Raw genomic sequence first — 55,385 nt, forward strand, 5'->3', positions numbered from 1 at the left:
TGGAGCAGATGAACCTGTGGGAGCGGGTTTACCGGGACGCCGGACCGCCGCGATTGCGTCGGTGAATTCGCTATCGCAATCGCGGGTAAACCCGCTCCCACAAGTCCCCGCTGAACCAATGAGTCATGCGGTAGCCGACCTTGCACAAGCCGGCCCCGAACCACCTGGCGGCATACCCAGCAAAGGAATTTCTGTAATGACCTATCGCCTCGACCCCGAAATCCAGACCTATGTCGACGCCTGCCAACGCTTCACCCCCGTCGACGACAGCATCGAAGCCCGCCGCGAATCCTTCCTCCAGGCATGCCGCGCCTGCACCAGCGAACCACCGCCGGGCTGGACCATCGCCGATATCACCCTCGACGGCCTGCGCCTGCGTTGCTACAAGCCGGCGGGACAGGCGCCGCAGGGCGGCTGGCCAACCTTGCTCTACCTGCACGGCGGCGGCTGGAACCTGGGCGACCTCGACACCCACGACTGGTTCGCCCATGCCCTGGCGCGCCGCGTACCGGTGGCGATCGTCGCCGTGGCCTACCGGCTCGCGCCGGAACACAGCTACCCGGCGCCGCTGGAGGATTGCCTGGCCGTGTGGCAGGGGCTGCGGCAAGGGCGGATTGATCCGGCATTGAGTCGTGAGCGGTTGATCGTCGGCGGCGACAGCGCCGGCGGGACGCTTGCCGCCGGTCTGTGCATGGCCTTGCGCCGGGACGGACAGGCGCAGCCGTTGGGCCAGTTGCTGATCTACCCGGTGCTGACCACGCGTGAAGACCTGCCGTCGATGCGCGAGCATACCGAAGCGCCGTTGATGACGGTGGTGGGGCTGCGGCGTTCGTTGGCGGGGTACGTGTCGACCGAGGGCGATCGGCTGGACCCATGCGCGATGCCACTGGCAGCGCAGGATTTCAGTGGACTAGCGCCAGCCTTCATCGCCGTGGCTGGCGTGGATCCATTGCGCGATCACGGCGAGGCTTACGGGCAGGCATTGCGGCGCCATGGTGTCGACGCCGAGGTGGAGGTGGTGGAGGGGCTGGTTCACTCGGGACTGCGGGCGTTCGGGGTGGGCAGGGTGGAGCGGCTGTGGGACCGCTTGGGAAACATGGCTTTGAGCTATTGCTCCGCGTCCTGAAACATATGTCCTGATCGAAGCGATGTGTGACGCTGGCTCGTCAGGAAGTGATTTCCTATACTCCCGCCGCTTTCATCAGTCGAGGAAACAGCATGCTTTCGCCCACCGCCATTCGGGAAACCCTTAAAGGTTGGGTCACAACCCACCTTTCCACCGATGCCGGTGATGTGCTGATCGAGGAGCTGGGGTTCGTCAATCGCCAGGACGGGCGCTCGGTGGACATGACCTTCAGGGCTGACCTCGCCGTTGCCAATGGTCGGTTGGTTGCATTCGAGATCAAGTCGGGTGCCGACTCGCTGAAGCGTTGGCCCAGCCAGTGCACTGCCTACTTCAATGTGTTCGATGAGGTCTGGTTGTGCACCCATGGCCGCCATCTGGAGAAGGCTCTTGGTGTGACACCGAAGGGCGTGGGGATCCTGGTCACGGATGATCTGGGAGGGCTGGTGTTGCTGCGCAACGCCCGGCGCAATGGCAAGTGCAATGCTTACGATCTAAGCGGCCTGCTGTGGCGGGAAGAGCTGGAGGTGTTGTGTGAGCGACACGGGATCGAGGTGAAGAAGCGGGAGACCAAGTCGGATATCCGGCACAAGGTCTCCAGCACCGTGCCTATCGAGGCAATCAGGGATTACGTGCTGTCACGGTTGAAGGTACGCAAGGGCGGTTAGATCAGGTCGTCCAGTTCCTGGTACTCAACGACTCTTGCCAATCACCCCCACCATGTAGTCATTCAGATCGCGAAAATCCTGAACCTTCCACTCGAACGGCGGCACTTTCACCTCGTTCTCGCGCAGTGTCTTCGGGATCAGGTTGCCGTTGGGGCGAAGGATCACCGAGGACACGATGACGCCGGGGTAGTCGTGCAGGCGCTTTTTGAACGCGGTGGTCGTCGGAATAACCTGATCGCGATTATCCAGGCTGCTGACAAAATCTACTGCCTTCGCCTACAAATCCTCCTCGAAATCCGACTTTCATGTAGGTAATTTCCCAAGCATACTTTTCCGCCTTTTCAGCTGTTGCGCTCCTGGAAATGGGCACCTAGTCTTCGCCGGTCGCCGTGGTTTGGCGATTGGGTTTGGTAGCCCAGAGTTTCCCAGCGGGCAATAGCGCCATGTAATTCTTCGATGAATCATGGTGGCTGTGCACGGGGTGCATTCGTGCGCGCCGGGCTCCTGGGACCGGTCTACCAACCCGTGTACAGCCGCCACCCATTCGTTTGGTAGCGATAAGTAGTGGCCCCTATCAACCCAGGAGTTCCACCATGAAAAAGCTCGTACCAGACCCACCCGATTCGACCTCCCGCCGTACCGCCAACATCCACTTCGGCTCCTGCGCCGGCGCCCATCCTCATATGTTCGCCGTCTGCCCGGATGCCGATATCGAAGATGCCCTGGCCCACCTCGCAGCCGCACTCACCTCAGCCTTCGAAACCAACGCCCAGCTGTGCGACATGCTTTCCCGCCCGCTGGCGGACAAGGCCTGGGCGACCTGGCAATCGTTGGAAATCTGCCAGGCATTGACCGAGGCGCTGCGCAAAGGAGTGGCCCGCCAGCAGACTGAAAGCTGATCCGTCGATTTGTCGAGAGGCCAGGGCAAGGCCTCTCGACAACACTGCGCCCTAGGTCGCCACCCGCGAAGTCGACCCGATCACCGCCTCCAGCACCCTGAAATCAATCCATTCCCGTACATCGAAATGCCGCGGGATGAACTGCCATCGATACAGAAAATCAGTGAAATCCTGCAACGCGCCGATCGAGCGACTGTCCAGCGTCGTGCGCAGCCGTCGGTGGGCATCCTCGCCGTAGGCCGCCGCTACCCAGTACTCGCTGGTATTCAACTCTCGCGCCAGGTAGCGCCGGGTCTCGTCCGGATTGGCCCAGGCCCATTGCTCGGTGCGCAGCAGCACGTCGACGATGCGCTTGCAGGCGCCGAAGTGGTGGTCGAGCAGGTTGGTATCCACGGTCAGGGTCCGTGGCGTGCCGTTGTTGGCGCGCACCAGCGGGTCGGGGTGCGAGCCGGTGTCGATGACCACGTGCAACCCCAGTTCATAGGCCAGTTGCAGGGCCGTGGCGCCCTTGAGGAAGATCGCGTCGATATCGCCGCGCAACAGGCCGATCAGTTCGTTGTTGCGCCGGCTGATGCGGGTGCCGCCCAGGTACACCCCGGAGCCGTGCACCTGGGTGATCTGTTCGTCGCTGTGGGTACCGCCGTAGGGGTAGTCCACCAGTTCGACATCGGCCACGGCCAGGCCTTCCAGGCGCAGGGCGTTTTCCAGGCCGCGCAGGGCCTGAGCACGGGTGAAGTCGATCTGCACGTTGGCCCATTTCGGCAGGCCGAAGCGGCGGTTCTTCAGGTCGCGGACGGTTTTCACGCCGCTTTCGGCAGTGGTCAGGATCAACTGCACTTCGTCCGCCCAGCTCAGGCCCAGCACCCGGGTCTGCACGCCGGCGGAGTAGGCCCAGATCGCCGGGATATTGCCGCCATGGCGGACCGAGTTGGGCAGGTGGTGGTCGTAGTGGGCCTCGCGGACCTCACGTTCGCTGGACTCGCGCAGCGACTGGATCGAGGTGCCCAGCGGCGCGAAGGCTTCGGCCAGGCGCCCGCTCTGCACGGCGATGCCGAGGCCGGTGGGCACCGGGCTGTGGGTGTACCAGAGGGTGTCGAGGGGTGTGCTCATGGGGTGATCGGGTCCTTGATGGATGGCCAGGGAACGGTCCGTGTCAGGCGCTGGCCTGCAACGCCGGGGCAGGGCGCTCGCGCAGCAGCGGCAAGACTTCCTGGCCGATGCGCAGGGCTTCTTCCAGGTGCGGGTTGCCGGCGAGGATGAAGGTGGAGAAACCGGCGTCGCGGTATTCGGCCAGGCGCTCGGCGATGTTCTGGTGGCTGCCCACCAGGCCCACGGTGGGACCGGGCTTGGCCTTGGCGAAGCCGGCCCAGAGGTTGGGGCCGAGGATCAGTTCGTCGAAGCCCTGGATGTTCTGGTGGTAGGCGGTCTGCCGTGCAGCACCGACCGAGTCGCTGGCGCGGGTGAAGGCGCTGGAGATCGCGCTGGGCTTGCCTTCCAGGCGCTCGAACTGGCGGCGCAGGTCGGCCCAGGCGGCTTCCTCGGTCTCGCGGGCGAAGAGATCGACCCGCAGGCCGAAGCGCACGCTGCGGCCCTGCTTGTCGGCCAGCTCGCGCACCCGTTCGATATGCGGCTTGAGCTTGTCCACCGGCTCGGCCCAGTTCAGGTAGACGTCGGCATGGCGTGCGGCGACGTCCAGCGCGGGGTCGGAGAAACCGGAGAAGTACACCCCCGGCTTGCGCTCGTTGCCCAGCCCTGGAGGCAGGGCGCCGTTCTCAAGGCGGTAGATGTCGCCTTCGTAGCTGAAGCGCTCGTTGTTCCACAGGCCGTCGATGATGTCGAGGAACTCGCCGGTGCGCTGGTAGCGCTGGTCGTGGTCGAGGAAGTCGCCCTGGGCGCGCTGGCTGGCGGGATTGCCGCCGGTGATGATGTTCCAGTCCAGGCGGCCGTGGCTCAGGTGCTGGAGGATCGCCGCCTGCTGCGCCGCGTAGGCGGGCAGGGTCCAGGTGGCCTGGAAGGCGATCAGGAAGCGCAGGCGCCGGGTTTCCCGGGCCAGGGCGGCGGCGACTATCCACGGCTCGGGGCCGGTGGGCAGCAGGGCACCTTCGAAGCCGGCCAGCTCGGCGGCCTTGGCCACCTGGGCGATGTAGTCGATGTAGGTGAAGCCGTCCGGGTTGCCGTCGGCCTGCAGGCCCGGGGCGATATGGCCGTGGCGGGCGGCGAAGCTGCCGCGGTTGTGCTTGTCGGTGGTGAGCTGCGGGCCGTCGGTGCCCAGGGGCAGGCGCCAGAAGAATTCGGTGCTCATGGTGGGTCCTCGTTGAAGTTGGAGGGGGTGGTGCAACCGGCATGCCATGGTGTGCTTGGGGGGCTCATCGCTGCATGGGTATCTACACATCTTTGGTGGGGTACAACGCGGTCGGTGTAGGAGCGGATTCATCCGCGATCGGCGGCGAAGCCGTCGTAAATCCTGAGTCCCGGGTTTGCCTGATGCACCGAAGAGGCAGGTTTTATGGCCGCTTCGCGCCCAATCGCGGATAAATCCGCTCCCACAGAATCGCGCGCTCCGCCGAATCTGCACCTGGAAAAAGTTGTGTGGATACCCATGCTCATCGCTGGCAAGCCGGCCCGGAATACGGGCTCGGCGCGGTCCCTGTGGGAGCTGGCTTGCCAGCGATAGGGCCAGTGAAGTCACCGGCGACTGCTGCCAGGGCAGCACCCCGCAAGCAGCCACTGTGGCGGACGCAACAGATGCCCTTCAGTCATGCACGGCAAGCAAGTCCTCCTGCCGTTCATGGCTGCGGTACAGCGCCGCGTAGGCGCCACCGGCCGCCAGCAGGCGGGCGTGGTCGCCTTGTTCCTGCACCTGTCCGTGACGAATCACCACGATGCGGTCGGCATCGCGGATGGTCGCCAGCCGATGGGCGATGATGATCGCCGTGCGTCCTTCGCACAGGCGCCGCAGCGCCCGCTGGATACGCCGCTCGGTATGCACGTCCACCGCCGAGGTGGCTTCGTCCAGCACCAGCACGGCGGGGTTGGCCAGGTACGCCCGCACCAGGCACACCAGCTGGCGCTGGCCATGGCTGAGATGGCTGCCCAGGGTCCCCACCTGGGTCGCGTACTGATGCGGCAGGCGTTCCAGCACCTCGTCCGCGCCCAGCTCCCGCGCCGCGGCGATCAGGCTGGCATCGTCCGCCCCCGGCGCGGCGAGGCGCAGGTTGTCGAGGATGCTGCCGGCGAACAGCACGTTGTCCTGCAGCACCACGCCGACATGCCGGCGCAACTGCTGCTGGCTGAGCTGGCGGATGTCCACGCCATCCAGCTTCACCGCGCCGTCGTCCACCTCGTAGAAACGGGTCAGCAACTGCACCAGGGTGCTCTTGCCGTGCCCGGACGGCCCGACGATGGCCAGCACCTCGCCGGCGCGGATGCGCAGGTCGAGGCCATCGATCACCGGGCGTGCGGCATCGCGCTGATAGGCGAAGCGCACCCGCTCGAAGTGCACCTCGCCCTGCACCCGTGGCAGTGGCAGCGGGCGGGGCGGGTCGAGGATCTCCGGCGCGGTATCCAGCAGCAGGAAAATCCGCTGCGCCGAGGCCGAGCCGGTGGCGTAGCGCTCGAACAGGTCGGTCAGTTCCTGCAACGGCCCGAGGAACAGCATCACGTAGAACAGGCTTTCGCCGATCTGCCCCACGGTCACCGTGCCCTTGGCTAGCGAGTAGCTGCCCACCAGCACCAGCACGGCCATGCCGGCGGCGGCGAGCAGGGCGGTGAACGGGGCGAACCAGCCGGAGCGCAGGCTGCCGGTGATCAGGGCGTCGTTGAACTCGTCCAGCAGTTGCCGGTAGCGCCGCTGGTTGTCGCCCTGGCGGCCGCTCTGCTGCAACAGGCGCACGCCGCTGACGCTTTCCACCAGGTGCGCGGTGAAGCGGCTGCGCTGTTCGGCGACCTTGGCCCAGTTGCGCTGGGCCACGCGCTTGAACGCCCAGGTGGCGACAAACAGCAGCGGCACGCTGCCGATCAGCGCGGCGAAGAACAGCGGCTCGATCAGCCACAGCATCAGCGCCGCCAGGCTGCAACGCAGCAGGGCGCCGAGCAGTTCCGGCGGGCCCTGGATCAGCAGCGGTTCGAGGGCGTCGACGTCACGGTCGGCGCGGGACAGGATGCGCCCGGCGCGGGTGCGGTCGAAGTAGCCGATGCTCAGCGCCTGGACATGGGCGAACACCCGCACCCGCAACTGGTTCAGCACCGCGATGGAGGCGCTGCCGGCAAGGTACTGCGACACCCCGGCCAGCAGGAAGCGCCCGAGCCAGCTGGCGGCCAGCCCGGCGCCCAGCCACAGTACCAGCGGCAGGTCCAGCAGCCAGGCGTTGCCGTCGTGGACCAGGCCGCGGTCGAGCAATTCGCGGACGAACCACGGGCGCAGGAATACGGTGAACACCAGCACCAGCTCCAGGCCGACGACCCAGGCGACCTGGCGGCGCACGGGCCTGAGCAGCGGCAGCAGGCGGCGCAGCATGCTGCGGTCGAGGGCCTTTTTCGCCAGGCGTTCCTCGATCTCGATATCGCTCATGGCGGTATTGCCGGCGTTCTTACTCATGCTCGATCCCCAGCAGGTCACGGTAGGCCGGGTTGCGCCGGCACAGTTGTTCATGTGGCCCGCTGTCGACGATGCGTCCCTGGTCCAGCAGCAGCACGCGGTCGGCGCGCTGCACGGTGGAGGCCTTGCTGGCGATCAGCAGCAGGGTCGGGCCACCGGGGCGGCGCAGGTTGTCCAGCACATGGCGCTCGCTGATGGCATCGAGGGCGCTGGTAGCGTCGTCCAGGCACAACAGGTCCGGGGCGGCGAGCAGGGCGCGGGCCAGGCACAGGCGCTGGCGCTGGCCGCCGGAGAGGGTGATGCCGCGATCGCCCAGCGGACTGTCGAGGCCGTGGGGCAGGCGTTCGAGGATGTCGTCGGCGCTGGCCCGGTGCAGGGCGTCGAGCAGTTCGGCGTCGCTGGCCTGGGGCGCGGCAAGGCGCAGGTTGGCGGCGAGGGTGTCGGCGAACAGGAAGCTTTCCTGGGGCAGCACGTGCACGCGGCGGCGCAGCTCGGCGAGGTTGACGCCGCGCACGTCCTGCCAGCCGCCCTCGGCATTGCCCACCAGCACCTGGCCGCTGTCGGCGTCGGTCAGGCGCGGCAGCAGGCTGGCCAGCAGGCTCTTGCCGGTGCCGGTGGCACCGACCAGGGCCACCACTTCACCGGGGGCCAGGCTCAGCGAGCATTGGCGCAGGATGTCGCGTTCGCTGCCCGGCGCGGTGACGCTGACGCTGTCCAGCCTCAAGCCCAGCGGGCCCCGGGGCAGTTGCCGCGGGCCACTCTCGATCTGCGACGGCGCATCCAGCAGTTGCCAGATCCGTCCGGCCGAGGCGCGGGCATCGGCGAAGGTCTGCATGACCCGGCCAATGCCTTCGATACGGAACACCAGGGTGGTGGCGATCAGCAGCGAGGTCACCAGTTCGCCGATGCCGATGCGCCCGGCGGCGACCAGTTGCGCGCCGATCACCAGGATCCACACATGCCCCAGGGCCACCACCGCCTGCGGCAGCGGGATCCGCGAGCTGGCCCATTTCAGGGCCTGGCGCGCGAGCCCGGCGAACTCGCCGACCTGGGCGGCGAAACCCTCGATGCGCGGTTGCTGCAAGCCGAACGACTTGATCACCCGCACCGCGCCGATGCCCTCGGCCAGGTCCTGGTTGACCTGGTCGTAGGCGGCGCCCACCGCCCTGTCCAGTTCCACCAGGCGCTCGGTCTGCAGTACGAAGATGTACAGGCCCAGCAGGGTCAGCAGCAGCGGGCCGAGGGCCAGCAGCGGGTGATACCAGCCGAGCAGGCCGACGGTGGCCAGCACCACCAGCGGGGTTTCCACCAGTTGGCGCCAGAAACTCACCAGGGCATCGCGGACCTTGTCGGCATCGCGGGTGGTGCGGGTGACGATCTCGCCCATGCCGTGCTGCCAGTGGTAGGCCAGGTGCAGGCGCAGCACCTGTTCGAGGATGCGCTCGCGCAGGCGCGTGAGCAGTTCCTGGCCGAGGATCAGCGAACCCAGCCCGGCGGCGTATTGCAGCACGGCGCGCCCGAGGGCGACGGCGAGAATGGCCCAGAACCAGTGCCAGGCCAGCTGGTCGTCGAGGCCGCCGTCGTCGAGGCGGCGCACCGCGACCCCGGCGGTGACGTCGTTGAGGGCATGGCCGATCAGCCATTGCTGCCAGACCAGGCCCAGGTTGATAAGCACGAACAGCCCGGCGACCAAGGCGAAACGCCAGGGCATCTCGCGGTAGATCGCCAGGCTGCGCAGCAGCGGATGTCGATGGTTCATGAAGGACTCGAAACGGGAGTGGAAAACGCGCGGGTGGTCCCGCGCGATGGCGTCAGCGGCTGGCACCGGCCTTCTGCTTGGCGGTGAGGATCGCGGTGTACTCGCCCGGATCGACGCCGTTGAGGTAGTAGTTGCCGACATGGTGCAGGCGCCAGCGGATCGGGTCGTGGGTGGTGTGCACCCGGGCGTTGCGCCAGAAGCGGTCGAGGTTCCATTTGCTCAGCGAAGAACTGGCGCCGAGCAGGGAGAAGATCTCGCTGGAAATCTTCAGCGAGGCGCCGTCGGAGTGGGCGCGGGCGGTGGCCACCGAAAGGATCAGTTCGTCCTGCAGGGCCTTGTTCTCCGGGTCGCGCTCATGGACGTCGAAGGTCCGCGCGGCATCGCGCAGCAGCGATTCGGCGGCGCGCAGGGCCACGGCGTATTCGCCGATCTGGCGGATGATGTGCGGTTCGTCGCTGGCCCGTTCCACCTCGCTCTCGACCCACGGCCGCGCGTGCTGGTTGAGGTAGTCGATGCCGGCCTGCAGGGCCCCGGCGGCGATGCCGGTGTCGATGGCAGCGTGGAGGATCTGCGGGAAGGTCAGCCCGGTGCGTTTCATCGGGCCCTGGCGACGCAGGACGTAGCGCTCGTCCAGTTCGATATTGTCGAAACGCACGGTGCCGCTCACCGAGTTGTGCTGGCCGAAGGCGTCCCAGTCGTCCACCAGGGTCAGGCCCGGGGTGTCACGCTGCAGCAGCACGCCGGCACCACCGTCGTCGCTGGCGGCGGTGAGGGAGATCCACTCGGCCAGGTACGAGCCGGTGGAGTAGAACTTGCTGCCGTTGAGCACCAGCACGCCGTCCTCGCGGCGCTCGACCCGAGTCTTGAGGGCGAATTTGTTCTTCCCGCCCACTTCGGCCAGGGCATTGCCCAGGCGCTTGCCGGTCAGCACGTCGCCGACCAGGCGCTGGCGCACCTCGTCCGGGTAGCCATTGAGCACCCCGCGCAGCATCACGTTGTGGATCTGCAGCAACTGGCCGACGCCGCCATCGGCACGGGAGATGATCCGCACCGTCTCGACGATGGTTTCCACCGAGGCGCCGAGGCCGCCGTCGGCGCGGGGCACGCCGATGGCGGTGAGGCCGCTGCTGGACAGCAGCTCGGCCTGGCGACGGGGCAGGGTGTGGTTGTTCCGGGGATCGGCGGCGAGGGCGGCGATCTCGCCGGCCACTTCATGGGTGACGGTAATGGCCTGGGCTTCGCTTTCCAGGTGGCGGGGCAGGGTAGTCACGATAACGCTTCCTTGAATGAACAGGTGCGCGGCTCGGAGCAGGTTCTGTGCCAGTGGCCTGGAGGCCTTTGAATACGCGGCTTTCAGCGATTTGGCAGGGGGCGGCTGCTGCTCCAGCAGCAGTCCGCGGCCGGTTGTTGCTCAGGCAGCAGCAATGGCGCTGGGTGGGTGTTGGCAGATCAGCAGCCGGCAACGGGCAGATCAAGGAAATATCAATGAAATCAGTGGGTTGACGAGTTGGCACGGGCGCTGCAATAGCCCTGGCAAAGGCCCTGTGGCCCATTCGATCCCCTGATGGAGCTCATTCAATGTCCCTAGCCGCTACCTCGCCGTTGCCTGTCGCAGCGCCCCTGGAGCAACTCTGGTTCACCCGCTGCCCGGTCCCTACCGCGTCCGGCATCGCCTACACCCTGGGCTGGCTCGGCGAGGAATTCGCCGCCGACGGCCTGCCGGTGCAGACCCTGCAGGAAGCCCGGCAGCTCGGCCACCACCACTACGACCACCAGTTGCCCGGGCTGTTTCGCGAGGGCGGCAACGTGCCGGCCCTGGCCGCCCGCGCCGCCGGTTCGCCAAGCCGCCTGATCGGCCTGACCTGGATCGAGGAATGGCAGACCATTCTGGTCCGTCCCGGCTCCGGCATCCGCAGCGCCGCAGACCTCAAGGGCAAGCGCCTGGCCTTGCCGGCCTGGGGCGCCAACCGTCCCGGCAGCATCGCCCGGGCCATGAGCCTGCACGGCTACAAGGGCGCGCTGGCCTCGGCCGGCCTGGGCTTCGATGACGTCACCCTGGTGGAGGTGGCGCTGCATGACCAGGAGCAGGCGCCGAACCCCAACGAAGGCCTGCAGCGCCTGTGGTCGGGCCTGGACTACCTGGTTCGCGGTGAAGTCGACGCGGTCTACGTCAAGGGCGCTTCCGCCGCCGACGCCGCCCGCCGCCTGGGCCTGGAAGTGGGGATCGACCTCGACCGACTGGAGCCGCGCTACCGCATCAACAACGGCACGCCACGGCCGATCACCGTGCACCAGGACCTGCTCGACGAGCACTTCGACCTGGTGGTGCGCTTCCTCGCCCAGACCCTGCGCGCCGCCGAATGGGCGCGGAACAACCGCGAAGGCGTGCTGCGCATCCTCCAGGACGAGACCCGCGCCGGTGCCCAGGGGGTCGACGAAGCCTACCGCGGCGACTTCCACACCACCCTGGCGCCGGACCTGTCCGAACAGCGCCTGGCCTTCCTCGATATCCAGAAGACCTTCCTCAACCTGCATGGCTTCCTCGAAGCCGATTTCGACCTCGCCGAGTGGGTCGACCACCGCCCGCTGCAAGCCGCCCGCGAACTGCTGGCCCAACGCGCCCATGACAAGGACCTGTGAAATGACCGTACTGACCACCGAAGCGCTGATCGACGCTGAACTCAAGGATTTCGTCGAGGCTGTCACCCATGAAGCCGGCGAAGCTTTCCGCGTCTACCGCGAGACCAACACCATCACCGCCAACGGCACCGTCGGCTTCATCGAGCGGGTGCCGGGCCGCGACCTGCTGGTGTCGGTGAACTACCCGGGCCCGTGGAACCACCACAAGCCGCTGAAGGCCAGCGTCACCGACTTCGCCGGCAACCTGCTGCTGGGCCAGGGCAAGGGCGGCCTGAACCGCTACACCCGGCTGTTCCAGCAGCAGCCGCAGATCACCACCGTGTCCCATGTGCACAGCCCGTACCTCGGCGCCTGGGCCCAGACCCAGCGCACCCTGCCATTCCACTACGTGCCGGTGCAGCGCTTCCAGCTCGCCCGCGAGCTGCCGGTGTACATCGACCGCCGCCAGGACGAGGTGGACTTCATCCTCGACAGCCTGGCCGAGAATCCCTTCACCCCGGCGATCCTCGAAGCCAACGGCGGCGCCACCGTGTGGGGCACCCAGGGCCTGCGCCAGACCGCAGAGTTCATCCTCCTGCTGGAGGAGGGCGCGCAACTGCAGCTGCTGGCCGAATCCCTCGGTGGCTCGCGCCCCTACGGCCCGGGTGTGCTGACCCAGCAATGGACCATGAGCAAGCTGCTCGACCAGGCCCGCGAACTCGGCCTGGTGCCGGCCAACGACAGCCCCCGCGCATAAGGACATCCGACCATGGCAGTGAAGATCCTCTGGTACCTCACCAGTCCCGACGGCCCGTATCCCTGGGAAGAGCAGGGCCGCTGGCTGACCGACTTCAACCACCTCAAGCAACTGGCGGTCAGTGCCGATCGCCTGGGCTACTACGGCTCCCTGCTGGGCACCAGCCCCAACGAAAGCCTGACCGTGGCCGCCTCCTTGATCGATGCCACCGAGCGCCTGCGCTTCCTGGTGGCGCAGCACCCGGGCGAGGTCTCGCCGGCGGTGCTGGCCAAGTGGGCGCTGACCTTCGATGAATTCTCCAACGGCCGCCTGCTATTCAACGTGGTCAATGGCAGCGATGCCGGGCTGGCCACCCTGGGCGTGCACTATCCGCACGACGAGCGCTATCAGTTCAGCCTCGAATACTGGCGCGCGTTCCAGGCCATCTACGCCGGCAGCACCGATGGCTACGACGGCCAGTTCGTCAAGCTGGCCCCCCGTCCGGCCGGCGCCGCGCGCCATCCGCTGGGTGGCTGGCATCCGCCCAGGCGCCTGTCGGTACCCTTGTGGGGCGCCGGCACCTCCGATCCGGGCGTGGCCCATTCGGTGCAGTTGCTCGATGTCTACCTGAGCTTCGCCGATACCCCGCCCAGGCTCGGCGCCAAGTTCCGCAAGGTGGCCGCCGAGGCGGCGAAGATCGGTCGCGAGCTGACCTATGGCACGCGCCTGCAGATCATCGTCCGCGAAACCGAGGAAGAAGCCTGGGCCCACGCCCAGAAGCTGTTGGACAACACCTCGCTGGCCACCGCCCGCGCTGCCATCGAACGCCAGTTGCCAGCAGGGCAGACCCTGGACAGCTTCCACAGCGACGACCCGCGCATCCAGGCCAACGTCGAGGCGATCCGCGCCGGTCGCCTGCCCAAGGCCCGCGACCTGGAAATCTACCCGAACGTGTGGACCGGCCCGAGCCTGTTCGGCTTCAACCTGCTGGGGCCGGCCGCCGGCACCTACCTGGTGGGCAGCGCCGAACAGGTGGCCGAGCGCATTCGCGAGTACGAGGCCGAGGGCACCAGCGCCTTCATCCTCTCCGGCTTCCCGCTGATCGATGAAGCGCACCGGGTCGCCGACCTGCTGTTCCCCTTGCTCGACCTGGACCACGGCTTCGAGGTTCCGCGCCTCAAGGCCCGCACGACGGCCCAACCGGCCTAAGGAAAGACCCATGCCCAACGAATTTTCCCGCCGGGTGTTCCTCGGCAACAGCCTCGCCGTCGGTGGCGGCCTGATCCTCGGTTCCAGCCTGCTCAGCGGCTGCGGTGGCGGTGATCCCGCCGCCGTGGTGTCCTCCGTCGCCCCCGGTACCCCGGTGCGCGGCGGGCGCCTGCGGGTCGGCATCATCGATGGCGACCAGGCCGGCAACCTCGACGCGCACAAGCCGTCCGGCGGCGGGATCATTCGCGGCTGGGCGCTGTACAGCAAGTTCTGGGAATGGAACGACGACGTCAGCACGCGCCTGGGCCTGGCCGAGTTCGCCGAGCCGAACGCCGACGCCAGCGCCTGGACCATCCGCATCCGTCCGGGCCTGGAGTTCCACCACGGCAAGACCATCAGCGCGGACGACATGCTGTTCTCGATCCTGCGCCTGACCGATCCGAAGCTGGCTTCGCCCTATGCCGGGCTGGTCGGCGCCATCGACCGCCAGGCCCTGCGCAAGCTGGACGACCGGACCATCGAGATCCGCTTCAAGGAAGGCCGCAGTTTCTTCCCGCTGGACGAGACCCTGATCGCCTTCGGCGGCATCGTGCCCACCGACTACGATCCGAACAATCCGGTGGGTGCCGGGCCGTACCGGCTCAAGCGATTCGTGCCGGGACAGCGGGCGCTGTTCACCCGTTTCGAGAACTACTTCAAGCCCAACCAGCCCTATGCCGACGAGCTGGAAATCATCGAATTCAAGGACCAGGTATCGCGGGTCGCCGCCCTGCGTGCCGGGCAGATCGACATCGCCAGCGCGGTGCAGGCCGAGCACAGCGCGCTGATCAAGGCCGATCCGCGCCTGCAACTAGTGGCCTCGCCGACCACCTCGTTCAGCGGCTTCAACCTCAATACCGCCAAGGCACCGTTCCAGGATGAGCGGGTGCGCCAGGCCTTCCGCCTGCTGGCCGACCGCCAGGAACTGGTGGGGCGTGGCCTCAACGGTTTCGGTCGCATTGCCAACGACCTCTACTCACCGCAGGACCCGACCTACAACCATGCCATCGCGCAGCGCCCCTACGACCTCGACCAGGCCCGCTCGCTGCTGCGCCAGGCCGGCGCCAGCGACCTGCGCCTGGAGCTGACCACCACCGCCAACGAGGTCAACGCCGCGCTGGTGTTCGCCCAGCAGGCGAAGAAGGCCGGGGTGGAGATCAAGGTCACGCCGGTGGACAGTTCGGTGTTCAACGGCCCGCAGAAGGAACAGTGGCTGATGTCGCCATGCTCGACCCCGGCCCGCGGCTTCCTCGCCACCGGCCTGCACAACGACGCGCCGCTGGCCATCTACAACCGCAGCAACTTCCGTGACGAGCGCTTCTCGCAGCTGTTCACCCAGGCCCTCGGCCAGCCCGACCTGGCCCAGCGTCGGGCGCTGGTACACGAGGCGCAGACCATCCAGCACCAGCGCGGCGGCCTGCTGATCTGGGGCTTCACCGACGTGCTCGACGCCGCCTCGAACAAGGTCGGCGGCCTGCACGGCGAACAGACCACCTTCGCCTCCTGGCGCTTCGACAGCCTGTGGTTGAACCATGCCTGAACCTATCGCAACGCCCCGTCTGCCTGCCTGGCTGCCGTGGTTCCTCGGCCGCCTCGGCTATGGCCTGCTCACGGCCTGGGTCATCAGCCTGGTGGTATTCGTCGCCACCCAGGCGCTGCCCTCGGATCCGGCGCGGGTGATCCTCGGTCCCGAGGCGCCGCTGGAGAGCATCCTCACCCTGCGCCAGCAGCTTGGCCTGGACCGGCCGATCCTGATCCAGTACCTGGCCTGGCTGGCGCAGATCCTGCGTGGCGACCTGGGCATCTCGCTGGACTCTGCGCAGCCGGTGGCCGAGCTGCTGTTCATCCGCTTCGGCAATACCCTGGCGTTGCTGCTCGGGGTCCTGTTGCTGGTGGTGCCGCTGGCCCTGGTGATCGGCGTCGGCCTGGCCCTGCGCCGTGACTCGCGCCTGGACCGCTGGGGCCTGGCGACCCTGATCGTGCTCAAGGCCACCCCGGGCTACCTGGTCGCCATCGGCCTGGTCCTGCTGTTTTCCATGCCGCATTTCGACCTGCTGCCGGCGGTGTCGCTGATCGATCCGGACCGTCCGCTGTGGCGCCAGCTCGACTACCTGGCGCTGCCGGTCCTGGCCCTGAGCCTGTCGGCCCTGCCGTACCTGGCGCGGCTGGTGCGGGCGTCGATGATCGAGACCCTGGATTCGGACTATGTCGGTGCCGCGCGCCTGCGCGGGCTGTCGGAGCGGCGCCTGGTGTGGTGCCACACCTTGCCCAACGCGCTGGTCCCGGCGATCCAGGGCGTGGCCCTGACCCTGCGGGTGCTGATCGGTGGCGCGCTGCTGGCGGAGGTGGTGTTCAGTTATCCCGGCATCGGCACCTTGCTCAACAGCGCGATCCAGATGCGCGACCTGCCGCTGATCCAGGGCACGGTGCTGGTCATCACCCTGGGCGTGGTGGCGATCAACCTGCTGGCCGACCTGCTGACCGTGCTGCTTACCCCGAAACTGCGTACCGCACGCCGCGCCGGACTGATCCAGCGCAGCCGTCGCGGCATCCAGAGCTGGTGGCGGCGTCCCGCGGCCAAGGCCCCCTGAGAAGGAGTGATTCATGTTCACTGCACGATTCTGGAATGAACCCTCGATTCGCCGGGGGGCCCTGGTGACCCTGGCGGTGGTCCTGCTGGCCCTGCTCGGGCCGTGGCTGGCGCCCCATGCGCCGACCGACATGCTCGGCGGGGTGTATGGCGCTGCGACGTCCACAGCGCCGCTGGGGCATGACTTCCTTGGCCACGACGTGTTTTCGCGGCTGCTGGCGGGCGGGCTGTCGATCCTGTGGATGTCGGTGGCCGCTGCCGGCCTGGCGCTGCTGGTGGGCAGCGTGCTGGGCATGCTCGCCGGGCTGTCGCGGCAGCGCCTGGACCAGGCGATCACCTGGCTGGCGGATGTCTGGCTGGCGTTTCCCGACCTGATCCTGGTGCTGCTGATCGTGTCCATGCTTGGCCGCCAGCCATGGCTGATCGTGCTCACCGTGGCCATCGCCTTCACCCCGGGGGTGATCCGCCTGGCCCGGGGCAGCGCGGTGTCGGTGGCCAGCCAGGAGTTCGTCGAGGCAGCGCAGATGATGGGCTTTTCCCGCACGCGCATCCTGCTGCGGGAAATCCTGCCCAATGTGCTGACGCCGCTGCTGGTGCATTTCGGCAACATGCTCACCTGGGGCATCGGCATGCTCTCCGGCCTGAGCTTCCTCGGCTACGGCGTGGCGCCACCGGCAGCGGACTGGGGCCTGATGATCAATGAAAACCAGGCCGGCCTGCTGATCCAGCCCTGGGCCGTGCTGGCTCCGGCGCTGCTGATCGCGGTGTTCGCCTATGGCACCAACCTGCTGGCCGAGGGCATCGCCCGGTACAGCGCGGGAGCACGCACATGAATGCATTCGTCGTTTCCACGCCGGCAGTGGCCGGGGTGGCCTTGCAGGTCGAGCGACTGCGGGTCGAGCTGGACAGTGGTGCCGATGTCATCGAGCACATCGACTTCAGCCTGGCGCCGGGGGAAATCCTCGGCCTGGTGGGTGAGTCCGGTTCGGGCAAGACCACCCTGGCCACCGCCTTGCTCGCCCATGCGCGTCGCGGTGCGCGGATCAGCGGCGGGCAGGTGCGGGTGGCGGGCAGCGACCTGCTGGCCCTGGACGGCGAGGCCCTGCGGCGTGCCCGCGGCGGTCTGATCGGCTATGTCGCCCAGGATCCGGCGCTGGCGCTGAACCCAGCGATCCGCATTGGCAAGTTGTTGCTGGAAACCTTGCAGGCCCATGAGCCGGGGCTGGATCGCCAGGCGCGGGAGTTGCGCCTGCAGCAGACCCTGGTGGATGTCGGACTGCCCGGGGACCACGAGTTCCTGCGGCGTTTCGCCCACCAGCTGTCCGGCGGACAGCAGCAGCGGGTGATGCTGGCCCTGGCCTTTGTCCTGCGGCCGAAGCTGATCGTCCTCGACGAGCCGACCACCGCCTTGGATGTCGGCACCCGCGCGCACATCCTGCAAACCGTGCGCCGGCTGTGCAAGGAGCAGGGCGTGGCGGCGGTGTACGTGTCCCATGACCTGGGGGTGATCAAGGACCTGGTGGACCGGGTGATGGTCATGTATGCCGGGCGCATCGTCGAAGTGGCCAGCCGCGAGCGGCTGTTCCAGCGGCCGGGGCATCCCTACACCCTGGGCCTGCTGGCGGCGATTCCGGAGGTGGGCCGCCAGCGTGTGTTGCGCGCCATTGCCGGGCATGCGCCGGCACCGGGACAGCGGCCCGCCGGCTGCGCCTTCGCCCCGCGTTGCTCGCGCCGCAGTGCGGCGTGCGCCGTGGACGAACCGCAGTTGCAGGTACTGGACGGCACGCAGGAGGTGGCCTGCCGGCATCCGCAACTGAGCGCGTTGCCCGCGGAAGAAGCGCTGCCAGTGCGCGTACTGCCGGCGTCGCGGGAGCCGCTGCTGGAACTGCGCGAGCTGAACCTGAGCTACGACCGGCAGGTGCTCTTCGACCTGTCGCTTGAGGTGCATCGCGGCGAGTGCCTGGCGGTGGTGGGCGAGTCCGGCTCGGGCAAGACCAGCCTGGCGCGCACCCTGGCCGGGCTGGGCGATGGCGGGATCGGCCAGTTGCGTTTCGACGGCCAGCCGCTGAGCCTGCTGGCGCGCAAGCGTGACGCCGCGACCCGGCACCGGATCCAGTACATCTTCCAGAACCCTTACCGCGCGTTGAATCCTCGACAGTCGGTGTTCCAGTGCCTGCAGGCGCCGCTGGAGCACTTCTTCGGGCTCAAGGGGGCCGAATGCCGAGCGAGGATCGACGCGGCGCTGACGCGGGTGGCGTTACCGGTGGAGACGGCGGGCAAGTATCCGCACCAGCTGTCCGGCGGCGAGCGCCAGCGGGTGGCGATCGCCCGGGCGCTGGTGTGCGAGCCCGAGGTGCTGATCTGCGACGAAGTGACCTCGGCGCTGGATGTATCGGTGCAGGCGGCGATCCTGGGCCTGCTGCGGGAATTGCAGGAGGAGGGCATGACGCTGGTGTTCGTGACCCATGACCTGGGGGTGGTGCGGGCGATTGCCGATAGGGTGCTGGTGGTCAAGGAAGGCAGGATCGTCGAGGAGGGCGGTAGTGCCGAGGTGCTGGACCGGCCGCGTAGCGACTATGTGAAAGGGCTGGTGGCGCAGGCGAAGTTCCAGCGTTGAGCCTGGGTGGCCTGCACATCGTGATGCGTACCCTGTGGGATTCTGCTCAGCCTTTCTGGCTGCGTTGTCGAGCAGAGAACAGGTCCACGAGCGACGCGGACCTTGTGGGAGCGGGTTTACCCGCGATGGCGTCAGTGAATTCACTATCGCAATCGCGGGTGAACCCGCTCCCACGGAGTCCGTGTTGTTAGCTCCGGACGACACATATCAGTGCAAGCAAAGCCAGAATCGCCCTACAAGCCCCACTCTGGCCCGTAATGTGCTTTTACACATTCCAACGATTACTGATCGATCGATCAGGTCCGCGACAGGCCCGCTGCACCAAGGCCCCGCGGACATTTCCCTACCGCCGCGCCAGACCGGGATTACCCCGATAAACGCGGCGTTTGACCGGAAGCGCTGGAATGTCCCTACCCGAACAGCTCCCACCCGTGCACGACGCACCGGGCTGGAGCGCCGAGCTGATGCTGCGCTTCGTGCAGCGCGATGGAAGGACCTGTATTGGTGCGCGGCGTCATTTCGGACCTCTTTTGGTGCAGCGGCCCTTCTACCCGGAAGGCGCGCCTTGCCATGTCTATGTGCTGCACCCCCCGGGCGGCGTGGTCGGCGGTGACCGGCTGACCCTCGACGTGCACCTGGAACCTGGCAGCCACGCGCTGCTGACCATGCCCGGCGCCACCAAGTTCTACCGCAGTGCCGGCCCCGTTTCGGTGCTCAAGCAGCATTTCCACCTGGCCGAAGGCGCCACCCTGGAATGGCTGCCCCACGGCAACATCTGTTTCCCTGGTGCCCGTGCCCGCCTGGAAAACCGCTTCAGTCTGGCCCCCGGCGCGCGCCTGCTGGCCTGGGAGATCCTCTGCCTGGGCCGGCCGGTCATGAACGAGCGCTTCAGCCACGGTGCGCTGGACAGCCGCCTGCTGATCGACCTGCCGGACGATCCGGGCCTGCACGAACGCCTGCGCATCGACGGCGACAGCCTGCACAAGCTCGCCGGCTATCCCTTGCAAGCCACCTTCTGTGCCGCACCCGCCAGCCCCGAGCTGCTGGAACAGGCGCGCACCCTTATCGAGCATCTTGCCGTCCCCGCCGGCGCGACCCTGCTCGGCCAACTGCTGGTGGTGCGCCTGCTGGACCACGACAACCAACGCCTTCAATCCACCTTGCTGCGCCTGTGGCAGGCGCTGCGTCCGGCCATCGTCGGCCTGGCGCCATGCCCGCCACGGATCTGGGCCACCTGAGAGAGCGACCATGGAGCTGACCCCGAGAGAGAAAGACAAACTGCTGCTGTTCACCGCCGCGCTGCTTGCCGAGCGCCGCCTGGGCCGTGGCCTCAAGCTCAACTACCCGGAAGCGGTGGCGTTGATCAGCGCGACGGTGATGGAGGGTGCCCGCGATGGCCGCACCGTCGCCGAGCTGATGAACCTGGGCCGCGAGGTGCTGAGCCGCGAGCAGGTGATGGAAGGCGTGGCGGAGATGATCCACGACGTCCAGGTCGAAGCGACCTTTCCCGACGGGACCAAGCTGGTCACCGTCCACGATCCGATCGTCTGATTCGGGATAAGGAGAAGAGCAGGATGATTCCCGGAGAAATCCAGGTCGCCGCCAGCGGCGATATCGAACTCAATGCCGGTCGCGCGACCATCAGCGTCAGCGTGGCCAACCATGGCGACCGGCCCGTGCAGGTCGGCTCGCACTATCACTTCTTCGAAGTCAACGACACCCTGGTGTTCGAGCGCGAGGCCACCCGTGGCTATCGCCTGGACATCCCGGCTGGCACCGCAGTGCGCTTCGAACCGGGCCAGGCACGCAGCGTGACCCTGGTGCCCTACGTGGGCAAGCGCGAGGTCTACGGCTTCCAGGGCAAGGTCATGGGCAAGCTGGAGGCCGACGCATGAGCCGCATTTCCCGCAGGGCCTACGCCGACATGTTCGGCCCCACCGTCGGCGACCGCGTGCGCCTGGCCGACACCGAGCTGTGGGTCGAGGTGGAGAAGGACTTCACGATCTATGGCGAAGAGGTCAAGTTCGGTGGCGGCAAGGTGATCCGCGACGGCATGGGCCAGGGCCAGATGCTCGCCGCCGAGGCCATGGACCTGGTGCTGACCAACGCCCTGATCATCGACCACTGGGGCATCGTCAAGGCCGATATCGGCGTGAAGGACGGGCGTATCTTCGGCATCGGCAAGGCCGGCAACCCCGATGTGCAGCCCGGCGTGACCCTGGCGGTAGGCCCGGGCACCGAGGTGATCGCTGCCGAAGGCAAGATCGTCACCGCCGGTGGCATCGACTCGCATATCCATTTCATCTGCCCGCAACAGGTGGAAGAAGCGCTGACCTCGGGCATCACCACTTTCATTGGTGGCGGCACCGGGCCGGCTACCGGCACCAACGCCACCACCTGCACGTCCGGGCCCTGGTACCTGGCGCGCATGCTCCAGGCGGCGGACGAACTGCCGATCAACATCGGCCTGCTGGGCAAGGGCAACGCTTCCCGGCCCGAGGCCCTGCGCGAGCAGATCGCCGCCGGTGCAGTGGGGCTCAAGCTGCACGAGGACTGGGGCTCGACCCCGGCGGCCATCGACTGCTGCCTGGGAGTGGCCGAGGAAATGGACGTGCAGGTGGCGATCCACACCGACACCCTCAACGAATCCGGCTGCATCGAGGACACCCTGGCGGCCATCGGCGACCGCACCATCCACACCTTCCATACCGAAGGCGCGGGGGGCGGGCATGCGCCGGACATCATCCGCGCGGCCAGCTTCACCAACGTGCTGCCGTCGTCGACCAACCCGACCCTGCCGTACACGGTGAATACCGTGGACGAGCACCTCGACATGCTGATGGTCTGCCATCACCTGGATACCAGCATCGCCGAGGACGTGGCCTTCGCCGAGTCGCGCATCCGCCGCGAGACCATCGCCGCCGAGGACATCCTCCACGACCTCGGCGCCTTCTCCATGACCTCGTCAGACTCCCAGGCCATGGGCCGGGTCGGCGAGGTGGTGTTGCGTACCTGGCAGGTGGCGCACCAGATGAAGCTGCGTCGCGGGCCGCTGGCCGGGGATTCGTCGTACAGCGACAACACCCGGGTCAAGCGCTTCATCGCCAAGTACACCATCAACCCGGCGCTGACCCATGGCATCGCTCATGAAGTGGGTTCGCTGGAGGCCGGCAAGCTGGCCGACCTGGTGCTCTGGTCGCCGGCCTTCTTCGGGGTCAAGCCGGCCCTGGTGGTAAAGGGCGGGATGATCGCCACCGCGCCCATGGGCGATATCAACGGCTCGATCCCGACGCCGCAGCCGGTGCATTACCGACCGATGTTCGGCGCCCTGGGCGCTGCGCGGCATGCCACGCGGATGACCTTCCTGTCCCGCGAGGCCATGGACCGCGGCGTGCACCAGCAGCTTGGCCTGCGCAGCCTGATCGGCCTGGCCCATGGCTGCCGCACGGTGCGCAAGGGCGACATGGTGCATAACGGCCTGATGCCCAATATCGAGGTGGATTCGCAGACCTACCAGGTGCGCGCCGACGGCGAGCTGCTGGTGTGCGAACCGGCCACGGTGCTGCCGATGGCCCAGCGTTATTTTCTGTTTTGAGCAAGGAGAACCTGATGATTCTGTTGACCCGCAGGGTGAAAGAGGGCGTCGCCACCGCCAGCGCTACCCTGAGCCTGGACACCCGGATCAAGAGCCGGGTGCGCATCACCCTCGACGACGGTCGCGATGCCGGCCTGATGCTGGAGCGCGGCCAGTTGATCCGTGGCGGCGAGCTGCTGGCGGACGAGGCGGGCGGCGAGGTGATCCGGGTGATCGCCGCTGCCGAAGAGGTCTCCACCGTGCGTTCCGACGATCCGCTGGCCCTGGCTCGCTGTGCCTACCACCTGGGCAACCGCCATGTGCCGTTGCAGGTGGAGGCGGGGTTCCTGCGCTACCAGCATGACCATGTGCTGGATGACATGGTTCGTGGCTTCGGGCTTGAGGTCAGTGTCGAGCAGGCGCCGTTCGAGCCGGAGGCCGGCGCCTACCAGAGCGCGCCCCACAGCCACAAGCATTCCGACCACCTGTTCGTACGCCTGCCGGCCCAGGCAGCGTTGTGAATTCCATCAAGGAGAACCCCATGAAGAAACTGCTCGCCCTGACCCTGCTGCTGGTCGCCGTTCCGGCCCTGGCTCACCCGGGCCATGACACCAACCCGCTGCAGGACGGCCTGTTGCACCCGCTGACCGGCCTCGACCACCTGCTGATGCTGCTGGGCACCGGCATTCTCGCGGCGCTGACCCGCAGCCGCCTGGTGCTGCCGGCGCTGACCCTGTTCGCCATGTTCAGCGGCGCGGTGCTGGGCCACCTGTTCGGCGACGTGATCGGCATGGAACAGATGATCCTCGGCTCGCTGCTGGTGGCCGGTGTCGCCATGCTCCTGCCGCGCCGCCAATTGCTGCTGTCGCTGGTGATGCCGGTGTTCGCCCTGTTCCATGGCTGGGCCCATGGCGTGGAATCCAGCCCGGGTGCCTTCTGGGTGTTCAGCGCCGGCTTCGTCACCGTCAGCGGCCTGCTGCTGGTGGCCGGCTTCGGCGTCGGTTGCCTGCTGCGTCGCCACACTCGCCTGCAACAGGCCTTCGGCGGCGGCCTGCTGGCGGGTGCGGCGATGCTGATGGCCGGCTGATGAACAGCGACCTGAAGCTGCTGCGCCTGCTGCAACTGTCCAGCCCCGGTTTGCCGGTGGGTGGCTTCACCTACTCGCAGGGCCTGGAGTGGGCGGTGGAGGCGGGCTGGGTGCAGGGCGCCGAGGGCTTTCGGGCCTGGCAACTGCAGCAGGTCGACGACACCCTCGGCCATCTCGACTGGCCGCTGCTGGCGCGCCTGTACCACGCCTGCGAGCGCGACGATGCCGAGGCCTTCGCCCGCTGGAGCCGTTTCCTCCTGGCCAATCGCGAGACCGCCGAGCTGCGCACCGAGGAACGCCAGCGCGGCGCGGCCCTGGCCCGCCTGCTGGATGGCTGGCAACTGGGCCAGGCGCCGCAGTGGCGCTCCAGCCTGGAGCTGAGCCAGCTCGGCGGCATGGCCTGGCTGGCGGTGCACTGGGGCATCCCCTTGCGCGACCTGGCCCTGGGGCATGGCTTCAGCTGGCTGGAAGGCGCGGTGATGGCCGGGGTCAAGCTGGTGCCCTTCGGCCAGCAGGCGGCGCAAAGCCTGCTGCGCGACCTCAGCGAAGCCTTGCCGGCGGTGCTGGAGCGGGCCTTGTCCCTGCCCGATGACGAACTGGGCGGCGGCCTGCCGTTGCTGGCCATCGCCTCTTCGCGCCACGAAACCCAATACACCCGATTGTTCCGATCCTGAGGAATTCTCTATGCAAAGCTACAAGCAACCCCTGCGTGTCGGCGTCGGCGGCCCGGTCGGATCCGGCAAGACCGCGCTGCTCGAAGCGCTGTGCAAGGCGATGCGCGACCACTATGAAATCGCCGTGGTGACCAACGACATCTACACCAAGGAAGACCAGCGCATCCTCACCGAGGCAGGGGCCCTGGCGCCGGAGCGCATCGTCGGCGTGGAGACCGGCGGTTGCCCGCACACCGCGATCCGCGAGGACGCCTCGATGAACCTGGCGGCGGTGGAAGAGCTGGCGCGCAAGTTCGGCAACCTGGAAGTGATCTTCGTCGAGAGTGGTGGCGACAACCTCAGTGCCACCTTCAGCCCGGAGCTGGCAGATCTCACGGTGTACGTGATCGATGTCGCCGAGGGCGAGAAGATCCCGCGCAAGGGCGGGCCGGGGATCACCAAGTCGGACTTCCTGGTGATCAACAAGATCGACCTGGCGCCGTATGTCGGGGCTTCGCTGGAAGTGATGGAAAGCGATACCCGGCGCATGCGTCCGGAGCGGCCCTGGGCGTTCACCAACCTGAAGACCGGGCATGGTCTGCAGACGTTGATCGACTTCATCGTGGACCGGGGGATGTTGCGGGCGCTGGAGTGATACATCCCTGTGGGAGTCTCCCCAGCCTCTCTGGCTGCGCTTTCGCGCAGAGAACAGGTCGACGAGCGACGCGGACCTTGTGGGAGCGGGTTCACCCGCGATGGCGTAGGTGAATTCACTACTGCAATCGCGGGTAAACCCGCTCCCACAAGTCCCCAATGAATCAATAAGTTATGTGGTGTTCTATGAGAGCGGGTGAACCCGCTCCCACAGAATCCTCATTCCATCTGATAGAACACGGCCAGCCACACGGTTGGCTGGCCAGCCTCGGTCCACTCCACCCGATGTCGACACCCGGCCGGGATATCCAGGAAATCCCCCGGTCCCAGTACCCGCACCTGGGCCTCATGCTCCAGGCGCAACCCTGCCGAGCCACTGACCACCAACACGAATTCCCCCTCCGCCTGGTCATACCAGAACCCCTCCGGACTGCATTGCCCGGTAGAGACTATGCGCTCGATACGCAGCCCCGGGCGCTTGAACAGGTCATCGAAACGCTCTTCCAGCGCCGTCTCGGCGATGCCCTCGTACAGGTTGTGCAACATGGCTGATCCGTCCCTCGTAACCTTTGGCAATGTGTTCTAAGGTTGCCAGTTCCCGCGTGAGAAGGAACTCCCCATGAAGCATCCGCACCTGCTTTTTACCGCGCTGCTGCTCGGCGCAGGCCAGTCGGCCCTGGCCGCGCTGCCCTCGGCGCCGGCCTACATCGATGACAGCGGTTACCCCGAGGCGGCCAGGCAACGCATCCTGCCGCCGATGTTCGAACAGAAGATCAGCAGCACGCGCTACATCGCCAAGCCCGACAACCCGCTGGTGACGGCGGCCGAAGCCAGCGATTTCAAGCAGACCAGCACCTACGACGAAACCCGTGCCTGGCTGCGCAAGCTGGCCGCGGCGTCGGGCGGTAGGGTGGCCCTCAGCGAGTTGCCGGAAAAGAGCGCCGAAGGCCACCCGATGGTGCTCGCCGTGGTGTCCCTGTCCGGCGACAAATCCCCCGCCGGCCTGAAGAAGACCGGCAAGCCGACGATCTTCGTCGAGGCCGAGATCCACCCCGGCGAATCCAACGGCAAGGACGCCATGTTCATGCTCCTGCGCGATATGACCAGCGGCGACAAGCCCCTGGCCGCGCTGCTGGAGCGGGTCAATATCCTGTTCATTCCCACGGTCAACATCGATGGCGACGTGCGCCGCAGCGCCTACGGGCGGATCAACCAGAACGGCCCCGACATCACCGGCTGGCGGGTCAACGGCCTCAACTACAACCTCAACCGCGACTTCACCAAGCTCGACAGCGCGGAAATCCGCAATGTCGCCTGGGTCTTCAACACCTACGAGCTGAGCTTCTTCGCCGATACCCATTCCACCGACGGCGCCATGTACCCCTACGACAGCTCCTATTGCCACAACGGCAACGGCTGGTCGCCGGCCAGCAGCGCATGGATGGACGGGACCATGCGCGCCCCGGTGTACAAGGCCCTGCAGGACGAGGGCCATGTGGTCCACGAGTGCATCAGCTTCAACGACAACCAGGACCCGACTCAGGGCTATTACCCGTACCGCACCGACCTGGCGCGTTTCTCCAACCAGTACGGTGATATCCGCAACGTGCCCTCGATCCTTATCGAGCAGCATGCGCTGCACCCGTACCGGACCCAGGTGCTGGGCAACTACGTGATGCTCAAGGCGATATTCGAGGTGATCGGCCAGCAGGCCGGTTCGCTGCGTGCGGCCATCGAGCAGGATCGCAAGCGCCTGGCCGCGCAGAAGGAGGTGATCCTGACCTGGAAGCCCGGCCAGGCCGAGACCGTGCCCTTCACCGTGGGCGACTACCGCTACGAGACTTCGCCGATCACCGGCGCGAAGACCATCGTCTGGAGCAACCAGCCGAAGACCCTCGAAGTGCCGGTCACCGGCAACAGCGAGCCGGACCTGGTGGTCAAGCGGCCGAAGCAGTACATCGTCCCGGCGCAGTGGCGCGAGGTCATCGCCCGGCTCAAGGCCCATGGCATCGCCATGCGCACCCTGGACAAGCCCACCGCCGTGGCGGTGACCCTGTATCGCATGGACGAGGTGAAGGTGGCCGGCGGCTTCGAACCGGACCGCGCCGCCGTCAACCAGATCCCCGGCTATGAAGGGCACCTGCTGGTCAGCGGCACGGGCAAGCCGTTCCAGCGCCTGCAGACCTTCCCGGCAGGTTCCGTGCTGATCGACACCGACCAGCCCCTGGGCGTGCTGGCGGTGAACCTGCTGCACCCGGAAAGCCCGGATTCGTTCTGGTCCTGGGGCTTCTTCAACACCACCCTGATCGCCGCCGAGGAGCCGGAGGAGTACGTGATGGAGCCCATGGCGCGCAAGATGCTGGAGCAGGACGCGGCGCTGAAGGCCGAGTTCGAAAGGAAACTCAAGGACGACAAGGCGTTCGCGGACGATCCGAAGGCGCGGCTGAACTGGTTTTATCAGCGCACGCCGTTTTATGACGTGAATGCGTTTGTCTATCCGGTGGGAGTGGTCTTTTAAGCGCCTCATGCAGGTGCGCAACCAGGCGACGCCGGCGGTGGTGCTGATCAGGCCGTCGCCGACAAGCTGCGCGTCGCCCGGTTGAACACCCGCATCGAGGCCTTGCACGCCGGCGGATAACGCTCGAACAACTGGCGTACCCAGTCGGGCCGGGTCTTGCTCGCATCGTTGAGCCAGTTGGCTACCGAGTCCTGCGGGTACTTGTCCGCTTCGGCGAGCAAGGGCACCAGCAAGGCTTCGGCGATTTCCGGCTCGCTCTTCAGGCGGGCGATGTGTTCGCACCAGACGCCGCGTGGACGCAGGATCTCGATGCAGAAACGCCGCACCAGTGGATCGGCGTTGCCGGTGTGGCGGCAGAGCAGGGCGAGGCTGCCTTCGAGGTCGCTCGCCAGTTGCGGGCGCAGCGCCAGCCAGGCCCATTCGCGGACGCCGAAATGGCTGTCGATGGCGAAACGCAACTGGCTCGCCAGCGCCTGCTCCGTGCCGGCATCGCGTACCGCCCAGGCGTTGGCGAAGGCGGCCCAGCCGCGCACGGTGTCGGAAGGGTGGGCGAACAGCAGGGTCTGGTGCCGGTCGCGCTGCTGCTCGCTGGCCGCTTCCAGCCATTGGCCGAGCGCCAGGCCAATTGTTGCAACTTTTTTCGAGATGCCCAGCGAATGACTGGCTTGCGCCGCATCGCGCAGCGCCTCGGCGAGGGTCGGATCGACCATGGAGGCCAGGCTCGCGGCCAGCACACGCTGGTCCACCGCGAGGCATTCGGCCAGGTTGCGGGTTTCGATACTGCCCTGATCGATAAGGCTTTTTCTGCTTTCGTCCATGTCCTTTCCTTGACGTTTCATCCGTGTTTACGCGAACACCACCGGGGCTGCAGCGCGGTGCGCAGGGTAGCACGCCGACCAGGGATTCCCTGGGGTGCATAGCCGCGAACAGACAATAGTGTCATATTGAGATCAATCGTTTGCGGATGTTACCATTCCCTTACTATAAGTAGGGTAATGCCGGGCACTGGAAGCCCGGGCAAAAGAGGTTTCCCGCCCTTGGGGAACCGCATGGATGCCCAGCGCGTGAACTCCCTCCGGAACACTCCTGTGCACCAGGACCCGTGTCCTTCGCACGGGCCCGACTCCCCAATGGCTTCGGCTTCATGACAGAACTCCCGGATGTTCAGGGGCTTGCCGGTCACCGTCACCTGCGGACCGGCGAGGGTGAATTCACAGGTTGGAGAAAGGTATGTCACAGGCATTCACGCTGAAGAACCTCAGCGTTACCCGCAAACTGGGCCTCGGCTTCGGCCTGTTGTTGGCCTTTGCCTTGCTGTTGTCGCTGTTGGGAGGCTTCGGGCTGCAGAACAGCAGTGCCTCGCTGGCGCGGATCAGTTTCATCAGCGGCCTGTTCGACGAGATCGTCTTTACCCGCGAGGCGAACTACAACCTGGCCTTGAGCAACGACGCCCAGCACCAGGCCCTGCACCAGGAGCACCATGCCAAGCTCAAGGAAGGCTTCGACCGGTTGGTGCTGGATGCCCGGGAAGGACGCTGGCCCGCACAGGACCTGGGCGCGGCGCAGAAGCTCCAGGCGGATCTGCAGGTCTACGGCCAGGCCCGCGACAAGGCCCGTTCGGTGGCGGAGCTGACGGCCGCCAACCAGTTGCTCTCGCAACTGCAGGACGGCGCCAACGCCCTGTACTACGCCGAGGAAGCCCGTGCCTCCGAGCAGGTGAAGAGCACCCACGTGCTGCTGGGCGCGATAACCCTGGTGGCAATCGTCTGCGGCATCATCGTCGCCCTGCTGATCAGCCGGCAGATCGTCTACCCGCTGCGCGAGGCGGTGAAGACCGCGCAGCGCATCGCCAATGGCGACCTCACCGTGGATATCCACTCGGCTCGCGGTGACGAACTCGGCGTGCTGCTGCGCGCGCTCGACACCATGAACGCCAGCCTGCGTGGGGTAATCTCGCAGATCGGCAGTGGCTCGCAGCAACTGGCGGCCTCGGCCTCGCAACTGGCGTCGATCACCAACTTGACCCGCGAAGGTATCGACAGCCAACGCAATGAAACCGACATGGTCGCCACGGCAATGAACGAGATCGCCGCCACCGTGCAGGAAGTGGCGCGCAACTCCGAGCAAGCCGCCAGCGCGGCCAAGGGCGCCGACCATGAGGTGACCAGTGTCCTGGCCCTGTCGCAGCAGGCGATCCGGCAGATCGAGGCGATGGCCAGCGGTGTCGGTATCTCGGCCGAGTCGCTCGGTCGCCTGCAGCAGGAATGCGGGCGTATCGGCGCGATCCTCGACGTGATCAAGGCGGTGGCCGAACAGACCAACCTGCTGGCGCTCAACGCCGCCATCGAGGCCGCGCGGGCCGGTGAGGCGGGGCGCGGCTTCGCCGTGGTCGCCGACGAGGTGCGCAACCTGGCGCAGCGCACCCAGGCCTCCTCCAGCGAGATCGAGCAACTGATCATCAAGCTGCAGCAGATCGCCAATGAAAGCACCGGGATGATGCAGACCAACCTGGCCCAGACCAACGCCTCGGTGAGTGGCGTACGCGACACCGGCATGGCCCTGGAGCACATCACCCGCCAGGTCTCGAATATCCAGCAGATGAGCGAACTGATCGCCACTGCCGCAGAAGAGCAGGCGGCGGTGACCGAGGAAATCAACCAGAGCGTCACCCGGGTGCGCGAGACCGCCGAGGAATCGGCCACTGCCAGCGCGGAGATTTCTGCGGCGAGTACCGAACTGAGTCATCTCAGCCAGCAGTTGCACGGAATGGTCGGGCACTTCAGGTTCTGAATCTGATCCGTATTTTTCCGTGCTTTCTGAATCTGTTATGCAAACAGCCGCTTGAGGACAATGAGCCCCATGCAGACGGCCCCAGGACGGAGCGGGCGCTCCTGGTCCGGGTCGTCTGACCGGCTGATCACCCGAAGGTGATCGCCGCGGTGATCAAGCGGAGGCAGTGATGGGCAAGATGGCGATTTTTCTGTTCGGGTTCCTGGCGTTGGCGATCGTGATCGGGGCATTGGGGACGATTTCGCCGGTGTGAGCGGGGTATTGTTGGTGGCCTCATCTCGCTAAAGTGAAACGCGGGCCCTGTGGGAGCTGGCTTGCCAGCGATAGCGGTGGTGAATTCACCGACGTCATCGCTGGCAAGCCAGCTCCCACAGGGTCCGCGTTTCCTTGTCGGCTCCGGTATTCAGTTCGGGACGGGCCTGCAAGCGCTATCGCGGTACTGCTTGTCAGCGGCGCTTTTCGTAGCGGACATCCCGCGCATCCACCCGACCGACCCGCTGCCAGCCCAGACGCTGGTAGAAGCCATTGGCGCGGATTCCCGGGTTGCCATCGGTGACCAGCCAGATCAGCGCATGGCGCTGGAACAGGTAGTCCTCGGCCCGCGCCATCAGGGCCCGGCCGATCCCCAGGCTTTCGAACCCCGGCCGGATGAACAGGGCGAACACCTCGCCGATCTCGCCATCGACCATGGCGAAGCCGGCGGCCTCACCATTGCGGTGGGCGATCCAGGCACAGGGTTCCTGTTCGAGAATCGAGGCCAGCGCCTCGGGGGTGATGCCCAGCCCGGCCATCTGCTCGCGGGACAGGTGGTTCTGGGTAACGCTGGTGCGGATGTCGAACAGGGTTTCGACATCCGCCGCGGTGGCGATGCGCAATTCAAGGTTCATGCGGACTCCATTCTGCAAACGATTGCGCGACGCAGGATACCCGTCAGGGATCGTCACGTCTTGTTTCAGGTCACAAGGACATGCACGCTGGCGAACGACCGCAGAGGGAAGTGTCCATGAACAGTAACGAGCCCGGCCCGAACGAACCCTTCAAGCGCCTGTTCTTCGCCTTGCCCTGTACGCCGGCACAAGGCAAGGCGCTATCGCGATGGCGCGCCGACCTGCGCCTGCGCAGCGGCCGGCCGGTGCCGGCGGAGAACTTCCACCTGACCCTGATGTTTCTCGGCACGGCGGGAGTGACTCAGTTGCCGTCTATCCTGGAGGCGGCCGCGCGGGTGCGGCCGCTGGAGTGTCTGGCGCCGCTGGTGCTCGATCGTCTGGAAGTCTGGCGGCGCAGCCAGGCCCTGGTGCTCACGGCAGAGCATCCCCCGGCGGCCTTGTTGCGCTGGGTGTACGGGTTGCAGGAGGCGATGGCGCCGCTGGGCTTCATGGTCGATCCCCGGGAGTTTCGCCCGCACCTGACCCTGATGCGCGATTTCCGCAGCGAAGTGCCGGAGGCGATGCAGGCGCCCGAGTTTCGCTGGAATGCACGGGAATTCGTCCTGTACGAGTCGTACAAGGGCCGTTACCAGGCTCTGGCGCAGTGGCCGCTGTTGACCCAGGCCGGCTGAATTTCAGGAAAAGCCAGGTCGCCGCGCGGCGCCGTTCCTATACTCGAAAAAGGTCCCTCGTGCCTGGCGGGGTGTGATCTTGATCGAGCGTCCATCGAGTGTCGCGTTATTGCTGGCGCTGCTGCTCCTGGCGGGCTGCGGCTCGCGCCAGCGCGTGCCGGAAACGCCGCCGGTGGTACTGTCGCCGGCGGCCTGGCAGCAGGTGGATCGGGAGATCGTCATGGCGTCCCGGGGCGCCGCCGGCTCGGCCGGGGATTATGCGCGGCGCTCGATGCAGGTCTGGCGCGAGGAAGTGCAGAGGCACACCGAGGCGGACTTCATTCCCTGGTTTACCGGCTACTGGACTCAGCAATGGCTGACCCTCAAGGTGGCCTGGTACAAGATGAGCCAGGAACGTGACCACCCCGACAATCGCCTGGCCCTCTACCTGCAGGAGGCCTACCGTGAGCGGGTGCTGGAGCCGGTGGCCGAACAGATCAACCCCGACCTGATCCGCGAGCGTGCCACCGAGTTGTACGTGCAGTTGCTCGGGCGTGAGGTGACGGGCATCCAGCAGCGCTATCGCCCGGCCCCCGATCAGTTCGCCCTGCACCTGAATCGAGTTCCCGCCATCGCCCTCGGCCCTCCGGCTGCGCGTGATGCCAGCCTGCAGCAACTGTTGGTGGCCCAGCCGTTCATCCAGTTGCCGGCGTGGCGGGCCCTGGACGAGAACATCCGCAAGGCCGCTGCGGCGAATGCCTCGGCTTCGGACAACGGCCTGTCATCGGTGGCCAGCAAGGCCAGCAACCGTCTGGAAGCGACCCTGGCCCCTCGCGGCGCACTCAGTGCCGTGGCAGCGGCGGTGGGGAAGGCCGCAGGCATGGCGATATCCCTGGCCTCGGCGGGAATCGGCGCAATGATGCATGAGAGCGATCGCCCGGAAATGGTCGAGCAACTGCGGGTGATCCTCAACGTGGCGCTGAACGAGGAATGGCAGAACCTGATGGAAAACCATGCCACGGGGGTGATGGCTGGGGTCTGGTCGCTGTCGGGGCAGATCGAGGGGAACCTGGCTGCACCAGTGGACATGGCGCCAAGGACGGATGCGTTGCCGTAGAAAGTGAAATCACAGTTAAAGTGAATTCTAGATTTAGAAAAATCTATATAAAACAATGAATTGAGATTTTTTTGTGATGTTGTTTATTGGATTTTGAATGAAAAAAAGACTGTATCGCGGAAAGTCACGATACAGCCTTTAATTGTTTTAAATCATAAGCTTACGAAGCTTTTCTCAGGCGATGCTTTGAGTCTTGCTCTGCTGCTTCTTGCTCGCCTGGGCGCGGCACGCTTCGCCGAACGCCTCGAACATGCGCACCGAATCCGGGTTCTTCGCGGCCTGCCATTCCGGGTGCCATTGCACCGCGAACAGGAAGGGCGACAGGCTCGGCGCATGGATGGCCTCGACCAGGCCGTCTTCGGCGTGAGCCAGGGCTTCGACGCCTTCGCCGAGGGTTTTCAGGCCCTGGCCGTGCAGCGAGTTGACGCGGATCTCGTCGCTCTGCAGCAACTCCTGCAGCCAGCTGCCCGGCTTCAGGCGCACGCTGTGCGACGGGGCATATTGCACGTCCACCGGATCGTCCGGGTTTTCCCGGTGGTCGTTGAAACCTGGCTCGGCGTAGACCTTCTGGTAGATGTCGCCACCCAGCGCCACGTTGATTTCCTGCATGCCGCGGCAGATACCGAAGATCGGCAGGCCACGGGCGATCGCCAGTTGCACCAGGGGCAGATCGAACAGGTCGCGGTCGCGGTCCTGGGCCTTGCCCGGGGTCTGGTTTTCCTGGCCGTAGAGGGCCGGGTCGATGTTGCTCCCGGCACCGGTGAGGTACACGCCGTCGGCCATGTCCAGGTATTGCTCGAGGTCTTCGACGCCGCAGCAGGTCGGTACCAGTACCGGTACGCAATCGGCGTGTTCAACCAGGGGGACGATGTACTTGTGGGTCATCACCTGATAGTCGTGACCCTTGCGCTCTTGAGTGCCCATGGTCATCAGGACCACGGGTTTGCGGGATTTCTGATTCTTATTGCCAATGTTGCTGTTGGGCATATGTCACCTTGGGACAGGCGCAGCCTGTCATTGTTGTGCAGGCGTACCGGTCCGGACCTGGTACTGCCTGAGGTTTCGAGCACTGCCGGGGTGCACGCGAACGTCGATTCCCGGTCGAAACCTGTCGCATAGCTTGCCAGAGCCGTTAAATATATCAAGCGCATTCCGCTTTTCGTGTGCATATTTTTTAACGTGCAACCTTCGGTTTATCGTTTAACTGGCTGAGCGGACAGGCAGAAACGTGATGTTTACCTGACAGGCCAGTTCAATATTCTTGACGAGACTTTCGAGGTATTCCTGACGGAACTTGCGGCCCGCCGGTCCGCCTCTTAAGCTGCGGAATCTCCGTCGATAACAGCCTGATCATGCCCATTCCAAGACCTTCCCTGACCCTTACCCTGCTGCAGGCCCGCGAGGCCGCCATGGCGTTCTTCCGTCCTTCCCTCAACGAACACGGGCTCACCGAGCAGCAATGGCGGGTGATCCGCATCCTGCGCCAGCAGGGCGAGCTGGAAAGCCATCAACTGGCCGAGCAGGCTTGCATCCTCAAGCCGAGCATGACCGGCGTGCTCAGCCGCCTGGAGCGCGACGGCCTGGTGCGTCGCAAGAAATCCACCCAGGACCAGCGCCGGGTCTTCGTCGGCCTCACCGAGCAGGGCCAGCAGTGTTTCATCGACATGAGCGAGGATATGGAGCGCAACTACCAGCGCATCCTCGAACAGTTCGGCGACGAGAAATTGCAGTCTCTGCTGGGGTTGCTCAACGAGTTGAAGAACGTCCGGCCCTGAGTGGCACGTCATTCGCGCAAGTGAAAAGTCCTACATATACTGTCGGATATCCGCAACAGCCTGCCGTCGTTGGTCGGACCACGACGTCTCCATGCCCGGTGGTAGTGCCGTATCCGTAGTAGCCCGCACGCGAGTCGTCATTTCAGACGCTACAGAGGGCAACTACGATGGAGTTCATTGGCTTGATTATTCAGATCATCAGCGGCGCGGTCGGCGGCAATGCGGCAGGGGGCTTGAGCAAGCAGAGCCTGGGCCCGCTGCTCAACTCGGTGCTTGGCGGCGTGGGTGGCGTGGTGTTGGGGCAGGTGCTTGCCGCGCTGAGCGGCGATCAGTCCCTGGCCCAGCCGGGCACCGATGGCAGCCTGGATCTTCCCGCCATCCTCAGCAGTGTGATTGGCGGCGGTGCCGGTGGTGCGGTGCTGACCTGGGTGGTGGGGTTCATCAAGAACAAGATGCAGCCCCACTAGCCAGTTGTACCGGGCTCATCGCGGGCAATGCCCGCGATGAGGTTCAATGTGCCGGACAGCCCTGCTCCTTCACCGTCCGCTGGGTAGTCGCCGGATTCTTCGCCAGCTTCTCCCCGACCCGTGCCGGTCTCGGCTGCAGTTCACCCCCGCAGTTCGGGCACTTGCCCTTGAGCGTGTCTTCGGTACAGCTACGGCAGTAGGTGCATTCGAACGAGCAGATCATCGCGTCGCGGCTGTCGCCGGGCAGTGGCGTGGCACAACATTCGCAGCAGGGGCGCAGTTCCAGCATCGGGGCAATCCTTTTCGAGGGTGGTCGTTGCCGTAATGTGCAACCACCGTGATGGCAATGCAATACACCTCAAGGCCGATAGAGGTGGGCGTGCCCCGCACGGTACAGCGCCGACTCGCTGAAGCTGTCGCTGGCCAGCACCCGGCCCACCAGGATCAGCGCCGTGCGCCGGAACCCCTTGGCCTGCGCCAGCCCGACGATATCGTCCAGGGTGCCCAGCACCCAGTCCTGGTCCGGCCAGGTGGCGCGGTGGACCACGGCGATCGGGCAATCGTCGCCATAGTGCGGGCGCAGTTCCTCGACGATCCGCGCCAGGTGGCGTACGCCGAGGTGGATCGCCAGGGTGGTCTTGTGGCTGGCCAGGCTGGCCAGCGCCTCACCCTCGGGCATGGGCGAGGTGTCGGCGAACCGGGTGAGGATCACGCTCTGGGCAATGTCCGGCAGGGTCAGCTCGCAGCCCAGCAGGGCCGCGCTGGCTGCGGTGGCGGTGACGCCGGGGATGATCTGGTAGGCAATGCCCAGCTCGCGCAGATGGCGGATCTGCTCGCCGATGGCGCCATACAGGCTCGGGTCGCCGCTGTGCACCCGGGCGACATCCTGGCCTTTTTCATGGGCGGCGCGGATCGCCTCGATGATCTGTTCCAGGTGCAGTTCGGCACTGTTGATCACGGTTTCGGCCGTGTGCCCTTCGAGCACGGCAGCAGGCACCAGGGAGCCGGCGTAGATGATCACCGGGCACTGGCGGATCAGGCGCTGGCCCTTGACGGTGATCAGCTCCGGATCGCCGGGGCCGGCGCCGATGAAATAGACGGTCATGCTGGAATCTCTGAAGGGAAGGCGGCGGATTATCCGCCAGAAGCGGGGGCCCAGGCCAATGCCAGGGTCATGTCGCCCAGCACGACGCGCTCGACACGCAATTGTGCCGTGGCACCGCCCAGCTGTTCGGCCAGGGCCAGGGCGCAGCTTTCCGCGACACCGTAGCAGCCGGTGTGGCGAAAGGCCGTGGCGGAGCGATGGCTCAGGCGCGGGGTGAACGGGGCGAGCTGGACGGCACTGTAGAAGTGCAGGGGCAGGGCAAGGTCTTCGGCCAGTTGCAGCAGGCCGGGTTCGTCGCGCTTGAGGTCGATGCTGGCGAGTCCGGCCAGGGCGGAGAAGGGCAGGTCGCGGTCTTGCAGAACCTGCCGCAGGAGGCCGGCCAGGTCACTGGCCGGGGTACCGCGACGACACCCCAGCCCGGCGTACAGCAGGCCGACGCCGGGCGAGGTGGGCATCAGGCAGCCTTGCGCCGGTACAGCCAGGCGCTGATCAGGCCCAGGGCCAGCCAGAAACCGGCGTTGGTCAACAGCGAAGCGACGATAAACTGCGATTCCAGCGCTTCCGGGGCCAGGCTTTCATGGACTTCCGGTTGCGGCGCGCCGATCACGTGGGGGATCACCAGCAGTGCCAGGCCAGCGGCCTTCAGCACCCAGTTTCCGGCGAAGGCGATCAGTGCCAGGCCCGCTGCGGTTGCCGCGGCGGTACCGATCCACCAGAACTGGCGCTGGGCCAGGTCGGCAGCGGCGGTGCCCGGCAGTTCCGGCGGCAGGCCGAGGTTCGGCGCCAGGCAGAACACGGCGAAACCGCCCAGGCCCCAGAGTGCGCCGGCGCCGATGCTGCCGGGGGCGCGCAGGGTGTACATGGCCGCCAGCAGCAGGGCGAAGCCCACCGCTACCACCAGGTTGCCACCGGTGGTGGACAGCACGCGCTGCCAGCCGTCTTCCGGCGACCAGGCTTCAGCGCTGTGCTCATGACCTGCGGCAGCGCCGTCGGCGTGCTCGTGTTCATGGGCGGCGGCCGGGGCCGAGTTCTCGTAGGTTTCCGCCTGGAGGATCAGCGGCGAGACCCAGAAGCTCTGCAGCAGGGTCAGCAGCAGGGCGGCCAGCAGGCCGGTGAAGCCCGCGGTGCGTGCGATGCGAGTGAACATGCGGTCAGGCCTCAGTGGCAAGGGAAGGCGGCGCTGTGACGGGTGTCGTGGGCGGCGTTGTGCACCGCTTCGATATGGGAGAAACCGGCGAAGTAGACGAGGCACAGGCCCAGCACGGAGGCGCTGACGGCGGCAACGATGCGCTGGCTGAGGGTGCTGGAGGTGCTGCTGGCGTGGCTGGCGGTGCTGGTAACGGGCATGGCGCTTTCCTCTTGTGTGTCGTCTTGGCGACAGGCAAGCGCGAAGAACCTCCGGGCACGGGACGGCCGGGAGGTGCAACGTCGCCCGCCCACCGCGGGTTTGGTCAATTCTGCGTCGGGCCGGTCTCCGGGCTTGCGAGGGCATTGAGCCGTGGCGTCTCCTTCCCATGCCGGACTGCGGGCACAGTGGATCTGACGCTTTCCTCGCTTACCGTTGCGGGGGCAGCACCGGATTGGCTCGACCTGGAAGGTCATCGCGCACCGGTTTCCCGTTTCACCTTGTAATAAAAAAGGCACCCAAACGATCGCGCTAGGAAATCACGCGCATTGACATCCGTCAATACAGCGGTTGACCGGCCTCCGGGCACTGCGTAGCCTTGCCGGTTCGAGGTTCTCCGGCGTCGTGGCCGGAGCTAAGACGGGAACGCGGTGCGCTGATCACAGCCATTCCGCGGCTGCCCCCGCAACTGTAAGTGCTGAATCATCGACCACAGCCACTGCCGTGAACGGCGGGAAGGCGTCGATGCTGCCCCGGGCACAGCACGAGCCAGGAGACCTGCCTCGAACAGTTTCCACTTCAACCGGGCGGGGTGATCCGGTGGCGAACGCGCCCGGCTGCCAGGCATCCGGCTCCCGTCCCCCATGCCCGCCAATCCTGCTGCCAAGGGCATCCGACATGAAAACACTGGCCAAACTCCCCGTCACGATCGTTACCGGCTTCCTCGGCTCGGGCAAGACCACGCTGCTGCGCCATATGCTGGACAACGCCAATGGCCGCCGCATCGCGGTGATCGTCAACGAATTCGGCGAGCTGGGCATCGATGGCGAGATCCTCAAGCAGTGCAGCATCGGCTGCACCGAGGAAGAGGCCAACGGCCGCGTCTACGAGCTGGCCAACGGCTGCCTGTGCTGCACCGTGCAGGAAGAGTTCTTCCCGGTGATGCGCGAACTGGTGGCGCGCCGTGGCGACCTCGACCAGATCCTCATCGAGACCAGCGGCCTGGCCCTGCCCAAGCCCCTGGTGCAAGCCTTCCAGTGGCCGGAAATCCGCAACGCCTGCACCGTCGACGCGGTGATCACCGTAGTCGACAGCCCGGCCGTGGCCGCTGGCACCTTCGCCGCCTTCCCCGAGCAGGTGGACGCACAGCGCAAGCTGGACCCGAACCTGGACCACGAATCGCCACTGCACGAACTGTTCGCCGACCAGCTGGCCAGTGCCGACCTGGTGGTGCTGAACAAGGCCGACCTGATCGCACCCGAGGCCCTGGCCGCGGTGCGCGCCGAAGTCCAGGAAGAACTGCCGCCGGCGGTCAAGGTGATCGAGGCGAGCAAGGGCGTGCTGCCGCTGGACGTGCTGCTGGGCATCGGTGCCGAGTCCGAGGCGCATATCGATGGCCGTCGCACCCACCACGATTCGCACCATGACGACGACGATGACCACGACGATCACGACCACGACGCCTTCGACTCCATTTCCCTGGACCTGCCCGAGGCCGACGAAAGCCTGCTGCTGGACGCTCTGACCCAACTGGTGACGGACACCGGCATCCTGCGGGTCAAGGGCTTCGCGGCCATTCCCGGCAAGCCGATGCGCCTGCTGATCCAGGGTGTGGGCACCCGTTTCGACAAGCACTTCGACCGCGCCTGGCGCAGCGAAGAGCCGCGCATCACCCGCCTGGTGCTGATCGGCCAGGACCTCGATGCCGCGGCCCTCGAAGCCCGTCTGCGCGCGGCCCTGGGCGCCTGATCCATGCACCTGCTGCGGACCCAGCCCGGCGGTTTCGTGCCGGACGACAGCATCGCCGATCTCGGCCAGACCCCCGCCGAACTGGTGATCCTCTGCAGCGGCGATTCGCACCTGGCGCTGCTGGCGGAAACCGCCCGGGACTTGCCGGAGGACTACCCCAGCCTGCGCCTGGCCAACCCCATGCAGGTGCAGAACCATGCGTCGGTGGACCTGTATGTCGATGAAGTGCTGCGCCATGCCAAGGTGATCCTGGTATCGCTGCACGGCGGCATCGGCTACTGGCGCTATGGTGTCGAGCAACTGGTGGAACTGGCCGCCCGAGGCGTGCAACTGATCCTGGTGCCGGGCGACGATCGTCCGGACCCGGAGCTGAGCAGCCTGGGCAGCATCACCGGCGCAACCGCCGAGCGCCTCTGGCATTTCCTGCGCCAGGGCGGCAAGGCCAATGCCCTGAACCTGTTCAATTGCCTCGCCAGTCTCTGGCTGGGGCGCGATTACCCTTGGGACGAGCCCAGGCAACTGCCTCGTACCAGCCTCTATCATCCACGCCACGCCGAGGCCGGACTGGCCCACTGGCGTGCCGACTGGCAACCCGGCCAGCCCGTGGTGCCCGTGCTGTTCTACCGCTCGCACCTGCAGGCGGCGAACACCGGCTTCATCGATGTGTTCTGCGAGCGTCTCGCAGGCACCGGCCTCAATCCGCTGCCGATCGCCGTGGCCAGCCTCAAGGAGGCGGGCTGCCTGGCCCAGGTCGAGCAATGGCTGGATGAAACCGACGCCGCGCTGATCATCAACACCACCGGCTTCGCCCAGTCCAGCCCCGAGCAGCCCCACCTGCGCCCGTTCCGTCGCGACATTCCGGTATTGCAGGCGATCTGCGCCCAGGACAACGAGCCCGGCTGGCAGGCCAGCGAGCAGGGCCTGGGCGCCCGCGACCTGGCCATGCACATTGCCTTGCCGGAGCTGGACGGGCGCATCATCACCCGGCCAATCAGCTTCAAGGACTTGGCCTGGCGCAGCGAGCGCAGCCAGTCCGACGTGGTCTGTTACCGGCCCCTGCCCGAGCGCATGGACTTCGTCGCCGAGCTGGCGCGGCGCTGGTGCGAGCTGGCGCGCCTGCCCAACGCGCAGAAACGCGTGGCCCTGGTGCTGGCCAACTACCCGACCCGTGATGGCCGCATCGGCAATGGCGTCGGCCTGGACACCCCGGCGGCGGCGCTGAATATTCTCCGCGCCCTGCGCGAGCAGGGCTATCCGCTGGCCGAGCTGCCGGACAGCGGCACGCAGTTGATCCACGATCTGCTCGGCGGCGTCAGCAACGACCTCGACAGCCTCGACCTGCGCCCGTGCGCGCAGAGCATGGCGCTGGAGGCGTATCTGCAGGCCTTCGCCCAGTTGCCCGAAGCCAACCAGCAAGCGGTGCGCGAGCGCTGGGGCGAACCGCAGCACGATCCGATGTTCCGCGGCGGACGCATGATGGTCGCCGGCCTGCGCCTGGGCCTGACCTTCGTCGGCATCCAGCCGGCGCGGGGCTACCAGCTCGACCAGAGCGCGGTGTACCACGATCCCGACCTGGTCCCGCCCCACGGCTACCTGGCGTTCTATTTCTGGCTGCGCCATGGCTTCGCCGCCGACGCGCTGATCCATGTCGGCAAGCATGGCAACCTGGAATGGCTGCCGGGCAAGGGCGTCGGCCTGTCCGCGCAGTGCTGGCCGGACGCGCTGATCGGCCCGCTGCCGAACATCTACCCGTTCATCGTCAACGACCCGGGCGAGGGCGCCCAGGCCAAGCGCCGCACCCAGGCGGTGATCATCGACCACCTGATGCCGCCGTTGACCCGTGCCGAGACCTACGGTCCGCTGCGCAACCTGGAACGCCTGGCCGACGAATACTACGAAGCGCAACTGCTGGACCCGCGGCGCGCCGTGGAGCTGCAGAAGGAAATCCTGCAACTGGTGCGCGACAACCATATCGACCGCGAACTGCAGCTGGACGGCGCGCTGGACGATGCGAATGTCTGGCTGCCGCGGCTGGACACCTACCTGTGCGACCTCAAGGAATCGCAGATCCGCGATGGCCTGCATGTGTTCGGCGAGTCGCCGGCCGGGCGCCTGCGCATCGATACCCTGGCCGCCTTGCTGCGGGTTGCCCGGGGCGATGGCCGGGGTGCCAACGCCAGCCTGCCTCGCGCCCTGGCCCGCGCCCTGGCGCTGGGCTTCGATCCGCTGGACTGCGAGCTGGGCGAAGCCTGGCAGGGCCCGCGGCCGACGTTGCTGGCGGCGCTGGACGAGAGTCCGTGGCGGACTGCCGGCGATACCCGCGAACGCCTGGAAGTCCTCTCGACGCAACTGATCGAGCAGACGCTTGGCGGCACCCTGGACCTGCCGCAGGGCGAGGTTTGGCACGACGTGCGTGCCGTGCTCGACGCACTGCGCGAACAGGTCGCGCCGCAACTGGACAACTGCGGCGCCGCCGAGATGCAGGGCGTGCTGGCCGCACTGGAGGGCCGCTTCGTCCCCGCCGGCCCCAGCGGTGCGCCGAGTCGCGGGCGCCTGGACGTGCTGCCCACCGGGCGCAACTTCTATACCGTCGACGTGCGCAACCTGCCCACCGCCACCGCCTGGCGCCTGGGTTTTGCCTCGGCCAGCCTGATTCTCGAACGCCACCTGCAGGACCACGGCGACCACCTGCGCCAGCTCGGACTGTCGGTGTGGGGTACGGCGACCATGCGCACCGGCGGCGACGATATCGCCCAGGCCATGGCCCTGATGGGCGTGCGGCCGGTATGGGCGGCGGGCAGCCATCGGGTCGACGACTTCGAGATCCTGCCGCTGAGCCTGCTGGACCGGCCGCGGGTCGACGTGACCCTGCGCGTCTCCGGTTTTTTCCGCGACGCCTTCGGCAACCTGATCAAGCTGTTCGACGCCGCCGTGCAGGCGGTGGCGGCGCTGGACGAGCCGGACGACCTCAACCCGCTGGCGGCGCGGGTGCGCAGCGAGCGCGCCGAGTTGCTGGCCAGCGGCCTGGATGACGAGCAGGCACGGCGCCAGGCCGGCTGGCGGGTATTCGGCGCCAAGCCCGGGGCCTACGGCGCCGGGGTGCAGAACGCCATCGACGGGCGCCTGTGGCACAGTCGCGAGGACCTGGCCGAGGTCTACCTGAACCATGGCGGCTATGCCTATGGCGGCACCGACGATGGCACCGAGGCCCGCGGGCATTTCGCCAGGCGCCTGGGCCAGGTCCAGGCGGTCCTGCAGAACCAGGACAACCACGAGCACGACCTGCTCGATTCCAACGACTACTACCAGTTCCAGGGCGGCATGCTCGCGGCGGTGGAAAGCCTCGGCGGGCGTGCGGTGGCCAGCTACCACGGCGACCACAGCCAGCCGGAGCGGCCGCGCATCCGCACCCTGAAGGAAGAGCTGAACCGGGTGATCCGTGCCCGTGCGCTCAATCCCAAGTGGATCGACGGGGTCAAGCGCCACGGCTATAAGGGCGCCTTCGAGCTGGCGGCGACGGTGGACAACCTGTTCGCCTTCGATGCCACCACCCACCTGATCGACGACCATCATTACCAGTCGCTGGCCGACGCCTATGTGCTCGACCCCGCGACCCGCGAATTCATCCGCCAGCACAACCCCGAGGCGCTGCGGGACATTACCGAGCGCCTGATCGAGGCCCAGCAGCGCGGCCTCTGGCAGGAGCCCGGCGACTATCGCCAGGCCCTGGAGGAACAGTTGCTGGACGGCGAGGAAGAGACCTGAAATGACTGAACCCGTGCACTTTCCCCTGGCCGCGGTGGTAGGCGCCGACGAGCTGAAGCTGGCGCTGTGCCTGACCGCCATCGATCCGAAGATCGGCGGCGTGCTGATCGAGGGCCCGCGGGGCATGGCCAAGAGCACCCTGGCCCGTGGCCTGGCCGACCTGCTTGGCGAAGGGCCGTTCGTGACCCTGCCGCTGGGGGCCAGCGAGGAGCGCCTGGTCGGCACCCTCGACCTGGATGCCGCGCTGGGGCAGGGGCGCGTGCAGTTCTCCCCCGGCGTGCTGGCCAAGGCCGATGGCGGCGTGCTCTACGTCGATGAGGTCAACCTGTTGCCGGACCACCTGGTGGACCTGCTGCTGGACGTCGCCGCCAGCGGCACCAACCGTATCGAGCGCGATGGCCTGTCGCACCGGCACAGTGCGCGCTTCGTGCTGATCGGCACGATGAACCCGGAAGAGGGCGAGTTGCGCCCGCAGTTGCTGGATCGCTTCGGCTTCAATGTCGCCCTGCAGGGGCAGCCTTTGCCACAGGCGCGCGGGCAGATCCTGCGCCGGCGCCTGGCCTTCGACAGCGATCCGGCGGCGTTCTGCGCCGAATGGGCGCCCGCCCAGGAGCAATTGCGCCAGCGCTGCCAGGACGCGCGGCAGCGCCTGGCGGCCATCGAGCTGGATGACCGTTCCCTGGAGGTGATCACCGCGCGTTGCTTCGAGGCCGGTGTCGATGGTCTGCGTGCCGACCTGGTCTGGTGGCGCGGCGCCAGGGCCCACGCGGCCTGGCGCGGTGCGGCGGTGATCGAGGACGCGGATATCGAAGCGGTAGCGGAATTCGCCCTGCGTCATCGCCGTCAGGAGCGCGATGCCTCCAGCGCGCAGCCGCCGGCAACCTCTGCGCCAGGCGCTGGCCAGGCCGAGAAGCAACAAGCGCAAGGCGGGGAGTGGGGCGAGATGCCAGCCCAGCCGGAAGCGGTGGGGGCCCGGCGCGAGGTACCGACCTGGCCAAAAAAGCCCTGAGCATCCGTGCCCGCGCCAGCGCGGATGCCAGGCCCAAGGCCGGCCGGCTCGCCCAGGGCCCGCGCGGTCGTGGCCGCGCGGCGGGTCAGGGCCGGCTGGACTGGCCGGCGACCTTGCTTCAAGGGCGTCCGCGCCAGCGTGAAGACCTGCGCTGGCAACAGCGCAGCGCCGAGTCTCCCGAGTTGTGGCTGGTGATCGTCGACGCCTCGGCCTCAACCCGGCGCCATCAGGCGTTGAGCCGGGCCAAGGGCGTGCTGGCGAGCTTCTTCGACCAGGCCTACCGCGCTCGTGCGCGCGTGGCGCTGCTGACCGCCAGCGGCAATGCGCCGCGCTGGCAGCGACATGGCCTGAAGGCCTCGGCGGCCTTGCAGCCCTGGCTGGGCAGTCTGGGGGCGGGGGGAGGCACGCCATTGCTGGCGGCGCTGGAGGAAGCGCGTGAATGGCTGCTGCGCCGCCAGCGGCAGTTTCCTGGCGAGCGCCAGCGTTGCCTGGTGCTGACGGACGGGCGCTTGCGTATGGAAAAGAGGGTGCTGGCGTTGCCCTGCGAGACTTTGCTGATCGATATGGAGCGTTCGCCGATTCGTCTGGGGCGGGCCCGACAGTTAGCCGATGAGTTGCAATCCGACTATCGGCATATCGATGAACTGCCCGCGCGATAGTGTGCGGTAAAGTGTCGCAGCGACAATAAAGTACAACTTTGCGACTAATTGAAAAGTGCACCCGAAGGTGCACTTTTCATTTATGCAAGAGGCGCGAAAGTTACTTCGGCATGCTCCAGGGCTGCAGGTCATAACCCTTCTGGCGCAGTTCGGAACGGACTTCTTCGATCAGGTCTGCCCATTGCGCCGGGTCGGAATAAGTGCTGCTCGATACTTGCTTGCTGCCAATGCGGTTGCTGGTCCGGTCGATCACCGCCAGGCTCAGTTCACCGGAGCCGTTCGGTACATCCCAGGCAACGCACTGGAAGGGTTCGAAGGCGTGGTCGGCAATGAGCAGGGCGTCGTTGACACGCAGCGGAGCGTTCATGGGTTCGGTCTCTCTATGGTCCCAAACAGCGAAAGTAAGTTGCCGGGGCATCATGCGCGGCGGCAGGTTATTTGTACTGATGTCCGAAGTAACGGGGTAAGTCACACCGTTGGGAAAATTTTTTATTCACCGGTCGGACATTCGTTTTTTTCCTGGCGCTTGTGACGTTGAATTGGAAGGAAAATTCCGTGAAGTAAATGTAATCGAATTTTTCAGCGGACAGACGGTCGTGGGCCTGTTGGCGTTCGTTGCTACCGTTACAGGCAGGTCTGCCAACATGCTGTTTCCACTCGATTTTCCAATAATTGACGTCAAGGAAAGATCATGCACGAGTCCGCCCCGCAACGCCGCTTGCTGGTCGTCGATCCTTGCGACGACTGCCACCGTCTACTCCCCGGTTTGCGCAGCGTTGGCTGGGACGTGCACAGCTGTACCCTGGCGGGCGCGCTGGAGCATCCGTGCGATGTCGGCCTGTTGCGCCTGCAGGCGGCGCACCTGCAGCGCCCGGAGGCGGTCAAGGACCTGATCAGCCGCAGCGGCGCCGAGTGGATCGCCGTGCTCAGCCCGCAGGAGCTGCGAGCGCAGAAGGTCGGCGACTTCGTCTGCGAGTGGTTCTTCGATTTCCACACCTTGCCGTTCGACGTGTCGCGGGTGGAGGTGATCCTCGGCCGCGCCTTCGGCATGGCGCGCCTGCGCGGCAAGGGCGCGCCCCAGGAAGAGGAGCCGGAGCACGAGCTGCTGGGCGAGAGCCGGCCGATCCGTGAGTTGCGCAAGTTGCTGAGCAAACTGGCGCCTACCGAGTCGCCGGTGCTGATCCGCGGCGAGAGCGGCACCGGCAAGGAACTGGTGGCGCGGACCCTGCATCGCCAGTCGTCGCGGCACGACAAGCCCTTCGTGGCGATCAACTGCGGGGCGATCCCCGAGCACCTGATCCAGTCCGAGCTGTTCGGTCATGAGAAGGGGGCGTTCACCGGTGCGCACCAGCGCAAGGTCGGGCGGATCGAGGCGGCCAATGGCGGCACGCTGTTTCTCGACGAGATCGGCGATCTTCCCCTGGAATTGCAAGCCAATCTCCTGCGTTTTCTCCAGGAGAAGCATATCGAGCGGGTTGGCGGCAGCCAGCCGATCGCCGTGGATGTGCGGGTACTGGCGGCGACCCACGTCGACCTGGAGAGCGCCATTCTCACCGGGCGCTTTCGTGAGGACCTGTATTACCGGCTGAACGTACTGCAGGTGGTGACGGCTCCGCTGCGGGACCGGCATGGCGACCTTTCGATGCTCGCCAGTCACTTTTCCCGCTTCTACAGCCAGGAAACCGGGCGTCGGCCGCGCACCTTCAGCGAGGGCGCCTTGAGCGCCATGGGCCGGCATGACTGGCCGGGCAATGTGCGCGAGCTGGCCAACCGGGTGCGTCGCGGGCTGGTGCTGGCGGAAGGGCGGCAGATCGAGCCGCATGACCTGGGGTTGCACGAGCAACACAACGCGGTGGCACCCATGGGCACGCTGGAGGATTACAAGCACCAGGCCGAGCGCCAGGCGCTGTGCGATGTTCTGAACCGGCACAGTGACAACCTGAGTATCGCGGCGAAGGTGCTGGGGGTGTCGCGGCCGACGTTCTATCGGTTGTTGCACAAGCATCAGATTCGTTGATCGCTTGCGTTGCCAATGGCCCCATCGCTGCATGGGTAACTACAACTACCCATGCGACGCGGTCCAGGTAGGAGCTGCGTTAGCTGCGAAGGAGCGCGCAGCGCTCCCAAAAACCATCCCGCACGAACCTCTGACCAAACCGCATCATGGATTCACAGTGTCCGATCTGTCGTGTTTCTCCAGGTTCATTGGATAGACAGGATTTGGGACCGCTGCGCGCTCCTTCGCAGCTAACGCAGCTCCTACCTTGACCGCTTGAATGCACAACGAAAAAGGGGACCTTGCGAGGTCCCCTTGGTTTGTCTCAGAAGTAGTACGGGAATTTCAGGCTGAAGGTGAAGTCCGGCGCATCGTCGGTCAGGCCGATGGACAGGCTCGGCACGATGGTCAGGTTGGGGGTGGCGGCCAGGGTCATGCCGACGTTGAAGTAGGCGGCGTTGGCATCGCTGTTGACCACCGAGACCCAGTCGTCGCCGTCCTGCTTGATCTTCGAGCGTCGCTGGATCAGGTCGGATACCGAGAACGACATGCTCATCTTCTCGTTCAGGGCGAAGGCAACTCCCGCGCCGATCTGCCAGCTGTTGCCCAGCCTGACCTTGCCACCCACCTTCTGGTTCTCGGTGGTGCTGATGTCGTCGAACGACTCTTCCAGGTTGTAGGTGTAGGACAGGCTGCCGAACAGCACGGCCGGATCGTAGGTCTTGACCAGCGAGATGCCCGGGGTGATCGACCAGACGCCGTTGCCGGTGGGCAGGGCTTCCGGGTAGCTCAGGCTGCTGTTGTTCGGCGAGGTGCGGAACTTGATGCCATAGGGGTCCTTGCCGGTAGGCGCCTTGACCCGCAGGCTGAACACCGCATCCGGGGCATATTCCGATTCGTCCATGAATTTGTAGGCCACGCCGAAGTTGACGTCGCCGATGGTCGGGTCGCGGGTGACGCTCTCTTCCGACAGTGCGTTGGCCGCCCCCCCGGGTTGACCCGGCGTACCACTGGCGCCGCCGGACTGGAATTTGGTCTCGCGGTAGACCACGGGCACGTTGATGTCGAACTGCCAACGGTTGTCGAAGTTGTAGCGTCCGGTCAGGTCCAGGGTCCAGGTGTCGGATTTGATGCGATCGAGGTTGATATCGCCGAGGAAGATCGAGTCCAGCGCCAGGAATCCGTTGAGCAACAGTTGCTTGGTGTCGTAGCGGGCATAGGTGATGCCGGTCTCGAAGCTGAACTTGCCGCCGCCGAAGAAGCCGCTGGCCTCGTCGTAGAGGTTGGAGACGCTTTGCGCCGGTTGCGAATCGTCCTGCAGCGATTGGCCGTAGGAGCTGCCGCTGCCTGCCGCAGCGACCGCCTGGCCGTTGCCCTGTGGCTGGCTGGGCTTGCTCGCGGGGGAGCGTACAAGGCGCTTGGGTTGCTGTGCCGCCGGCTGGTCCTCGACCTGGCGGACCCGCTGCTCCAGGACCATCAGGGCCTGTTGCTGCTGTTCGTAACGTTGCTTGAGGGCCTGCAACTCCTGTTTCAAGGCCTCTACCTGGGGATCCTGCGCCGCGTAGAGCAGCGACGAAGGTACTAAAGTGCTCAGACAAACAACTGCATTGAATGACAACGAGCGATGCATAGGTCAGCCGTCCTTTCCAACTGCGCAATAAGTTGCAACAGAGCGTAGATCAATATCCAGAAACACGAAGTCCTTTTAACTGATCCAGGCTGCAGTTCAGGGCGCCTGCGGTCGGCATGTTGTTGCGCAGCACGACATTGAGCTGGGTGAGGTTGTTGACGGCGTTGCTGCCGCCCAGGAGCGTGGTGTTTTGCAGCACGCCACCATCGGCCAGGCGTTGCAGGCTGGCGCCCTGGCCATTGGCGGCCTGGATGCCCATCTGGATGCCGGTGGCGGTGGAGGCGATGCTGATGGAGCCGGCGCCATTGCTGGCGTTGATCACGCTGCCGCTGACCAGGGCCTGGCCTTGCGGTGCATCCAGGGCGGGCGCCTGGTTGGCTTCCTTCACGTTGATCTGCACGTTGTTGTAGGAACTGTTGTAGTCGCCCGCAGCGCGGGTCACCTGGGTCACGCCCTGGCCGCTGCCCAGGCCGGCGCCGCCGGTCACTGTGCCGTAACCTTGCGTGGAGGACGTTCCGCTACCGGTCTCGCCGGTGGTGGACACGTAGAACTGCGGCTTGAAGGTGTTCTGCTGCACCTGGAGGGACGCTGTGGCGCCGATGCGGTCGCCATTGGCGTTCTGCCAGGTACTGCTCATGACCACGCCGAAGCTGATGATACGCCCGGGCATCACGTAGCGTCCGCGTAGCTGGGCCAGCTCCTGGTCCTGGACTTCGATCGGCTTGAACTGTGCGTGGGCAGGAAGGCTGGCAGCTACGCAGAGTGCTACCACCCAGCTTGAAGTCTTCATCGCATGCTCCCTGGAGCTTCCTGCTCACGTTTTCTTGAAATTAGAAGAAGTCGCTCTGGATGAAACCGAACTCCATCAACTGGGCATCGTCGATGGGTTTGAAACTGTTGAGCTGGTGCTTGGCGGTCAGCGGTTCCGGCGGCAGGAGCAGGGCGTTGGCCTTGTCGTAGCCGGGGCCGATGACGGCGAAGATGATGCCGTTCCAGCCTTTGACGAAATCGTCGAACTTGTAGCGTTTGTTACCCAGGACGGGATCGCCGATGTAGACCCAGTCCTTTTCCGTGCGTTGCAGCACGACGAAGTGCTTGTAGCCGCGGATGTCCATCAGCACCACGACCGGGATGCTGACGCTGGACAGGGTTTCCGGCGGGATCTTGTAGCCGCGGGCGCGCATGCCCAGGCTTTCGACGTAGCGCTTCATGTCGAGCATGGAGAAGCCCTGGACGCGCACCGTCTTTTCGTCGGCTTGGGCCAGCATGCCTTCGATGATGTGGTTTTCGTCCACGTCCAGCCAGTAGGCCTGCTTGAGGATGGTGCCGAGTGCAGCTGCGCCGCAGCTGAAATCGGTCTTCTGTTGCACCAGGTTGGCGAAGCGGCGTTCGCGGATGCTCTGTACCGGCTTGTAGATCACCGTGCCGCCCGGCAGGGCTGCGACCGCCATCTGGGCGGCGGCGGCTTCGCCGGTCTGTACGCCGAGAACCACAAGCAGCGAGAGCAGGAGCGCGCGCATGTTCTTCCCCATCCGTGAATTCAAAGGAAAGGGGCCCCGAAGGGCCCCGATCGAGGCTGTTACATGCCGCTGCAGGCACGGCAGCCCGAAGCGATGGACAGCGAGTTGTTTTGCTGGTTGCCGTTGCCGGCCGACACGTTGGCGCCGATGTTGCCCGACACGCCGTTCAGCGAGTTGGTCAGCGAGGCGTTGTTGACTACAGGGTTGACCCAGCCGGTTTTCACCAGGACCTGGTACGAGGCGATGCCATACAGCGCGAAGTCGCCTTCCTCGTGGAACTTCAGAGGGTCTTTCTGGGTGTGGCTGCCGCCGCGATCATCGTTACCGTAGCCGCCATGACCGCCGCCATTGTTGCTGGATTTGCTTTCAACATAGCCAACACCATCGCCCTCGTAACTGCCCCAGGCAGCGAAACCGGAGTACAGGGTTTTGGTGTCGTAGGTGGCGTCGGCTTCGTTGGTGACTTTCAGGCCGGTAACACCCTGGTTGGCACCCGCGCTGGCGGCAGCCACACGACCGCCGGATACGGCGATGGCGAGGTTGTTTTTCTGTTGGTTGAAGTCGCCGGCGGTGACGTTGATGCCGATGTTGCCGGAGCTGCCGTTGCCGGAGTTGTTGAGGGTAGCGTTGTTGCGGGTGGAGTAGTTCTTGACGGTGTTGCCCACGTTGCTTTGGGTCGACACGGCCTGAGCCACGGCGCTGCCGAAGATGAAGTTTTCATCCGCGGTGGCGATTGCGCCCATGTTGTCCTGCTGGTTGCCATCACCGGCCGCGGTGTTGGCGCCCAGGTTGCCCTGCGAGCCATTGGCCGAGTTGTCCATGTTGGCGGTGTTGCGGGTGCCTTCGTTTTTCACGAAGTTGCCGCTGTTGGACTGGGCATCCAGCACCGCGGCAGAGGAGCCGGCGGTGAGCAGCAGGTTGAGGAGGATGCTTTGGGTGCTGTCGTGTCCGCCATTGTGGCCGCCGTTATGACCGCCATGGTTGTCGTTGCGTCCACCCGCTTGTGCAGCAACTGCCATGACCGCTGCGAGTGCGAAGACCAGAGGCTTGAGTGCCAGTGTTGGTTTCATGGTGTTTCTCCGCATTATCTTTTTTAGGTTAAGTGTTGTGTTGCCATTTCGGGTCAGTCAGCGACCCGGATGCTCAGGGTGTTGGCCATTCGGTTGCCCACCCCGGCACTCTGATTCAACTGGACGACGCCGCGGCTGCCGGTGAATGCCTGGTCACTCGTGTTGACCTGGCGACTGCCGGGGGCGTTGCTGGTTGGATCGGAGCTGTTGGACAGCGCCACGTTCTGCTGGAGCAGGACGCTGTCATCGATGCTTTGCGGTACGGCGCTGATGCTGATGCGTACCGCGTTGCCTTGCTGTGTACCGGCACCGGCGGACTGGTTGATGCCCAGGACGCCGTTGCCGTTGCTGAATGCGTTGCCAGAGATGCTGGCGCTGGAATCCCGGGCCCGGCTGGACGCGGTGTCGATGCTCTGCTGGATGATGGTGGTGGCCTGGGCTTCGTGGCCGATGGCGATGGAACGGGCGTTGGCCTGTTGTTGCTGGTCGCCTGCGGCCTGGTTGATAGACAGGTTGCCCTTGTAGTTGGCGGCGCTGTTGTCGATGCTGGCGTTGTCCTGCACCGGCGAGGCGGCCAGGGCGGCGTTGGCGCAGAACATGGCGAGGAAGAGCAGGCGGGTTTTCATCTTATTTCGCGCCCCCGGTCAGCATCTGCAGGGGGGCGAGACCGGCACCTACCGCTGCGCCGACCCGGTTGGAGATGCCAGCGCCTGCGCCCGCACCGCCGCCGCCACTGGCTGCGCCGAGGCTGCCCATGCCAGGCAGGGTGCTCGGTACCGAGTTCACCACCCGTGCCCCGGAGGCATTCGGAATCATGATCCGGCCTACGCTGGAGCCGCTGGCGACGCCAGCGAAATCGCCGTCGCTCAGTTCGTTGGTCTGGCTCAGCACGCGGGCCGATGCGTTGGTATTGACCGTGGTCGGGTCAGGATCAGGACGGTCGCTGCGGATGGCCGGGCGGGTCTTGACGTCGCGGTTGAGGACGATGACGCCATTGCCTTCGGCTTGGGCCTGGGCGGCGAAGACGGAAGCAGCAAGGGTGCATCCGACAAACATGAGGTGAAGCAGGCGTTTGTTGTGAGTCAGCACGGTGGCGCTTCCTTCTTCTGGTCGCTGGGCCTGTTCAGCGTTGCGAAAGGAAGAGCAGAAGCTGTGCCGCTTTTTATTTGTCGCGTGGATTCAAGGGCTTGCGCGAATGTGACGAGAATACGTCGCGCCGACTGTTAAACCGCTGATACAGGCTGCCGCGAGGAAGACCGGAAACAGCGGCGCAAAGCCTGTCGAGAGGGATGGCAGGGGGGCTGTTTCAGTGATGAAACAGTTGCGCCCGGCCACCTGTGGCGGGCTCTGCATCGCGGGCTCGGGCAGGGCCGGGTGTTTCAGCCGCTTAACACTCGGTGGCGCAGTCCGCGGGCTTGCCGTCCAGCAACTGCTGCACGGCCGCCAGCACTGTTGCCCGGCGCGCTGCCCAGTCGCCGCTGACGATCTGCACGGGCTGGCCATGGCGCTGCAGCCAGTCGCGACTGGCCTCGAAGAACACCTGGCGCTGCGCCAGGTCCGGCTGGCAGCGCTGGCCGTCGCCGATCCACGGCACGCCTTGCGGGCTGAGCAGCAGGTGCAGGTCGTAGTGGCGCTGCAGCAGGGCCGGCTCCAGCCAGTCCGGGCAGTCGTCGAACAGGGCGCGGCTCCAGAGGATGTTGCTCAGCAGATGGGTGTCGAGGATCAGCAGCGGCGGGTGGCGCAGGCGCGCGGCGTCCTCGCGGGCCAGTTGGCCGCGGGCGATGGTCGGGATATCGGCGTAGCAGGTGTCGCGCTGCTGTTCGTCGATGAAGTCGCGCACGTATTCGCCCACCAGCTCGCCGCCGAAGTGTGCCTGGATCTCCGCGCTCAGCCAGCTCTTGCCGCTGGACTCGGGGCCGGCCAGTACGAGGACCTTCATGCACTCACCAGCGCGGGATCGCGTCGCCATTCGCGCAGGCCCTGGATCGCCAGCAGGGTGAATATCGCGTACAGCCCGGCGGTGAGGAACAGGCCCTGCCAGAGGAACAGGCCGATGCAGACCAGGTCGATGACGATCCAGAGCGGCCAGCACTGTACGCGCTTCTGCGCCATCCACCACTGCGCCACCAGGCTGAAACCGGTGATCGCTGCATCCAGCCAGGGCTGCTCGCCTTCGGTCCAGGTGCTCATGGCCGCGCCCAAGGCAACGCTGACCAGCACGCCGAGCAACAGCCCCATGCTCACTTGCGCCGGTTTCAGCAGGCTGACCTTGCGCGCCTCGCGGGTGTCGTCCGGGCGTGTCCACTGCCACCAGCCGTAGACCTGCAGCACGGCGTACACCCCTTGCAGCGCCATCTGTGAATACAGGTGGGCATCGCGCAGCACCCAGCCGAGCAGGAGCACGCCGACCAGGCCGACGGGCCAGCACCAGGCGTTCTGCTTGACGGTGAGCCAGACGGAGAGGGCGCTGACCAGGACAGCGAACCATTCGAGGCCGGACATCGGCATTCCTTCGTACAGGAGTGAAAGAGGGGCGGGATTGTACCTGTTGGCGGCAGCACTGACAGCGTGCGCGGCAGGCGGGACCTGATATTTCTGCCAGTTTCGCGCGCCGCTGGAGGGTGGCAGATTGTCCGGGCGACGTTGAGTAGTGACTGATCAGCCGTGGTTGCGTCGAGGCACCCCAGGGTGCGCCTCCCAATGATCAGGAGACACGACGATGACACGGCGAGACAGGTTGGTTCCTTTGTTGCTGCTGCCCTTGGTGATGCAGCCGACATTCGCGCAGGCCGAAGATTGCGCCGCGACCCTTGCGGTGTTCCAGCAGTTGTACAACAACACGGCCATGGAGTGCCCAGGCGGCGATCCTGGCTCCGATTGCAGCGGTATATGGATGCGCGGCACGACGCGCCCGGAGCGCAACAATCCTCCCGGGAAAGCGGGCGACTTCTATGTCTGGAACCCGAGTCCGACGGCGCAGGCCAAGGGCACCACGGCCGCTTCGTACATGCGCCAGGACATCAACTACGCCTCGCCCGGGGTCCTGACCAAGGATGGCTACCTGCTCTATCCGGTCGATCTCACGCCGGCTGGCGAAGCCAAATCGCACATTGCCTGCATCAGCGCGCTGGACAATTGGAGCGACTACCGCGCGGACCGTGGCTGCGGTGACAACAGCAACACCCAGGAGGTGGAGAAGTCCTGTCAGGAGGAAGGCATAAACGGCAGTAACTGGAAAGTTACCCAGTTCGACCCATGGCCGACCAACAGCGCGACCCAGGGGCGCCTGCGCAATGAGTCGCAGTGCGTGTTCAACATGAGGGGCAACGACCGTACCCAGGCCTTCAAGGATTTCGTCGCTTCCCGGCGTTCCATCGAAGGCACCGTGACGGCATTCGAGACCCAGACCGAGTTCCGTTTCTATCATCCCAAAGAACCCAATACCCAGCCGGTGATGGCGTTTTTCTGCAATCAGAAGCACAAGCCGCAAAGCTGCGACGATGCCCTGAAGAACCAGGCCGAGTACCGGACAGTGACCGGCAAGCACCGCCCGGTGATCGAAATCGACTTCCCGGATCATCCGGGTGAGAAGGCGACATTTGCCTGTAATGCTGCCTCCGACAATGCGCTCCCGGCAGGCGGATTCGGCCCTGGCGGCTCCAGCCAATGCAGCCAGTACGTCGAATCGGTCAAGTGGATCAACCGCTACGACCCAGGCTTCAAGAAAGACATCTGGTCGGTCCAGACGGTGCCTACCGCGTGTGGCCGCAAGATCGGCGAGGACCAGACCGACGCGATGATGGCGGAGCTGAAACGCAAGGCCCTGGCGCAACCCAATGGAGCGCAGTACTGGGGGGACCGTGATTCCTCGCTGCGCCGGCAACTGACCTGCCACATGACGCTGGTCGATAACGGCGTGGCTGTGCGGGACAAGGCGGAATACAACCTCGAACCGATCCGTTCCTGGGTCACTCACGAGGAATCCCTGAAGCAGAAGTGCAACAACCCCTGGTAACCCAGTGCTTCGATTCGTCCCCTGTGAGGAGATGCTCTCCATGCGCATGCCCATCAGAAAGATCGTGATCCTGTCGCTATCGCCCTTGCTGCTGCCCTGGTCCGTGGCCCGGGCGGAAACCTGCGAGGCCACGCTGGCGTTGGTCCAGCAGTTGTACAACAAGACCGTGGACAGCTGCCCCAGTGGCGAGCTGGCTGCGGATTGCTCCGGCCTCCTGTTCAGGGGCACGAACCGCGCCGATCCGGCGAAAGGGCAGAATTTCGATGTCTGGAAGTCGAGCCCGGAGTCGATCAGGCAGGGCGCTTTCGCCGCGTCCTACTTGCGCAAGGACATCGGCTTCGACAACTCGCCGATGAACACCACCAACGGTTTCTTCATCACCCCCAGGGAGCACCTGTGTCCCAGCCAGAACGGCCTGTTCCTGCAGTGCGCCTTCGTCGGCGACGGCTGGAGCTGGTACCGCAACGACCGGGGCTGTGGCGACAACAACGAAA

At 66.0% G+C, this 55,385-nt stretch carries 53 protein-coding genes, 3 pseudogenes and 2 riboswitches (1 of these 58 running past the window's edge); of the genes and pseudogenes, 32 read left to right on the forward strand and 24 right to left on the reverse strand.

Annotation, left to right across the window (positions count from 1 at the left end):
• The first annotated feature begins 196 nt into the window (after positions 1-196).
• Together V0R59_RS20355 and V0R59_RS20360 are read left to right on the forward strand one after the other, a co-directional pair.
• The gene (locus V0R59_RS20355; protein ID WP_330076795.1) at positions 197-1,126 is read left to right on the forward strand and encodes an alpha/beta hydrolase; all 930 of its coding nucleotides are present in this window, start codon (positions 197-199) and stop codon (positions 1,124-1,126) included.
• 92 nt (positions 1,127-1,218) lie between these two features.
• A complete protein-coding gene (locus tag V0R59_RS20360; protein ID WP_330076794.1) occupies positions 1,219-1,791 on the forward strand; it encodes a sce7726 family protein in 573 nt (190 codons plus the stop codon).
• A gap of 24 nt (positions 1,792-1,815) precedes the next feature.
• Here the strand turns inward: V0R59_RS20360 and V0R59_RS20365 are convergent.
• A pseudogene (locus tag V0R59_RS20365) lies at positions 1,816-2,013 on the reverse strand (cytochrome c); the annotation flags it as partial.
• A gap of 371 nt (positions 2,014-2,384) precedes the next feature.
• Here V0R59_RS20365 and V0R59_RS20370 point away from each other — a divergent pair.
• Positions 2,385-2,690: a hypothetical protein gene (locus tag V0R59_RS20370; RefSeq protein WP_330076793.1), complete on the forward strand. Its 306-nt coding sequence runs from the start codon at positions 2,385-2,387 to the stop codon at positions 2,688-2,690.
• 51 nt (positions 2,691-2,741) lie between these two features.
• Here the strand turns inward: V0R59_RS20370 and V0R59_RS20375 are convergent, their stop codons facing one another.
• The 5 genes from V0R59_RS20375 to V0R59_RS20395 form a co-directional block, all read right to left on the reverse strand.
• Positions 2,742-3,800, reverse strand: coding sequence for an ABC transporter substrate-binding protein (locus V0R59_RS20375; protein WP_330076792.1), 1,059 nt, complete (start codon positions 3,798-3,800; stop codon positions 2,742-2,744).
• A gap of 43 nt (positions 3,801-3,843) precedes the next feature.
• Positions 3,844-4,992 (reverse strand): LLM class flavin-dependent oxidoreductase, encoded by a 1,149-nt coding sequence (locus tag V0R59_RS20380; RefSeq protein ID WP_330076791.1) that lies wholly within the window; start codon positions 4,990-4,992, stop codon positions 3,844-3,846.
• A gap of 450 nt (positions 4,993-5,442) precedes the next feature.
• Positions 5,443-7,287: an ABC transporter ATP-binding protein gene (locus tag V0R59_RS20385; protein ID WP_330076790.1), complete on the reverse strand. Its 1,845-nt coding sequence runs from the start codon at positions 7,285-7,287 to the stop codon at positions 5,443-5,445.
• Positions 7,280-9,046: an ABC transporter ATP-binding protein gene (locus V0R59_RS20390; protein ID WP_330076789.1), complete on the reverse strand. Its 1,767-nt coding sequence runs from the start codon at positions 9,044-9,046 to the stop codon at positions 7,280-7,282. The genes V0R59_RS20385 and V0R59_RS20390 overlap by 8 nt, the downstream gene beginning before the upstream one ends.
• Positions 9,047-9,098: 52 nt before the next feature.
• Entirely contained in the window at positions 9,099-10,316 is a 1,218-nt protein-coding gene (locus tag V0R59_RS20395) for an acyl-CoA dehydrogenase family protein (RefSeq protein WP_330076788.1), read from the reverse strand.
• A 308-nt stretch (positions 10,317-10,624) separates the two neighbouring features.
• On the opposite strand from V0R59_RS20395, the gene V0R59_RS20400 reads away from it, so the two are divergent.
• From V0R59_RS20400 to ureG, 15 genes are all read left to right on the forward strand, one after another.
• Positions 10,625-11,686 carry an ABC transporter substrate-binding protein gene (locus tag V0R59_RS20400; protein ID WP_330076787.1) on the forward strand — a complete coding sequence of 354 codons (1,062 nt, stop codon included), beginning with the start codon at positions 10,625-10,627 and terminating at the stop codon, positions 11,684-11,686.
• A 1-nt stretch (position 11,687) separates the two neighbouring features.
• Complete coding sequence (locus V0R59_RS20405) at positions 11,688-12,422, forward strand: class II aldolase/adducin family protein (RefSeq protein WP_330076786.1); 735 nt, start codon at positions 11,688-11,690, stop codon at positions 12,420-12,422.
• A gap of 12 nt (positions 12,423-12,434) precedes the next feature.
• Entirely contained in the window at positions 12,435-13,610 is a 1,176-nt protein-coding gene (locus V0R59_RS20410; RefSeq protein ID WP_330076785.1) for an LLM class flavin-dependent oxidoreductase, read from the forward strand.
• A 10-nt stretch (positions 13,611-13,620) separates the two neighbouring features.
• Positions 13,621-15,189 carry an ABC transporter substrate-binding protein gene (locus V0R59_RS20415; protein WP_330076784.1) on the forward strand — a complete coding sequence of 523 codons (1,569 nt, stop codon included), beginning with the start codon at positions 13,621-13,623 and terminating at the stop codon, positions 15,187-15,189.
• A complete protein-coding gene (locus tag V0R59_RS20420; RefSeq protein WP_330076783.1) occupies positions 15,182-16,240 on the forward strand; it encodes an ABC transporter permease in 1,059 nt (352 codons plus the stop codon). The genes V0R59_RS20415 and V0R59_RS20420 overlap by 8 nt, the downstream gene beginning before the upstream one ends.
• A 13-nt stretch (positions 16,241-16,253) precedes the next feature.
• Complete coding sequence (locus tag V0R59_RS20425; RefSeq protein ID WP_330076782.1) at positions 16,254-17,072, forward strand: ABC transporter permease; 819 nt, start codon at positions 16,254-16,256, stop codon at positions 17,070-17,072.
• Positions 17,069-18,856, forward strand: coding sequence for an ABC transporter ATP-binding protein (locus V0R59_RS20430; RefSeq protein ID WP_330076781.1), 1,788 nt, complete (start codon positions 17,069-17,071; stop codon positions 18,854-18,856). The genes V0R59_RS20425 and V0R59_RS20430 overlap by 4 nt, the downstream gene beginning before the upstream one ends.
• A 404-nt stretch (positions 18,857-19,260) precedes the next feature.
• Complete coding sequence (locus tag V0R59_RS20435) at positions 19,261-20,094, forward strand: urease accessory protein UreD (protein WP_330076780.1); 834 nt, start codon at positions 19,261-19,263, stop codon at positions 20,092-20,094.
• A gap of 10 nt (positions 20,095-20,104) precedes the next feature.
• On the forward strand, positions 20,105-20,407 hold the full coding sequence (locus tag V0R59_RS20440) for an urease subunit gamma (RefSeq protein ID WP_330076779.1): 303 nt from the start codon (positions 20,105-20,107) through the stop codon (positions 20,405-20,407).
• Positions 20,408-20,430: 23 nt separating this feature from the next.
• Positions 20,431-20,751, forward strand: a complete 321-nt coding sequence (locus tag V0R59_RS20445; RefSeq protein WP_330076778.1) for an urease subunit beta — start codon at positions 20,431-20,433, stop codon at positions 20,749-20,751.
• Positions 20,748-22,451: an urease subunit alpha gene (ureC, locus tag V0R59_RS20450; RefSeq protein WP_330076777.1), complete on the forward strand. Its 1,704-nt coding sequence runs from the start codon at positions 20,748-20,750 to the stop codon at positions 22,449-22,451. The genes V0R59_RS20445 and ureC overlap by 4 nt, the downstream gene beginning before the upstream one ends.
• 14 nt (positions 22,452-22,465) lie before the next feature.
• The gene (ureE, locus tag V0R59_RS20455; RefSeq protein WP_330076776.1) at positions 22,466-22,951 is read left to right on the forward strand and encodes an urease accessory protein UreE; all 486 of its coding nucleotides are present in this window, start codon (positions 22,466-22,468) and stop codon (positions 22,949-22,951) included.
• Between the two features lie 20 nt (positions 22,952-22,971).
• On the forward strand, positions 22,972-23,517 hold the full coding sequence (locus V0R59_RS20460; RefSeq protein WP_330076775.1) for a HupE/UreJ family protein: 546 nt from the start codon (positions 22,972-22,974) through the stop codon (positions 23,515-23,517).
• Entirely contained in the window at positions 23,517-24,191 is a 675-nt protein-coding gene (locus V0R59_RS20465) for an urease accessory protein UreF (RefSeq protein ID WP_330076774.1), read from the forward strand. Before V0R59_RS20460 ends, V0R59_RS20465 begins: the two co-directional genes overlap by 1 nt.
• A 10-nt stretch (positions 24,192-24,201) precedes the next feature.
• Positions 24,202-24,825, forward strand: coding sequence for an urease accessory protein UreG (ureG, locus tag V0R59_RS20470; RefSeq protein WP_330076773.1), 624 nt, complete (start codon positions 24,202-24,204; stop codon positions 24,823-24,825).
• Between the two features lie 218 nt (positions 24,826-25,043).
• Here the strand turns inward: ureG and V0R59_RS20475 are convergent, their stop codons facing one another.
• The gene (locus tag V0R59_RS20475; protein WP_330076772.1) at positions 25,044-25,370 is read right to left on the reverse strand and encodes a cupin domain-containing protein; all 327 of its coding nucleotides are present in this window, start codon (positions 25,368-25,370) and stop codon (positions 25,044-25,046) included.
• A gap of 73 nt (positions 25,371-25,443) precedes the next feature.
• Here V0R59_RS20475 and V0R59_RS20480 point away from each other — a divergent pair, with 73 nt between their 5' ends.
• Positions 25,444-27,342 (forward strand): M14 family metallopeptidase, encoded by a 1,899-nt coding sequence (locus V0R59_RS20480; protein ID WP_330076771.1) that lies wholly within the window; start codon positions 25,444-25,446, stop codon positions 27,340-27,342.
• A 47-nt stretch (positions 27,343-27,389) separates the two neighbouring features.
• On the opposite strand, the gene V0R59_RS20485 is transcribed toward V0R59_RS20480, so the two are convergent.
• Entirely contained in the window at positions 27,390-28,160 is a 771-nt protein-coding gene (locus tag V0R59_RS20485; protein WP_330076770.1) for a hypothetical protein, read from the reverse strand.
• Between the two features lie 412 nt (positions 28,161-28,572).
• On the opposite strand from V0R59_RS20485, the pseudogene V0R59_RS32020 reads away from it, so the two are divergent.
• Positions 28,573-29,259 (forward strand): annotated as a pseudogene (locus V0R59_RS32020) (HAMP domain-containing protein); the annotation flags it as partial.
• Between the two features lie 378 nt (positions 29,260-29,637).
• Positions 29,638-30,132, forward strand: a pseudogene (locus tag V0R59_RS32025) (methyl-accepting chemotaxis protein); the annotation flags it as partial.
• 446 nt (positions 30,133-30,578) lie between these two features.
• On the opposite strand, the gene V0R59_RS20495 reads toward V0R59_RS32025, so the two are convergent.
• The gene (locus tag V0R59_RS20495; protein ID WP_330076768.1) at positions 30,579-31,019 is read right to left on the reverse strand and encodes a GNAT family N-acetyltransferase; all 441 of its coding nucleotides are present in this window, start codon (positions 31,017-31,019) and stop codon (positions 30,579-30,581) included.
• 116 nt (positions 31,020-31,135) lie between these two features.
• On the opposite strand from V0R59_RS20495, the gene thpR reads away from it, so the two are divergent.
• Positions 31,136-31,690, forward strand: a complete 555-nt coding sequence (thpR, locus tag V0R59_RS20500; RefSeq protein WP_330076767.1) for an RNA 2',3'-cyclic phosphodiesterase — start codon at positions 31,136-31,138, stop codon at positions 31,688-31,690.
• A gap of 79 nt (positions 31,691-31,769) precedes the next feature.
• Complete coding sequence (locus V0R59_RS20505) at positions 31,770-32,786, forward strand: hypothetical protein (protein WP_330076766.1); 1,017 nt, start codon at positions 31,770-31,772, stop codon at positions 32,784-32,786.
• Positions 32,787-32,960: 174 nt separating this feature from the next.
• Here V0R59_RS20505 and V0R59_RS20510 read toward each other — a convergent pair whose 3' ends face one another.
• Entirely contained in the window at positions 32,961-33,773 is an 813-nt protein-coding gene (locus tag V0R59_RS20510; protein ID WP_330076765.1) for a gamma-glutamyl-gamma-aminobutyrate hydrolase family protein, read from the reverse strand.
• A 365-nt stretch (positions 33,774-34,138) separates the two neighbouring features.
• Between V0R59_RS20510 and hpaR the strand changes: the two genes are divergently transcribed.
• Positions 34,139-34,561: a homoprotocatechuate degradation operon regulator HpaR gene (gene hpaR, locus V0R59_RS20515; RefSeq protein WP_330076764.1), complete on the forward strand. Its 423-nt coding sequence runs from the start codon at positions 34,139-34,141 to the stop codon at positions 34,559-34,561.
• A 167-nt stretch (positions 34,562-34,728) separates the two neighbouring features.
• Positions 34,729-35,028, forward strand: a complete 300-nt coding sequence (locus V0R59_RS20520) for a hypothetical protein (protein ID WP_330076763.1) — start codon at positions 34,729-34,731, stop codon at positions 35,026-35,028.
• A gap of 43 nt (positions 35,029-35,071) precedes the next feature.
• Here V0R59_RS20520 and V0R59_RS20525 read toward each other — a convergent pair whose 3' ends face one another.
• From V0R59_RS20525 to V0R59_RS20545, 5 genes are all read right to left on the reverse strand, one after another.
• The gene (locus V0R59_RS20525; RefSeq protein ID WP_330076762.1) at positions 35,072-35,317 is read right to left on the reverse strand and encodes a DUF1272 domain-containing protein; all 246 of its coding nucleotides are present in this window, start codon (positions 35,315-35,317) and stop codon (positions 35,072-35,074) included.
• Positions 35,318-35,386: 69 nt separating this feature from the next.
• Positions 35,387-36,133, reverse strand: coding sequence for a precorrin-4 C(11)-methyltransferase (gene cobM, locus V0R59_RS20530; protein ID WP_330076761.1), 747 nt, complete (start codon positions 36,131-36,133; stop codon positions 35,387-35,389).
• A gap of 29 nt (positions 36,134-36,162) precedes the next feature.
• Positions 36,163-36,588: a cobalamin biosynthesis protein gene (locus tag V0R59_RS20535; protein WP_330076760.1), complete on the reverse strand. Its 426-nt coding sequence runs from the start codon at positions 36,586-36,588 to the stop codon at positions 36,163-36,165.
• A complete protein-coding gene (locus V0R59_RS20540) occupies positions 36,588-37,280 on the reverse strand; it encodes a CbtA family protein (protein WP_330076759.1) in 693 nt (230 codons plus the stop codon). The genes V0R59_RS20535 and V0R59_RS20540 overlap by 1 nt, the downstream gene beginning before the upstream one ends.
• 11 nt (positions 37,281-37,291) lie before the next feature.
• Entirely contained in the window at positions 37,292-37,480 is a 189-nt protein-coding gene (locus V0R59_RS20545; RefSeq protein ID WP_330076758.1) for a CbtB domain-containing protein, read from the reverse strand.
• A gap of 101 nt (positions 37,481-37,581) precedes the next feature.
• Positions 37,582-37,796, reverse strand: a riboswitch (cobalamin riboswitch).
• 55 nt (positions 37,797-37,851) lie between these two features.
• A riboswitch (cobalamin riboswitch) is annotated at positions 37,852-38,058 on the forward strand.
• A 98-nt stretch (positions 38,059-38,156) separates the two neighbouring features.
• Here V0R59_RS20545 and cobW point away from each other — a divergent pair.
• Genes cobW through V0R59_RS20565 form a run of 4 tightly spaced genes read left to right on the forward strand, consistent with a single transcriptional unit; the run spans position 38,157 to position 44,660 of the window.
• Positions 38,157-39,227, forward strand: a complete 1,071-nt coding sequence (gene cobW / locus V0R59_RS20550; protein WP_330076757.1) for a cobalamin biosynthesis protein CobW — start codon at positions 38,157-38,159, stop codon at positions 39,225-39,227.
• Between the two features lie 3 nt (positions 39,228-39,230).
• Complete coding sequence (cobN, locus tag V0R59_RS20555; protein ID WP_330076756.1) at positions 39,231-42,992, forward strand: cobaltochelatase subunit CobN; 3,762 nt, start codon at positions 39,231-39,233, stop codon at positions 42,990-42,992.
• Position 42,993: 1 nt separating this feature from the next.
• The gene (locus V0R59_RS20560) at positions 42,994-44,001 is read left to right on the forward strand and encodes an ATP-binding protein (RefSeq protein ID WP_330076755.1); all 1,008 of its coding nucleotides are present in this window, start codon (positions 42,994-42,996) and stop codon (positions 43,999-44,001) included.
• Positions 43,926-44,660 carry a vWA domain-containing protein gene (locus tag V0R59_RS20565; protein ID WP_330076754.1) on the forward strand — a complete coding sequence of 245 codons (735 nt, stop codon included), beginning with the start codon at positions 43,926-43,928 and terminating at the stop codon, positions 44,658-44,660. The genes V0R59_RS20560 and V0R59_RS20565 overlap by 76 nt, the downstream gene beginning before the upstream one ends.
• A gap of 100 nt (positions 44,661-44,760) precedes the next feature.
• On the opposite strand, the gene V0R59_RS20570 is transcribed toward V0R59_RS20565, so the two are convergent.
• Positions 44,761-45,027: a hypothetical protein gene (locus tag V0R59_RS20570; protein ID WP_330076753.1), complete on the reverse strand. Its 267-nt coding sequence runs from the start codon at positions 45,025-45,027 to the stop codon at positions 44,761-44,763.
• 324 nt (positions 45,028-45,351) lie between these two features.
• On the opposite strand from V0R59_RS20570, the gene V0R59_RS20575 reads away from it, so the two are divergent.
• On the forward strand, positions 45,352-46,677 hold the full coding sequence (locus V0R59_RS20575; protein WP_330076752.1) for a sigma-54 dependent transcriptional regulator: 1,326 nt from the start codon (positions 45,352-45,354) through the stop codon (positions 46,675-46,677).
• 304 nt (positions 46,678-46,981) lie between these two features.
• Here the strand turns inward: V0R59_RS20575 and V0R59_RS20580 are convergent, their stop codons facing one another.
• The 8 genes from V0R59_RS20580 to pnuC all read right to left on the reverse strand — a co-directional run bounded on the left by V0R59_RS20580 (position 46,982) and on the right by pnuC (position 53,378).
• The gene (locus V0R59_RS20580; RefSeq protein ID WP_330076751.1) at positions 46,982-48,286 is read right to left on the reverse strand and encodes a transporter; all 1,305 of its coding nucleotides are present in this window, start codon (positions 48,284-48,286) and stop codon (positions 46,982-46,984) included.
• 49 nt (positions 48,287-48,335) lie between these two features.
• Positions 48,336-49,076, reverse strand: coding sequence for a hypothetical protein (locus V0R59_RS20585; protein ID WP_330076750.1), 741 nt, complete (start codon positions 49,074-49,076; stop codon positions 48,336-48,338).
• A 40-nt stretch (positions 49,077-49,116) separates the two neighbouring features.
• The gene (locus V0R59_RS20590) at positions 49,117-49,806 is read right to left on the reverse strand and encodes a C39 family peptidase (RefSeq protein WP_330076749.1); all 690 of its coding nucleotides are present in this window, start codon (positions 49,804-49,806) and stop codon (positions 49,117-49,119) included.
• A gap of 59 nt (positions 49,807-49,865) precedes the next feature.
• Positions 49,866-50,876, reverse strand: a complete 1,011-nt coding sequence (locus tag V0R59_RS20595; RefSeq protein WP_330076748.1) for a heme utilization protein — start codon at positions 50,874-50,876, stop codon at positions 49,866-49,868.
• A gap of 53 nt (positions 50,877-50,929) precedes the next feature.
• Complete coding sequence (locus tag V0R59_RS20600; protein ID WP_330076747.1) at positions 50,930-51,502, reverse strand: adhesin; 573 nt, start codon at positions 51,500-51,502, stop codon at positions 50,930-50,932.
• A gap of 1 nt (position 51,503) precedes the next feature.
• Complete coding sequence (locus tag V0R59_RS20605; protein ID WP_330076746.1) at positions 51,504-51,965, reverse strand: hypothetical protein; 462 nt, start codon at positions 51,963-51,965, stop codon at positions 51,504-51,506.
• 298 nt (positions 51,966-52,263) lie between these two features.
• A complete protein-coding gene (locus V0R59_RS20610; RefSeq protein ID WP_330076745.1) occupies positions 52,264-52,815 on the reverse strand; it encodes an AAA family ATPase in 552 nt (183 codons plus the stop codon).
• Entirely contained in the window at positions 52,812-53,378 is a 567-nt protein-coding gene (gene pnuC / locus V0R59_RS20615) for a nicotinamide riboside transporter PnuC (protein WP_330076744.1), read from the reverse strand. The genes V0R59_RS20610 and pnuC overlap by 4 nt, the downstream gene beginning before the upstream one ends.
• 217 nt (positions 53,379-53,595) lie before the next feature.
• Between pnuC and V0R59_RS20620 the strand changes: the two genes are divergently transcribed.
• Together V0R59_RS20620 and V0R59_RS20625 are read left to right on the forward strand one after the other, a co-directional pair.
• Positions 53,596-54,891 carry a DUF2599 domain-containing protein gene (locus V0R59_RS20620; RefSeq protein WP_330076743.1) on the forward strand — a complete coding sequence of 432 codons (1,296 nt, stop codon included), beginning with the start codon at positions 53,596-53,598 and terminating at the stop codon, positions 54,889-54,891.
• A gap of 40 nt (positions 54,892-54,931) precedes the next feature.
• Positions 54,932-55,385: the beginning of a DUF2599 domain-containing protein gene (locus V0R59_RS20625; protein ID WP_330076742.1), read on the forward strand. 1,211 nt of this gene lie beyond the right edge of the window; 454 of the gene's 1,665 nt are visible here — the first part of the coding sequence; the start codon lies at positions 54,932-54,934; the stop codon falls past the right edge of the window.

This window comes from Pseudomonas ulcerans (assembly GCF_036324125.1).
Lineage (GTDB): Bacteria > Pseudomonadota > Gammaproteobacteria > Pseudomonadales > Pseudomonadaceae > Aquipseudomonas > Aquipseudomonas ulcerans.

What these genes read in the sequence shown, in the direction of transcription:
- V0R59_RS20355 (WP_330076795.1), top strand. Translation starts at nt 197, where the DNA reads ATGACCTATCGCCTCGACCCCGAAATCCAGACCTATGTCGACGCCTGC.
- V0R59_RS20360 (WP_330076794.1), top strand. Translation starts at nt 1,219, where the DNA reads ATGCTTTCGCCCACCGCCATTCGGGAAACCCTTAAAGGTTGGGTCACA.
- V0R59_RS20370 (WP_330076793.1), top strand. Translation starts at nt 2,385, where the DNA reads ATGAAAAAGCTCGTACCAGACCCACCCGATTCGACCTCCCGCCGTACC.
- V0R59_RS20375 (WP_330076792.1), bottom strand. Translation starts at nt 3,800, where the DNA reads ATGAGCACACCCCTCGACACCCTCTGGTACACCCACAGCCCGGTGCCC.
- V0R59_RS20380 (WP_330076791.1), bottom strand. Translation starts at nt 4,992, where the DNA reads ATGAGCACCGAATTCTTCTGGCGCCTGCCCCTGGGCACCGACGGCCCG.
- V0R59_RS20385 (WP_330076790.1), bottom strand. Translation starts at nt 7,287, where the DNA reads ATGAGTAAGAACGCCGGCAATACCGCCATGAGCGATATCGAGATCGAG.
- V0R59_RS20390 (WP_330076789.1), bottom strand. Translation starts at nt 9,046, where the DNA reads ATGAACCATCGACATCCGCTGCTGCGCAGCCTGGCGATCTACCGCGAG.
- V0R59_RS20400 (WP_330076787.1), top strand. Translation starts at nt 10,625, where the DNA reads ATGTCCCTAGCCGCTACCTCGCCGTTGCCTGTCGCAGCGCCCCTGGAG.
- V0R59_RS20405 (WP_330076786.1), top strand. Translation starts at nt 11,688, where the DNA reads ATGACCGTACTGACCACCGAAGCGCTGATCGACGCTGAACTCAAGGAT.
- V0R59_RS20410 (WP_330076785.1), top strand. Translation starts at nt 12,435, where the DNA reads ATGGCAGTGAAGATCCTCTGGTACCTCACCAGTCCCGACGGCCCGTAT.
- V0R59_RS20415 (WP_330076784.1), top strand. Translation starts at nt 13,621, where the DNA reads ATGCCCAACGAATTTTCCCGCCGGGTGTTCCTCGGCAACAGCCTCGCC.
- V0R59_RS20420 (WP_330076783.1), top strand. Translation starts at nt 15,182, where the DNA reads ATGCCTGAACCTATCGCAACGCCCCGTCTGCCTGCCTGGCTGCCGTGG.
- V0R59_RS20425 (WP_330076782.1), top strand. Translation starts at nt 16,254, where the DNA reads ATGTTCACTGCACGATTCTGGAATGAACCCTCGATTCGCCGGGGGGCC.
- V0R59_RS20430 (WP_330076781.1), top strand. Translation starts at nt 17,069, where the DNA reads ATGAATGCATTCGTCGTTTCCACGCCGGCAGTGGCCGGGGTGGCCTTG.
- V0R59_RS20435 (WP_330076780.1), top strand. Translation starts at nt 19,261, where the DNA reads ATGTCCCTACCCGAACAGCTCCCACCCGTGCACGACGCACCGGGCTGG.
- V0R59_RS20440 (WP_330076779.1), top strand. Translation starts at nt 20,105, where the DNA reads ATGGAGCTGACCCCGAGAGAGAAAGACAAACTGCTGCTGTTCACCGCC.
- V0R59_RS20445 (WP_330076778.1), top strand. Translation starts at nt 20,431, where the DNA reads ATGATTCCCGGAGAAATCCAGGTCGCCGCCAGCGGCGATATCGAACTC.
- ureC (WP_330076777.1), top strand. Translation starts at nt 20,748, where the DNA reads ATGAGCCGCATTTCCCGCAGGGCCTACGCCGACATGTTCGGCCCCACC.
- ureE (WP_330076776.1), top strand. Translation starts at nt 22,466, where the DNA reads ATGATTCTGTTGACCCGCAGGGTGAAAGAGGGCGTCGCCACCGCCAGC.
- V0R59_RS20460 (WP_330076775.1), top strand. Translation starts at nt 22,972, where the DNA reads ATGAAGAAACTGCTCGCCCTGACCCTGCTGCTGGTCGCCGTTCCGGCC.
- V0R59_RS20465 (WP_330076774.1), top strand. Translation starts at nt 23,517, where the DNA reads ATGAACAGCGACCTGAAGCTGCTGCGCCTGCTGCAACTGTCCAGCCCC.
- ureG (WP_330076773.1), top strand. Translation starts at nt 24,202, where the DNA reads ATGCAAAGCTACAAGCAACCCCTGCGTGTCGGCGTCGGCGGCCCGGTC.
- V0R59_RS20475 (WP_330076772.1), bottom strand. Translation starts at nt 25,370, where the DNA reads ATGTTGCACAACCTGTACGAGGGCATCGCCGAGACGGCGCTGGAAGAG.
- V0R59_RS20480 (WP_330076771.1), top strand. Translation starts at nt 25,444, where the DNA reads ATGAAGCATCCGCACCTGCTTTTTACCGCGCTGCTGCTCGGCGCAGGC.
- V0R59_RS20485 (WP_330076770.1), bottom strand. Translation starts at nt 28,160, where the DNA reads ATGGACGAAAGCAGAAAAAGCCTTATCGATCAGGGCAGTATCGAAACC.
- V0R59_RS20495 (WP_330076768.1), bottom strand. Translation starts at nt 31,019, where the DNA reads ATGAACCTTGAATTGCGCATCGCCACCGCGGCGGATGTCGAAACCCTG.
- thpR (WP_330076767.1), top strand. Translation starts at nt 31,136, where the DNA reads ATGAACAGTAACGAGCCCGGCCCGAACGAACCCTTCAAGCGCCTGTTC.
- V0R59_RS20510 (WP_330076765.1), bottom strand. Translation starts at nt 33,773, where the DNA reads ATGCCCAACAGCAACATTGGCAATAAGAATCAGAAATCCCGCAAACCC.
- hpaR (WP_330076764.1), top strand. Translation starts at nt 34,139, where the DNA reads ATGCCCATTCCAAGACCTTCCCTGACCCTTACCCTGCTGCAGGCCCGC.
- V0R59_RS20520 (WP_330076763.1), top strand. Translation starts at nt 34,729, where the DNA reads ATGGAGTTCATTGGCTTGATTATTCAGATCATCAGCGGCGCGGTCGGC.
- V0R59_RS20525 (WP_330076762.1), bottom strand. Translation starts at nt 35,317, where the DNA reads ATGCTGGAACTGCGCCCCTGCTGCGAATGTTGTGCCACGCCACTGCCC.
- cobM (WP_330076761.1), bottom strand. Translation starts at nt 36,133, where the DNA reads ATGACCGTCTATTTCATCGGCGCCGGCCCCGGCGATCCGGAGCTGATC.
- V0R59_RS20535 (WP_330076760.1), bottom strand. Translation starts at nt 36,588, where the DNA reads ATGCCCACCTCGCCCGGCGTCGGCCTGCTGTACGCCGGGCTGGGGTGT.
- V0R59_RS20540 (WP_330076759.1), bottom strand. Translation starts at nt 37,280, where the DNA reads ATGTTCACTCGCATCGCACGCACCGCGGGCTTCACCGGCCTGCTGGCC.
- V0R59_RS20545 (WP_330076758.1), bottom strand. Translation starts at nt 37,480, where the DNA reads ATGCCCGTTACCAGCACCGCCAGCCACGCCAGCAGCACCTCCAGCACC.
- cobW (WP_330076757.1), top strand. Translation starts at nt 38,157, where the DNA reads ATGAAAACACTGGCCAAACTCCCCGTCACGATCGTTACCGGCTTCCTC.
- cobN (WP_330076756.1), top strand. Translation starts at nt 39,231, where the DNA reads ATGCACCTGCTGCGGACCCAGCCCGGCGGTTTCGTGCCGGACGACAGC.
- V0R59_RS20560 (WP_330076755.1), top strand. Translation starts at nt 42,994, where the DNA reads ATGACTGAACCCGTGCACTTTCCCCTGGCCGCGGTGGTAGGCGCCGAC.
- V0R59_RS20570 (WP_330076753.1), bottom strand. Translation starts at nt 45,027, where the DNA reads ATGAACGCTCCGCTGCGTGTCAACGACGCCCTGCTCATTGCCGACCAC.
- V0R59_RS20575 (WP_330076752.1), top strand. Translation starts at nt 45,352, where the DNA reads ATGCACGAGTCCGCCCCGCAACGCCGCTTGCTGGTCGTCGATCCTTGC.
- V0R59_RS20580 (WP_330076751.1), bottom strand. Translation starts at nt 48,286, where the DNA reads ATGCATCGCTCGTTGTCATTCAATGCAGTTGTTTGTCTGAGCACTTTA.
- V0R59_RS20585 (WP_330076750.1), bottom strand. Translation starts at nt 49,076, where the DNA reads ATGAAGACTTCAAGCTGGGTGGTAGCACTCTGCGTAGCTGCCAGCCTT.
- V0R59_RS20590 (WP_330076749.1), bottom strand. Translation starts at nt 49,806, where the DNA reads ATGCGCGCGCTCCTGCTCTCGCTGCTTGTGGTTCTCGGCGTACAGACC.
- V0R59_RS20595 (WP_330076748.1), bottom strand. Translation starts at nt 50,876, where the DNA reads ATGAAACCAACACTGGCACTCAAGCCTCTGGTCTTCGCACTCGCAGCG.
- V0R59_RS20600 (WP_330076747.1), bottom strand. Translation starts at nt 51,502, where the DNA reads ATGAAAACCCGCCTGCTCTTCCTCGCCATGTTCTGCGCCAACGCCGCC.
- V0R59_RS20610 (WP_330076745.1), bottom strand. Translation starts at nt 52,815, where the DNA reads ATGAAGGTCCTCGTACTGGCCGGCCCCGAGTCCAGCGGCAAGAGCTGG.
- pnuC (WP_330076744.1), bottom strand. Translation starts at nt 53,378, where the DNA reads ATGTCCGGCCTCGAATGGTTCGCTGTCCTGGTCAGCGCCCTCTCCGTC.
- V0R59_RS20620 (WP_330076743.1), top strand. Translation starts at nt 53,596, where the DNA reads ATGACACGGCGAGACAGGTTGGTTCCTTTGTTGCTGCTGCCCTTGGTG.